Raw genomic sequence first — 42169 nt, 5'->3', positions numbered from 1 at the left:
AATAGTCTGGCGATAATGGCGAGAAGGTCACACCCGTTCCCATACCGAACACGGAAGTTAAGCTTCTCAGCGCCGATGGTAGTTGGGACTTTGTCCCTGTGAGAGTAGGACGTTGCCAGGCTGTTATATGGAGGATTAGCTCAGCTGGGAGAGCATCTGCCTTACAAGCAGAGGGTCGGCGGTTCGATCCCGTCATCCTCCACCATAACTATATGCCGGTTTAGCTCAATTGGTAGAGCAACTGACTTGTAATCAGTAGGTTGGGGGTTCAAGTCCTCTAGCCGGCACCACTTATTTCATTATTTGCTCGAAGATAGAGCTAGATGGGATAACAGTCCGAGCCATTAGCTCAGTTGGTAGAGCATCTGACTTTTAATCAGAGGGTCGAAGGTTCGAGTCCTTCATGGCTCACCACTTTTTAATTAATATGCGGGTGTGGCGGAATTGGCAGACGCACCAGACTTAGGATCTGGCGCCGCAAGGCGTGGGGGTTCGACTCCCTTCACCCGCACCAATCAATTTTATATGCGGAAGTAGTTCAGTGGTAGAACACCACCTTGCCAAGGTGGGGGTCGCGGGTTCGAATCCCGTCTTCCGCTCTCATTTGTGCCGGGGTGGCGGAACTGGCAGACGCACAGGACTTAAAATCCTGCGGTAGGTGACTACCGTACCGGTTCGATTCCGGTCCTCGGCACCATTTAAAACAATATTGCGCCCGTAGCTCAATTGGATAGAGCGTCTGACTACGGATCAGAAGGTTATGGGTTCGACTCCTTTCGGGCGCGCCATATTTTACGGGAAGTAGCTCAGCTTGGTAGAGCACTTGGTTTGGGACCAAGGGGTCGCAGGTTCGAATCCTGTCTTCCCGACCATTCGTAAAATTTTAAAAGATGGGGCCTTAGCTCAGCTGGGAGAGCGCCTGCTTTGCACGCAGGAGGTCAGCGGTTCGATCCCGCTAGGCTCCACCATACTTTGAATAATATATTTGGCGGTGTAGCTCAGCTGGCTAGAGCGTACGGTTCATACCCGTAAGGTCGGGGGTTCGATCCCCTCCGCCGCTACCAATTATATTTATTATTAGTACTTTAACTTGGACCTTTAGCTCAGCTGGTTAGAGCAGACGGCTCATAACCGTCCGGTCGTAGGTTCGAGTCCTACAAGGTCCACCAGATCACTTTTATAATATGGAGGAATACCCAAGTCCGGCTGAAGGGATCGGTCTTGAAAACCGACAGGCGGGTTAAACCGCGCGGGGGTTCGAATCCCTCTTCCTCCGCCATATTATTCTTCAGCAACGAGCGTTACTTCTTTGAATTAACTGCGAGTTGTACCGACTGAACTGCTGCTTGAATAAGCTTTCTGAAGTCGGGACAATCAAAATATGCTAATGGCATGAACAAATAGCTTTTTATATTATCGTCGCGGGGTGGAGCAGTCTGGTAGCTCGTCGGGCTCATAACCCGAAGGTCGCAGGTTCAAATCCTGTCCCCGCAATCTGGTCCCGTGGTGTAGCGGTTAACATGCCTGCCTGTCACGCAGGAGATCGCCGGTTCGATCCCGGTCGGGACCGCCATTTTATTGTGGCTCAGTAGCTCAGTCGGTAGAGCAAAGGACTGAAAATCCTTGTGTCGGCGGTTCGATTCCGTCCTGAGCCACCATTTATTTTTGAAGAAAATACTGTAATGGCGATTGTGGCGAAGTGGTTAACGCACCTGATTGTGGTTCAGGCATTCGTGGGTTCGATTCCCATCAGTCGCCCCATAGTAATTCGCGGGTGTAGTTTAGTGGTAAAACCTCAGCCTTCCAAGCTGATGTTGTGAGTTCGATTCTCATCACCCGCTCCATTGATGGGCCTATAGCTCAGCTGGTTAGAGCGCACGCCTGATAAGCGTGAGGTCGATGGTTCGAGTCCATTTAGGCCCACCATTTTTCATTATTCCGCAGTAGCTCAGTGGTAGAGCTATCGGCTGTTAACCGATCGGTCGTAGGTTCGAGTCCTACCTGCGGAGCCATATGGGGAAGTACTCAAGTGGCTGAAGAGGCGCCCCTGCTAAGGGTGTAGGTCGGGCAACCGGCGCGAGGGTTCAAATCCCTCCTTCTCCGCCATATAGGCCCCTTGGTCAAGCGGTTAAGACACCGCCCTTTCACGGCGGTAACACGGGTTCGAATCCCGTAGGGGTCATACAAAAAAGCTGATGACAATTAGCCATCAGTTTTTTTGTTTTGTTTCAGAATATGTACTAATATCACCGCTAAACCAAAGCCATCCTGCTAAACAACAATTAAATAAACAACTCGAGAAGATGCCCCCCATTGATACCCCAGAAATGCAGCAAGATGCTCCCATTATAGTTAAAAACAATTAGTCCCTTCTGATGTGACGAAATTACAACCAAACTTTGAGTCATCACCACATCATCATGGTGAAACTTTCATGTAATAAAATTTTTCTAATATAATATTTTTAAATATGATTTCTTCTACAATCTGTTGATACCGCTTACATTTCCTTGATAACCCCCAAAAAATGACGTGATTTTTTCCACATTTCAAATAATATTTTTTAATATTTTTATTGAAAATTTTTTGAAATTCTTTATGTTTTTTTGTCGACTATTGACTGGAATTCATGTCGTTTTTTGTTTTTTCCTGTAAAGTCATGCTCAAATGTGGCAACATACATCAGTTATTGTCAGAAAAGATAAAAAAGTTTTAGGAGGCATATGATAATTTTGCACTTATAATTGGAACTTGTAATATATATTTTCTATGAGGATGAGGTTATTAATGGCAGTGAATACTTTATATCCTACTGAATATCAGTTGCATTTATTTCATGAGGGAAACCTTTTTCAAAGCCACCAGCTATTTGGTGCTCACGTAATGAGGGATTCCGAAAAGGTATTTACTCGATTTTGTTTGTGGGCTCCGAATGCCGTAGAGGTGCGGCTTGTCGGTGATTTCAATAGCTGGAATGGTGAGGGTTTCTCACTACATAAGGTAAACGCTGAGGGTGTATGGATACTTATTGTGGATGAAGACATGGAGGGCTCCCTTTATAAATATGAGATTATAACTGCAGAAGGAGACAGGATAATAAAGGCAGATCCATTTGCGTTCTACTCCGAGTTAAGGCCCAATACAGCCTCGATTGTCTATTCCTTAAAGCAATATGAATGGCAGGATACGCATTGGATTCAACAGCGAAGCAAAAAAAATATTCTCTCAGAGCCACAGATTATTTATGAGCTGCATCCGGGATCCTGGAAAAAGCAAGAAAATGGAGATTTTTTAACTTATCGAGAATTAGCTGAAGAACTTATTCCATACGTGGTAGACCATGGATTTACCCATATTGAATTATTACCGATTATCGAGCATCCGCTTGATATCTCTTGGGGCTACCAAGGAACTGGGTACTTTTCAGCAACTTCAAGGTATGGAACTCCAAAGGACTTAATGTACTTCGTTGATCAATGTCATCAACATGGAATTGGTGTCATTTTAGATTGGGTGCCAGGACATTATTGTAAGGATGCCCATGGGTTATATTGTTTTGATGGCTCCCATCTATACTCGTATAGTACGGAGTATGACAGGGAAAATCGGATCTGGGGAACGGCAAATTTTGACCTTGGTAAGGGTGAAGTCCAAAGCTTTCTTATCTCGAATGCATTTTATTGGATGGATTATTTTCATATTGATGGCTTTCGAATTGATGCAGTGGCCAACATTATCTACTGGCCAAATTCACATGGGAAACAAGAAAACCCATTTGGTATAGACTTTCTAAAGAAATTAAACAAGGAAGTTCATGAATATGACCCTTCGGTTTTAGTTGTAGGTGAGGATTCTACCGACTTTCCACAGGTGACTGCCCCAGTACAATACGGTGGACTAGGATTCGATTACAAATGGAATATGGGCTGGATGAATGACATTTTGGAATATATGGAGACTCCTCCATTCCACCGTTCAAGAGTACATTCAAAGGTAACGTTTTCGCTTTTATATGCTTTTACAGAGAATTTTATGCTCCCATTATCACATGATGAAGTGGTCCATGGGAAAAAGTCGTTATTAGACAAAATGCCGGGTGATTACTGGGAAAAGTTTGCTCAGTTAAGGTTATTGCTGGGATATATGTTCGCCCACCCGGGTAAAAAGCTTTTATTCATGGGATTTGAATTTGGTCAGTTTTCGGAATGGAAAGATAAGGAGCAGTTAGATTGGCATCTTCTTGGCTATGAAATGCACGAAAAAACGGACCAATATGTTAAACAATTAACAAAGTTTTACAAGCGCTCGAAAGCACTCTATGAACTGGATCATTTGCAAGACGGTTTTGAATGGATTGACGTAAACAACCATCATCAATCAGTTTTTTCTTTTATTCGAAAAGGCAAGAGCGAAAAAGATATTTTAATCATAGTCTGTAATTTTACAGGAATCAGCTATCCTGAATATAAAATTGGTGTTCCTATATCTGGAGAGTTTCGCGAGGCATTTACCAGTGACCATCAAGATTTTGGCGGTACTGGAGTGATCAATAACAAGAAAATTACGGCTTACGAAGAGCCTTTTCATGGCAGGCCATACTCAATTGAGATAAAATTACCACCATTTGGTTTTCAAATTATTCGCCCGGTGAAAAAACGGAAGGAGAGAAAAGGTAATGGGAAAGAAAAAGTGCGTGGCCATGCTATTGGCAGGAGGGAAAGGAAGCAGACTTAACTCGCTTACAAAGGATTTAGCGAAGCCTGCTGTACCTTTTGGGGGAAAATACCGTATTATCGATTTCACTTTAAGTAACTGCACAAATTCGGGTATTGATACGGTCGGAGTGTTAACTCAGTATCAGCCATTATTGCTAAATTCATATATTGGAATAGGAAGTGCATGGGATCTTGACCGTAAGGATGGTGGGGTAACCGTTCTCCCTCCTTACGCGGAATCCTCTGAAGTAAAGTGGTATACAGGAACGGCTAGTGCCATCTATCAGAATCTAAATTATTTAAAACAATACGAGCCAGAATATGTATTGATCCTTTCAGGCGACCATATTTACAAAATGAACTATGAGAGCATGCTTGAATATCATATTGAAAAAAGGGCAGATGCTACGATTTCATTAATTGAAGTGCCATGGGTTGAAGCAAGCCGATTTGGCATTATGAATACAAACGAGGATATGAGAATCGTAGAATTCGAGGAAAAGCCGGCTATCCCGAAGAACAATCTTGCTTCAATGGGCATCTATATTTTTAGCTGGAACATACTTAAGGAATATTTGGAAATGGATGCTCGCAACTCTAAATCTAGTCACGATTTTGGTAAGGATATCATTCCAATGCTGCTAGAAGAAAACAAGAAGTTATTTGCTTATCCATTTAAAGGGTATTGGAAGGATGTAGGAACAGTTCAGAGCCTATGGGAAGCCAATATGGATTTATTAAATGAACAATGTGATTTGGATTTATTTGATCATGATTGGAGGATATACTCCGTCAATCCTAACCGTCCGCCGCAGTATATATCACCTGAAGCGCTTGTGAAAGAATCGCTCATTAATGAAGGTTGTACCATTGAAGGAGAAATTGATAAGTCAGTTCTTTTTCAAGGGGTGAGTGTTGGCAAAGGATCAATCATTAAAGAATCCGTTATTATGCCGGATGCCATTATTGGTGAGAACGTTAGGATTGAAAAAGCAATCGTCCCCTGTGATGTTATGATTCCAGATGGAACCGTGATTCGTTCATTGGATGATGAAATTATTCTCGTAACGAAAGAAATGTTAAACGGGTTATATCCTGTTGTTTAATATATAGGAGGGGGACTATTCTTGAAAAGAAAGCTGTTAGGCGTTATAGATGCAACTACTTATCATGGTGATTTGGAGGAACTTTTGACACACCGTTCCCTAGCAGCTCTGCCGTTTGCAGGCCGCTATCGTCTTATTGATTTTGTTCTTTCAAATATGGTGAATTCAGGGATAAGAAGTGTAGCCATTTTTCCGAAAATGACCTATCGGTCGTTAATGGATCATTTAGGATCAGGTAAGAATTGGGACTTAAATCGCAAACGTGATGGACTCTTCTTCTTTCCAACCCCGATTGTGGACCACGATCGAAATCGTATTGGCTCATTTGAAAATTTTGGTGCCAATCTAGATTTTTTCTATCGAAGCACTCAGGAGTATTCGATTATCGCGAATTCATATACTGTATTTAATATGAATTTCCGTCCAATCTTAGAATGGCACAGGGAATCAGGCTGTGATATAACGGAAATCTATCACGAAAACGGTATGCCAATGGAGATGTATTTAATTAAAACCTCCTTGCTGATAAAGTTAATTGAAACAAGATTCCAAACAGGATATACATGCATGAAAGATGTAGTTCTAGAACCAGATCGTCTTTTCAATATTTGCCGCTATGAATATAGTGGCTATGCGGTGAAGATTCAATCGATAGAAAATTATTTTTCTACTAGTATGAATTTATTAAAGCAAGATGTTTGGAAACAATTATTCCTAAAAGAACAGCCAATCATTACAAAAGTAAAGGATGAACCTCCAACGCGTTACTTAAAGGGAGCTACTGTACAAAATGCTATGATCGCAAACGGCTGCTTGATTAGTGGAACGGTAGAAAACAGTATCATTTCCCGAGGAGTCAAAATAGGTAAAGGATCCGTTCTTAAAAACTGTATCATTATGCAGAAATGCCAAATTGACGAGAACTGTTATCTAGAGAATGTAATTTTAGATAAAGACGTTAAAGTGGAATCAGGGATTAGCTTGATTGGAACCGAGAGAGATCCTTTTGTTGTAAAGAAGGGTACGAAACAAGGAGCGTTGATGAATTCGTGAAAGTATTATTTGCTGTATCCGAATGTGGTCCATTTGCAAAATCAGGAGGGCTTGCCGATGTGGCCGGCTCTCTTCCAAAAGAACTAAAAAGTCTTGGAACAGATGTAAGAGTTATTCTCCCTAAATACGGCACGATAGCGGAAAAAGATAAAGCACAAATGAAAAAAATAAAAGAATTCACCGTTGCCGTCGGCTGGAGAAATCAATATTGTGGGATTGAAGAACTAACCTACCAAGGAGTAACTTATTATTTTGTAGATAATGAGTATTATTTTAAGCGAGAAGGGCTTTATGGTTATTACGATGATGGTGAACGGTTTGCCTTTTTTAATCGTTCCGTGTTGGAAGCTTTAGCCCATCTTGATTTTTATCCAGATGTCCTTCATTGCCATGATTGGCATACCGCGATGATTCCATTTCTTTTGCGAACGGAATATTACAAGCGCAAAGACTATTGTCTGATTCGGACTGTGTTCACGATTCATAATCTGCAATTCCAGGGGATTTTTCCAAAAGAAACGTTAAGTGACCTACTTGGATTAGATAATGCAGCATTCCATCCAGAAAATATAGAGTTTTATGGAAATGTTAATTTTATGAAGGGGGCTCTTGTAGCCGCCGATAAAATAACCACCGTAAGTCCAAGCTATAAGCAGGAAATCCAAACACCGCAATTTGGAGAAAAGCTGGATGGACTATTAAGAGCAAGAGAAGAGGATTTGATTGGTATTCTAAATGGGATTGATGATAAATTCTATAATCCTGCTGATGACCCACTCATTTATCAAACCTATAAAACTGCATCTATTCAAAAGAAGGCAGTAAATAAGCGGGAAATTCAAAAATCCTTTGGATTGCCAGTGCGGGCGAATACACCGCTAATGGTTATGATTTCAAGGATGACAAAGCAAAAGGGATTTGATCTTGTTAGATGCGTGCTTCGTGAAATTTTACAGGAAGATATTCAAGTTATCATGCTAGGAACAGGTGATTATGAATATGAAGAGTACTTCCGACAGGCAGCAAGTATTTATCCTGAAAAATTAAAGGTTCACATTGGTTTTAATGAAAACTTAGCACATAGGCTGTATGCCGCGGCTGACTTATTCTTAATGCCATCACTATTTGAACCATGCGGCCTTGGTCAATTGATTGCGATGAGATATGGTGCAGTTCCGATTGTCCGCGAAACAGGGGGCCTAAATGATACGGTCCAATCATGGAATGAATTAACCGGTGAGGGGAATGGGTTTTCGTTCAGCCATTTTAATGCCCATGATATGCTCTATACAATAAAAAGAGCATTGAGCTTTTATCATCACCATACATGGGAAGCAATCGTTCAAAAGGCAATGGAAATGGATAATAGCTGGGCTCAGTCTGCATTTAGATATAACCAGCTTTATGCAGAGCTGGCTTCGAGGAGTGAAACTCATGTTTTCTAATCCGAAAGACTTTAAGATTATTTTTTTAAAAAGACTTGAGATGGTCTGTGGTAAAAGCTTTTCCGAGAGTACAGAACGAGATCATTATCAAACACTCGGTGTTATGATTCGTGAGTTCGTTAGCAACGATTGGATCAAAACAAATGAGCGTTACCTTGATTCGACTGGAAAACAGGTTTATTACTTATCGATCGAATTCCTGTTGGGGAAACTTTTACGACAGAATTTAATCAATCTAGGGATCGAAGAAACGGTACAAGAAGGGCTCCATGATCTTGGGATAGATTTGAGCCGATTGGAAGAGTTAGAAGCAGATGCAGGCTTAGGAAACGGCGGCTTAGGGAGATTAGCCGCCTGTTTTTTAGATTCGCTTGCCTCGCTTAACCTTCCAGGACATGGGCATGGAATTCGTTATAAACATGGTCTCTTTGAACAGAAAATCGTTGATGGTTATCAAGTGGAGCTTCCAGAGCAATGGTTAAGAAGCGGCAATGTCTGGGAAGTCCGCAAAGCGGATTTGGCCGTCAAAATTTCATTCTGGGGGAAGGTTGAAGGAAGAACGGAAAATGGCCGTCTAGTATTTCAACATTTGAATGCAGAAACGGTAACGGCTGTGCCTCATGATATGCCGGTGATTGGTTATCAATCTAAAACCGTTAATACATTGAGGTTATGGAATGCAGAGCCTTCACAATTTCCGATTGATCAAGATATATTAAAATACAAAAGAGAAACGGAAGCCGTATCGGAAATTTTATATCCAGACGATACCCATGATGAAGGGAAGATATTACGGTTGAAGCAGCAATATTTTCTCGTATCTGCCTCGATTCAATCGATTATTAAATCGTTCCGTAAACAGCATGGTCATTTAAAGGATTTTCACCACCATGTTTGTATCCATATTAACGACACGCATCCTGTTTTGGCGATACCGGAACTTATGAGAATCCTGCTTGATGAGGAAGGGATGGATTGGGATCAAGCATGGCATATTACAAAGCACTCGATATCCTATACGAATCATACTACCTTATCCGAAGCGCTTGAAAAATGGCCGATTCATATCTTTCAGCCATTATTACCAAGGATCTATATGATTGTCGAAGAAATCAATGAACGCTTTTGTCAGGAGCTATGGGATCAGTCCCCAGGTGATTGGGAGCGAATAAGCGGGCTGGCAATCATTGCAGATGGATTTGTAAAGATGGCTCATTTAGCGCTTGTTGGCAGCTTTAGTGTTAACGGGGTAGCAAAGCTTCACACGGAAATTTTGAAAAAACGAGAAATGAATCATTTCTATCAGCTGTTCCCGGAAAAATTTAATAATAAAACTAACGGAATTGCTCATCGGCGTTGGCTATATAAGGCAAATCCTGCTTTATCCACATTAATATCAGAATCCATCGGTACTGCATGGATCCAGTCGCCAACAGAGTTAATTCAATTGCTTAAATATGAAAATGATTCCTCGTTCACTAACCAGTTACTAGCGATAAAAAATCAAAATAAACAGCGGCTTGCTGAAATCATTGCAAGTAAAAATGGGGTTATCGTCAATCCTGAGGCCATTTTTGATGTTCAGGTAAAACGCCTGCATGCCTATAAAAGACAGCTTCTGAAGGTTCTACATATCATGTACCTCTATAACCGCCTGAAAGAGGATTCTAGCTTTTCCATCGTTCCGAGGGTATTTATCTTTGGAGCCAAAGCGTCACCCGGCTATTATTATGCAAAGAAAATAATAAAATTAATTAATACTGTTGCAGATAAAGTGAATCATGATCCTGTGATTGGCGATAAAATGAAGGTTGTATTTCTTGAAAACTATCGCGTTTCACTTGCGGAAAAAATCTTTCCTGCCTCAGATTTAAGTGAACAGATTTCAACCGCCAGCAAGGAAGCTTCTGGGACAGGTAATATGAAATTCATGATAAATGGTGCACTAACAGTCGGAACCTTAGACGGGGCAAATATAGAAATTCATGAATTAGTCGGGGATGATAATATCTTTACCTTCGGACTTTCAGCCGATGATGTGCTGCATTACAACAAATATGGCGGCTATCAATCAAAAGTGTATTATCATCATGAAAGCAGGATCAAGCAGGCTGTTGATCAACTTGTGAACGGCTTTTTCCCGGATGTTTTCAATGAATTTGAACCAATTTTTGATTCCTTATTAGAAGAAAATGATCAATATTTTGTGTTAAAGGACTTTGCCCCTTATGCGGATATTCAGCATAAAATCGGTGAATCCTTTAAAGATCAGAAGCTTTGGCAAAGGAAATGCTTGATAAATATTGCCCATGCCGGTTATTTTTCAAGTGACCGAACGATTAAAGAGTACGCGGATGAGATATGGGGAATAAAATCCCTATAATAAAAGCTGCTGCCAACTAAATTTGGCAGCAGCTTTTTAATTAAGATACAAAATAACCGATAAAGATACCGATCCCGAGCAGGAGCCCAAAGATTGTATTGGTTTGGGCAGTAGCCTTCATCGCTGGTGCCATTTGGATTGGCAATGTTCCTGATTTAAAGTTTTTAATTGCTTTGATAGCTTTAGGTGCACTCAATATGACAAGTGCTGTCCAGATTGAGATGACATCATAAATAATAAGACCCAAAACCCACAGATAAGAAAATGCGAACATAATTGCTAATAAATTGACTGATTTACCTTTTCCTAAAAGTATGGCCAATGTTTTACGGCCATTTTCTTTATCTCCTTCGCGGTCACGAATATTATTTGAAAAATTAATCGCTCCAACTAGGACTAAAATAGGAATAGAAACAAGGATGCTATTAGTGGTAACTGTTCCTGTCTGAATAAAGAATGTAATTAGGGTAATAAGCATTCCCATGAAAAAACCAGAAAATAATTCGCCAAATGGAGTATAGGCAATCGGAAGCGGTCCACCGCTGTATAAGTAACCAAAAGCCATACAAATAAGTCCAACTAAAGCAAGCCACCAGCTTGAGTTCATACAAATATAAACCCCTAAAAGCAAGGCGATACTATATAGGCTTAATGCCAGCTGCATAACCGTTTTTGGCTTAATTCCATCCCGGACAATGGATCCGCCAATCCCTACAGAGTGTTCATTATCAAGCCCTCGTTTAAAATCATAATATTCATTAAACATATTGGTTGCTGCTTGAATGAGCAAACTTGCGATTAACATCGTAATGAATAGATCCAATTGTATTCTTCCATGCTCTAGTACCAATGCAGTACCGAGAAAAACTGGAACAAAAGAGGCGGTTAACGTATGGGGCCTTGTCATTTGCCACCAAACTTGAAATCCGCGATTCGACTCGAGAGCAGGTTTTGAATGTTGTTGAATATTGGGCTGCATTCTCTAATCTCCCTTCAATGATATTCTACTTATTCTATTTATTTTCTATTGGTTATAGATTATTTCCAACCATAAGTGTATTTGAATTGGATGATGAGTGTCAATGAAATTTAATTAGATTATTTAGTAGATAATTCCTGTCTGATTAGTAATGCGTCATTCGAGAGAAAATGAAATTAACGAATATTTTCAATTTCAATCCGATATGAATGTTATGATATATAATAGATGAAAGAGCTTTAGTAGTGACAATCATTACTGGCTTCTTTACAATGAGAGTAGTATATTAAAAAAGGATTTAATATGAATGGATAACAGTCATTTTCGGCTGTTTTGGAGGGATTTGTTTGGTTACCATTCAGGAAACGGAATTAATGGAAAGGGGTCTATTGGCTGTTAAACGAGCAAAAAATGCAGGCAGGCCTATGTTAATCAGTGAAGTACAAAAAATCGAGACGATTAACCCTCTATCTTTTTTCAATAGTGGAAGAGAGCGCTTTCTAGGGGAACGCTTTTATTGGAAGGACCCTGCGGAGGATATTGTACTTATTGGACTTGGCATATCAAAACAAATTCAGTCGGATCAGGCTACTGACCGCTTTTTTCATGTTCAAGAAGAGTGGGAAAAATTTTTACAAGATAGTATTGTGTTGAATCCATACAAGGAAAATGGAATCGGACCGTTGATGTTTGGTGGATTTTCCTTTGATCCACTGAAAGAAAAGTCGGTACTATGGTCAAAATTTGCCGATTCATTATTTCATATTCCAAAATATATGTTATCAAGGATAAAAGATGAGACATACTTAACTACAAATATCATCTGTACTCCTAATGATGATTTGACATTATTTGAAAAAATATTTGCCGAGCGGACGGAACTTTTACAGTCATTAAATCAAAATTCCAAAGTAAATGAGGTAAAACTCCTTAAATCAGAGGAGATTGCTCCACTAAATTGGAAACAGACCGTGGAAGAATTGGTGAAGGAGTTAAAGAATGGACCTTTAAAAAAGGTCGTCCTCGCCAGGGAACTTAGATTATATTTTGATCATCATGTTCCAGTCGATGTTGTGTTAGAAAGTCTTTATGATCAACAACATGAAAGCTTTATTTTTGCTTTTGAATCCAACGGAGATTGTTTTGTTGGTGCTACACCAGAAAGGCTTGTAAAAAAACAGGCTGAAAATGTATTTTCGACCTGTCTAGCTGGATCCATTTCTCGTGGGAAAACTGAAGAGGAAGACCGTAACTTAGGTCAATTGTTATTAAATGATCAGAAAAATCTTAAAGAACATGCCTACGTCGTTGAGATGATTAAGGAAGCCTTGGAGGAGTCATGTAAGGAAGTGATTCTTCCGGATAAGCCACAACTAATGAAAGTAAGGGATATCCAACATCTTTACACTCCGGTGATTGGAAAGTGTGAGGAGAATGCTTCAATACTAGCATTGGTTGAAAGGCTGCATCCAACCCCGGCTCTTGGCGGGCTTCCTAAACAAGAGGCCATTGAAAAGATTAGATTAGTCGAGACGCTGGACAGAGGTTTCTATGCAGCACCACTTGGCTGGCTGGATTACCGTGGGAACGGTGAATTTGCAGTTTCAATTCGATCAGGTCTAATTCAGGGGGAAGAAGCATCGTTATTTGCTGGATGTGGAGTCGTAGCGGATTCAGATGCAGAAAGCGAATACCAAGAGACAAGCTTGAAATTTAGACCGATGCTGCGGGCGCTTGGAGGAAATTAAATGAATCATCAAGAATCTTTAACAGCTTATATTGCTGCCTTTGTTGCAGAATTAGTGCAAACAGGAGTGACAGATATTGTTGTCAGTCCGGGGTCAAGATCAACCCCGATGGCAATGGTCATGGCGGAACATCCTGGATTAAAATTGCATATTCACGTGGATGAACGTTCAGCAGCCTTCTTTGCCTTAGGGATAGCAAAGGTAACGGACAGACCTGTTGCGATATTATGTACATCTGGTACGGCAGCTGCTAATTATTTTCCAGCGATTGTGGAAGCCCGTTACTCACGTGTTCCATTACTTGTGCTAACAGCAGATCGGCCGCATGAGTTGAGAGAGGTAGGTGCTCCACAGGCAATCGATCAAATTCATCTATATGGTCATCATGTTAAATGGTTTGCGGAGATGGCTTTACCTGAGAAAAATAATGAAATTATTCGTTATGCAAGGACGGTTTGCGCTCGTGCTACTGCCATTGCCATCCAGGCACCGGCCGGTCCAGTTCATTTGAACTTTCCTTTCCGGGAACCACTGATCCCAAAATTAGATGATAACCTGTTTCAACTGGGCGAACGTCCAGAAGGCTACGTCCATGTTCGAAATGGAGAGCTTACGATAAACGATAGGCAAATTAAGGAATTAGCTTCAAAGCTGAAGGGCAAAGAAAAGGGGATTATTGTTTGTGGAAATGTAGCTGATGAGACGTTTACCGAAAGGGTTACTCAATTATCTGCTAAGTTAAAGTATCCAATTTTAGCGGATCCTTTGTCACAGCTGAGAAGCGGTAATCATAATCTTGAAAATATAATGGAAACCTATGATACATTTTTAAGAAATGAAGATGCCAAATCCTATTTAAAGCCTGATGTGGTGATTCGATTTGGAGCGATGCCGATATCAAAAGCCTTAACGATCTTTTTAAAGGAAAATCACGAAGCGGAGCAATATGTGATTGACGGTGCGGGAGGCTGGCGAGATCCTGCTGCCTTATCAACAGAAATGATATTCAGCAATGAGACGAATTTTTGTGAAAAGCTGTTGGACATTATTGAACCAGAAAATACGAATGGATATCTAAAAAAATGGCAGAACTTGAATCTTCTTACGAAAGACAATATGACGCTCATGAATGATATTACTTCGCTAAGTGAAGGGCGTCTATTCTATCATTTGGCCGATATCCTGCCTGAGGGTGCTACGCTTTTTGTCGGCAATAGTATGCCGATTAGAGACTTAGACAGTTTCTTTACTAATAATAATAAATCCATTAAAGTCCTCGCTAATCGAGGAGCTAATGGCATTGATGGTACGGTTTCTACTGCGTTAGGCGCGGCATTATATTCAAAATCATTGTATCTAGTTTTAGGGGATTTAACCTTTTTCCATGATTTAAATGGGTTAATAGCGGCCAAGCTATACGGTATCGATATTCATATTATTTTAATCAATAATAATGGCGGGGGAATCTTTTCATTTCTTCCTCAATCGCAGCATCCGAAAAATTTTGAATTGTTGTTTGGCACACCATTAGATATCGAATTTGAGCATGCGGTAAAAATGTTTAACGGAAACTATTCTAAAATTAACAACTGGGATCATTTTGATACTGTCATGAAGCAAGCTCAAGATAACAGTGGGATTCATGTATATGAATTAAATACAAATAGAGACAGTAATTTGAAGGAACACCGCGAATTTTGGAGTATAGTTTCCCGGGAAATATCAAATTTTGTCAAAGGTGACGAGGAATGATGATAGCCATTGACGGAATTTGTTATCATGTCGAAATATATGGTGATGGATTTCCGCTCTTGCTCCTCCATGGTTTTACAGGAGATACTTCTACTTGGAGGCCATTCAGTAATCGCTGGAGCCGTCATTCCAAAATCATTATTCCAGATATTATTGGACATGGTAAAACAGAATCGCCGAATGAGCTTAATCGCTATCAAATTGAAGCAGCAGCTACCGATTTGAAACAAATGCTAGATCAATTATCAATTGATCAAGTAGATCTCCTTGGGTATTCCATGGGGGGAAGGCTTGCGTTGACCTTTGCGGTACTTTTTCCTGAGAGGGTTAGAAAGCTTATTTTAGAAAGTGCCTCACCTGGACTTGAACAAGAGGAAGAAAGACAGCTTCGCCGCACGAAAGACGGTGAACTTGCCTTTTTTATAATCGATCAAGGAATAAAGAAATTTGTTGAGTATTGGGAAGCGATTCCTCTTTTCTCATCGATGGCAATTCTTCCAAAACAAATAAAGGATTCTATTCGCAGCCAACGGTTATCCAATTCGCCTCAAGGATTAGCCAATAGTTTATTAGGGATGGGGTCTGGTTCACAGCCCTCTTGGTGGGGAGCTCCATTAATGGAGCTGCCATGTGAGGTATTATTGTTAACCGGTGAAAAAGATAAAAAGTTCTGCGACATAGCAGAAAGAATGCAAAAACAAATGAGAAATGCCGAATGGATCGTCATAAAAAATGCGGGACATGCAATTCATGTGGAAGAAGCAGAAAAATTTGGTACAATAGTAAGTGACTTTGTCGAATTATCATAAAGGAGGTTTTTATTTTGACAGTAGAATGGATTCCAGTACGCAAATACGAAGAAATTTTGTATGAAACATATAACGGTATTGCGAAAATCACGATCAACCGTCCTCATGTACATAATGCATTTACACCAAAGACCGTTATGGAATTAATTGATGCTTTTGCCTATGCCCGCGATGATTCAAATGTAGGTGTTATCGTGTTAACAGGTGCCGGAGATAAGGCATTTTGTTCAGGTGGAGACCAAAGTGTCCGCGGACATGGCGGTTATGTTGGAGATGATCAAATTCCACGTTTAAATGTTCTTGATCTGCAACGTTTAATTCGAGTGATTCCAAAACCGGTAGTGGCAATGGTAAAAGGATATGCAATCGGTGGTGGACATGTTCTTCATATCTGTTGTGATTTAACGATTGCAGCGGATAATGCTAGATTTGGACAAACAGGACCAAAGGTAGGAAGCTTTGATGCTGGTTATGGTTCTGGTTATCTTGCACGAATCGTTGGTCATAAGAAAGCTCGTGAAATCTGGTATTTATGCCGCCAATACAATGCTCAGGAAGCACTGGATATGGGCTTAGTAAATACAGTTGTTCCTTTAGAGCAAGTCGAAGAGGAAACGATTAAATGGTGTGAGGAAATGCTTGAAAAGAGTCCAACTGCTTTACGTTTCTTAAAAGCGGCATTCAATGCAGATACAGACGGACTAGCGGGAATTCAGCAATTCGCTGGAGATGCAACATTGCTTTATTATACAACTGACGAAGCGAAAGAAGGCCGAGACGCATTCAAAGAAAAGCGCAAGCCTGACTTTGGTCAATTCCCTCGTTTCCCTTGATTTCTTAATCGATTCTCTTACAGCTTGATGGTCTCCATCAGGCTGTTTGCTTATTATAAAGAAGGTGAAGATTTTTATGCTACATGAAACGATGCCCAATTTTTTAAAGAAGAGAGCTTTCCTGACACCGGACCGGGTGGCAGTTTATTTTCAAGAAAAATCGTTAACATTCAAGGAGCTTTTCGAGCGAGCGTATGATACCGCTGGCCAGCTGCAAGGATATGGGCTGAGGAAAAAACAATATGCCGGTGTACTATTAAAAAATCACCTTGATACGGTTGTGATTCTTTATGCCTTACAGCTAATGGGTGTACATGCGGTTATATTAAATAATCGGCTTTCGCCTGAGGAAATAGCTTGGCAGCTACACGATTCAAACGCTGAATTCCTCATCACCGAATCAGATTTATCGGGAGTCAAAGTCGAGATTAAGAAAATAGTCAAACAAGAGCTCTTCATGTCTCCAATAAACGAGACAGTTATACAAGATGAAATTAGTTTAGATGATGTTTGTACTGTTATGTATACTTCTGGTACAACTGGTAAGCCGAAAGGGGTTATCCAAACTTTTGGTAATCACTTGGGGAGTGCTGTCGGATCAGCGTTGAATCTTGGTATTACAGAAACTGACTGCTGGCTATGCAGTGTGCCACTCTTTCACATTAGCGGCTATTCGATCTTAATGCGCAGTGTTATATATGGAATGCCAGTGGTTCTTCATGAAAGTTTTGACGCACAAAGAACAATAGCTGATATCACAAATAAACAGGTAACCATTATGTCTGTGGTAGGAACAATGCTTTCTAGGGTCATTGAAGCCCTAAAAGATTCACAGCTTCCTTCACAGTTCCGCTGTATGCTCCTTGGTGGTGGGCCAGCACCTTTACCGCTTTTAGAGGCATGTAAACAAAAAGAAATACCTGTTTTCCAAACATACGGTATGACCGAAACCGCTTCACAAATTGTAACTCTTTCCCCAGAATACAGTATCAGCAAGCTTGGATCTGCGGGTAAACCATTGTTCCTTTCTCAACTACAGATAAGAACTGAACAAGGACAAGCTGCTGAACCAGGGGAAGCCGGTGAAATTGTAGTAAAGGGTCCAAATGTCACAATCGGGTACTTAAATCGCCCAGATGCCACAAAGGAAAAATTTCAAGATGGCTGGTTCTCTACAGGAGATATTGGTTATTTGGATGAAGACGGATTTTTATTTGTCCTTGACCGCCGCTCTGATTTAATCATCTCTGGTGGTGAAAATATTTATCCTGCTGAGATTGAATCTGTTATTTTGGCCCATCCTGATGTAGAAGAAGTTGGAATAACGGGTGTAGAAAGTGAAACCTGGGGACAGGTACCTGTCGCATTTGTTGTAAGGAAACCCGGGGCAATGGTGACTGCTAACGACTTACAACAATTCTGCTTACAACGTTTGGCCAAATACAAAGTTCCGAAACATTATTACTTCATTGACAAGTTACCAAGAAATGCTGCGAAAAAGCTCTTGCGAAGAAAGCTGGGAGAACTCCTTAAAGAGGGCAAGGTGAAGGAATGAAACTTTCTGCCGTAAAGCTTCATGTCATTAAAATGCCCCTGAAATTACCTTTCCAAACTCATTTAGGATCCGTTAGGGAACGCGAAGGGATTATTGTTGAGGTTCTTGATTCTGATGGGCATTCTGGCTTTGGTGAGGGTGTTGCCTTTTCAACTCCTTGGTATACGGAAGAAACCGTAAAAACTAGCTTACATATACTAAGTGATATCTTAATTCCAATGCTCAAAAGGAAGCAAATAAACCATCCAGATGAAGTTTCAGATCTATTTAGCTCTGTAAGAAGAAATAATATGGCTAAAGCAGGATTAGAGATGGCTATTTGGGATTTACATGCAAAACAGTTGAATAAACCACTTTCATCGATTCTTGGGGGAACGCAAGAAAAAATTGCTTCTGGTGTTGTGATAGCAGCTGATTCGATCGACAAAGCTCTACGGCAAATTGAACTTTTTTTAGAGGAAGGTTATCAAAGATTCAAGGTAAAAATTAATCCGAAACAAGATTATTCGTTTTTAACGGAAATTCGTAGGATTTATCCATCCCTTCCACTTATGGCAGATGCAAACTCTGCTTATACATTAGCGGATAAAGACCGTATAAAAGCACTTGATGATTTTAACCTTCTGATGATTGAACAGCCGTTAGACGTAGACGATATAATTGATCATGCGATTCTCCAGAATGAGATTAAGACCCCTATCTGTTTGGATGAGAGCATCAATTCCTTTGGTGATGCTCGTAAAGCAATTGAAAATGGGAGCTGTAAAATAATCAATATTAAAGCAGGACGTCTAGGCGGCTTAACGGAAGCAAAAAAAATCCATGATTATTGTTTTGAAAAGGGGATACCTGTTTGGTGCGGCGGAATGATCGAGTTTGGTGTTTCACGTGCCCATAATATTGCCCTTGCTTCCCTGCCAGGTTTTACGATTCCCGGTGATATTTCGGCGTCCAATCGTTTCTGGGAGGAAGATTTAATAGTTCCTGAGGTAACCGTTGAAAAAGGATTTGTGACTGTCCCAACTATTCCGGGAATTGGATATAAGATTAATCAAAAAAGATTAATGGAAACCTTATTGATGAAAGAAACATTTCATATAAACAAATAAACCAGGCAGAATTGACTGCCTGGTTTATTTGTTTATATATCACTCGGTTCAAAAGTTTTACAATCTGTTTCTTGATTTGTATCAGCCGTTTTTCCTTTATGGCTGACAACATAAATACTTTCCGCACTGCATTTATTTCCTTTTGCCCAAAAAGTACAGTTATTTACCTCACATAATACGTCCTGTGCCATCTGTATCACTCCTTCATCAGATTCGTAATACAGATATAGCTTTTGAAGTTTAGTGGCTACTCATTCGAGTAAACATTAGGTAAGCTTGTTAATTGTTTAGCGCAGTATTTAATGATTCCAAGTTTTGTTTCATTAGTGAAAAATAAGTTTCATTGTCACTTATATTTTCCTTTGTTAAAATCGCTAAATTATGAATCGGAAGTGCTCGTGCTCCGATTTCCTTTTGAACGATTTCAGCAAGTTTTGATTGGACGTTTTGTTCGAACAGGATATACTGCAATCCTTCTTGATCGGCCAAGGAAATAATTTTTTCTAATTCTCTCTGTGATGGTTCATTGGAGGTTGATAGTCCAGAAATGCTAATCTGTTCAATGCCATAACGCTGTTCCCAATAGCCGAATGCTGCATGGGTGACAATCATTTGTTTATGTTTTGCTATCGAGATTGTTTCTTCATACTCACGGTTTAGCGCTTCTAATTCCGTTGCAAGCTGTTGGAAATTTTCTTCAAATAATGCTTTTTTTTCTGGCATCTTTTTGATCAATGCATCACGCATTACTAAGGCCATCTCTTTGGAGTAGAGTGGATCGAGCCAGACATGTGGGTTAACATCATGGACGTGTTCTTCGTCGCTTTCCTCCTCATGATGCTCTCCTTCTTCCTCATGATGCTCTTCCTCAGCTAAATCAAGGTTGTCTGCCGTTGCCACTAAAGTAACGTTTTCGTTTTTTAACGTTTTCTTTGCGCTTTCAACGAAACCTTCTAATCCTAAACCAATATAGAAAAACAAGTCTGAATCAGCTAATTCCATCATATCCTTTTGCGATGGTTCAAATGTATGTTCATCTGCTCCAGGAGGATAAATAGTGTCAACATTGACGTATTTTCCACCAATTCTTTCAGCAAAATATTGAAGAGGAAAGACAGTGGTGTAAAGGGTTAATTGGTCTTTACCATTTGGCGATTGTTCTTCCTTCGTACAGGCGGATAATACAAGAATGAAAGGTAAGAGTAAAGATAGAAAAATAATTATTTTTTTCATAAATGCTCCTTCTGAAAAGTAATAAATCGGAGTTATTACGATTTATTGTACAAAAATTTTTAGAATTCAAATAATAAATAACTGCATAATACGGAACGATTCCGATTTCCCTATGTATCTTACAAAAAAAATATATAAAATGCAAGTATAATATTTGATGATATGGACTTAGGTTATGTATGCTTAAAAAAAGAAAGGTGGTTTAAATATGTCCTTATTAAGTGAAATTCTAGATTATAATCAGCAATTTGTGGAAAAACGAGAATATGAGAAGTATGAAACAACGAAATTTCCGAATAAGCGAATGGTCATTCTTACATGTATGGATACGAGACTGTTGGAATTATTGCCCAAAGCGATGAATTTAGGGAATGGTGATGTAAAAACGATTAAGAATGCAGGCGCGCTCGTGTCCCATCCGTTTGGGAGTATTATGCGAAGTATATTAATTGCTGTTTATCAGTTACAAGCAGAAGAGGTCCTCGTTATTGCTCATCATGATTGCGGTATGAGTGGTTTAAAGGCTGATCCTGTCATTGAAAGTATGAAAAGTAGAGGAGTCACAGATGAAACGATTGATACTTTGACTTACTCCGGAATAGATATAAAAAAATGGCTGCATGGTTTTGATAATGTGACCGAGAGTGTGGAACATAGCGTTGGAGTAATAAAAAATCATCCATTAATGCCAAACGGTGTACCGATTCATGGACTTGTGATCGACCCTGCAACCGGCAGGCTCGATTTAGTTGTCGACGGCTATCAAAGCTAAGGCTGTTTCTTTTCAGGTACAGGATCAACTCCGCCTGGATGGAAGGGATGGCATTTTAAGATTCGTTTTATGGTTAACCAGCCGCCTTTCACAGCGCCAAAACGCTGAACAGCTTCTAAGCCATAATGAGAGCAGGTTGGATAAAAGCGGCATGTGGGCGGTTTTATTGGTGAGATGACAACTTGATAAAAACGGATGATGGCAATAAAAATCTTTTTGAGCATTGGGGTACTCCTTTCAGATGATTAATTAAAAGATAACATAGAAACGACTAATTTGTTAAATATAACTAAGTAGATGAAAAAACTCGGAATTTATAGTATGATAGTTTTAGATTTGAAAAGGAGTGATACTTAATGCCTTCAGTTGAAAGCTTTGATTTAGACCATAATGCGGTTAAAGCCCCTTATGTTAGACACTGTGGTGTTCATAAGGTAGGTAGTGACGGTGTTGTAAATAAATATGATATTCGTTTTTGTCAGCCAAATAAACAAGCAATGAAGCCAGATGCCATTCATACATTGGAGCATCTGCTTGCCTTCAATATCCGCAAGCATTCGGAAAAATATGATCACTTTGATATTATTGATATTTCACCAATGGGCTGTCAAACAGGTTATTATTTAGTTGTCAGCGGTGAACCAACAGTGGAAGAAATCATTGATCTCCTTGAAGATACAATGAAGGACGCTGTTGAAATAATCGATATCCCTGCAGCAAATGAAAGACAATGCGGTCAGGCAAAGCTTCATGATCTAGAAGGGGCAAAACGCTTAATGCGTTTCTGGCTCGATCAAAGCAAAGAAGATCTTAAGCAAGTATTCGCATAAAATAAAAATTCCTATTCACAGCGAATAGGAATTTTTTATGGTTGTTTTTCCTCTGTTTCCTCATTGTTTAAATAAGGATTATCGTCAATCGGGTCAACAGTATGCTTAAAGGTATATGCCTTTGAGGTCGTAATAACAGCCAACAAAAGAACAACAATGACGATAATAATACAGACAACAAGCACAGTAGTCATATTTCTCTCCCCCTTCCTCTTCCATTTTAGCATAAAAATAGGAAACTGCGTCGACACAGTTTCCTTATACTAGTATGTAATAATCAATGGATATTTCTAGGATAATAAGTATTTGTACGCTGCTGACCATATTCTTCTTGCGCAAATTTACCTTTCAAGGTTTCGATTAAATAAAGACCCATCAAATTATATAATTCCTGTTTATCCATCTCTTGGATTAAATGGAGGAGATCTTCCTGTGACATCTCTTCTAGGAAGGCAAATGCAAGCATATCAATATCTTCCTCATCCCCAGTCAATTTGTTGCGATACATTTCAAATAATTCATCCACAATCTTCATTCTGTTCACCTCCCAATCATTTTATTTTTTCCTTACTTATTCAATTCCCTTAATAATAAAAAATATCCTCTAATTCCGTGAAACAAATGTAATCAAGAATTATACTAAATCTATTTTCTTAATATTATGACAATTATACCTCAACCCATTTTAAAAAATGGGTCGAAATTTGAAAGAGAATAAAATTTTATTGATTGTGGGAAATTTTAAGTAATGATTTGTAAGGGGATGACAGAATGGATGAGCAAAAGAAGACCTATTATATAGACTTAGGAACCGGCGGTATATTTCAAAGTGCAACGAGTTCTACTTGGAGTTATAAAATCGAAGCCAATAACGAGGAAATAACTCAGCTGCGGGAGCTGTTTGACCAAAATTATTCGACAGAATGGCAAAATTTTTTCCGAGCCCATGTCCCATATGTTCAATATCATTACGACCGTGAAAATGATGCCTATGACAATACGATCCAACAGGTGTATGGAATGATTTATAAACTAGGTGATAAAGAGGCAAAAAGCCATATTGAATCGATGAATATTTTACCAAAAGAAGAATGACTTAAAACGGAAAGTCCTAATAATAAGGATTTTCCGTTTTTTCGATTATAATAAAATGAGAGATAATGTTAAGGCGGGGATAGGATGAAACAATTTTTAGATTGTTACGGTCATACGGTCGAACTTTCCTTTAATGAAAATGCTTTCAAGGGTAGTGCTAAGCATGTTTTTATTATCTGCCAATATCAGGATACCTGGCTATTAACAAAACATAAAAGCCGAGGACTAGAGTTTCCTGGGGGAAAGGTAGAAGAAGGTGAAACACTCGAAGAAGCAGCAAGGAGGGAGGTTTATGAAGAAACTGGGGCAGCATTAATGTCAATGAGGAAAATTGCCCAATATCGGGTCACCAGCGATAAGGAGTCTTTTGTAAAGGCTGTCTTTTGGGGGGAGATTGCTAACATAAGTGAAACAAACGAATATTATGAGACAGATGGGCCTGTCCTCATTAAAGGGGATATACTGCAGGAGCGCTTTGGGAACGAATATAGTTTTATTATGAAAGACCAAGTGGTGGAAGAATGTTTGAAATACATAAAAAGCAAAAAGAATAGCGACAAATGAATAATAAGCCGCTATTCCTTGATAATTTTTCTCTCCAGAAGTTCAACAAGCTGATACATAATCGTTGCAATCACAGCAATCACCAAAAGCGATAAAAACACGAGGGTGAAGTTAAATACCTGGAAGCCGTAAATAATCATATAACCAAGTCCTTTGGAGGATACAAGAAATTCTCCGACAATGACTCCTACCCATGATAAGCCAACATTCACTTTTAATGTAGAAATGATAGTGGGGAAGCTGGCAGGTAATATTGCTTCTTTAAAGCACTGTAATCGGGTCGCTCCAAAAGTTTGAAGAACCTTCAGATAATTGGGGTCTACCTCCCTAAAAGATGTATAAACCACAATTGTCGTAATGATAATGGAAATGATGGCCCCCATGGCAATGATCGATGGGTAGCCTGGTCCGAGAGCAACAATTAAGATGGGACCTAAAGCTACTTTTGGCATAGCATTTAAGATGACAAGATAAGGATCAAGAATTTTTGAAAGCATTGGTGACCACCATAATAAGGCAGCTAATATAGTTCCGAGTAATGTCCCTAGGATAAAGCCAAATATCGTTTCCGTTAATGTTACACCTAGATGTGTGACTAAGGAGCCATCTTGGATATTCTCGATTAATAATTTCCATATCCTCGATGGAGAACTAAAGATAAGTGGGTCTATCCATTTTTGTTGACTAGAAATCTCCCAGCTGCTAAAAAATAAAAGGAAAATAATGATTTGGTAGAATCTTACCCATCTTTTTTCAATTTTTAAAGAGTGAATATAGTTTTTATGGAGGAGTGTAATGTCCTTCTTAATTGGTTTCAAGTGATTCCAACTCCTTCCAAATGGTTTGGAAGACGGCAGAAAATGCTTCATGATTTCTTGCTTCAAATGGGGAAATGTTCCTAAGTTCGTCAGGCATTTGAAATACTTTGTGAATCCTTCCAGGACTAGGTGAAAAAAGGAAAACTCGGTCACACATGGCTATGGCTTCGCCAATGTCATGTGTGACAAGGATGGCGGTTTTTCCGAAATCTTCAAGCGTTTTTGAAACTAAATCTTCCAGTTTGAGTTTTGTCTGATAATCTAATGCTGAAAAGGGTTCATCAAGCATGAGCAGCTTAGGCTCAGTTGCTAAGGTTCTAACAAGCGCGACCCGCTGCCTCATTCCGCCTGATAGCTGTCGTGGAAGCTGCTTTTCTACGCCTGTTAAACCGATTTGTTTCAATAGACTTAAAGCCGCGGTTTTGGTTTGATTATTTAACTGCTTGGATAATTTCAAACCTAACAAAATATTTTCTTCAATCGTCTTCCAAGGAAATAAGTAATCCTGCTGCAGCATATAACCAATTTGATGTTCATCATTGGTAACAGGTTTATTTTCCAACAGGATCGTTCCTTGTGTTGGTTTTATCAATCCAGCGATTATGGAAAGCAGTGTTGTTTTACCACAGCCGCTTGGGCCAAGAAAGGAGATAAATTCTCCTTTCTCCACATTCAACGTAATATTGGAGAGGGCCGTGGTGGCAGAGGATTTTGTGAAATAGGTATGATGAATGTCTTGAATGGACAGAAAATTCATTTTAGACGGCCTCCCTTCGGTTTATTTTTTAGTGACTTTTTCGGCTACTTCTGTATTAACAAGTGTTTCATGGTCAACTTCTTTAGGAAGCTCTCCAGCCTCATTCATGATATTCTGGAGATTAGCCCATTCTCCTTCATCTAGAATCGGATCTGTTGCGAAAGAACCTTGACTCTTATAGCGTTCGATCACGGTTTTCATGATCTCCAAATCTGTATCAGGGAAAAAGGATTCGACCGCTTTGGCAATTTCTTCGGCACTGTGAGTTTCTACCCATTGTTGTGCTTTATAGACGGCTCTTGTAAATTTTTCAATGATGTCTTTGTTCTCGGTCATATAGCTATCCTTTGCCATGAAGGTTGTATAAGGGACGTGGCCGGATTCCTTCCCAAATGAAGCGACAATATGGCCTTTGCCTTCTTTTTCAAAAATACTTGCCGTTGGCTCGAATAATTGTACGAAGTCGCCGGATCCTGAAGCAAAAGCATTAGCAATGTTCGCAAAGTCAATATTTTGAATGAGATTCAAGTCGTTATGAGGATCAATACCATGTTTCTTTAAGACAAACTCTCCCACCATTTGCGGCATGCCGCCTTTACGCTGCCCTAAGAAGGTGGATCCTTTTAGCAAATCCCAAGAGAAATTATCTATTTTCTCTCTTGAAACAAGAAATGTACCATCGGTTTGTGTTAATTGAGCAAAATTGATGACCGGATCATCGGAACCTTGAGCATAAACATATATCGATGTTTCAGAACCTACAAGTGCAACATCTGCACCACCAGAAATCAACGTGGTCATGGTTTTATCTCCGCCGGGAGTAGTCGTTAACGTGACGTCTAGCCCTTCTTCTTTAAAGAATCCTTTCGCGATAGCGACATATTGAGGGGCATAAAAAATGGAGCGGGTGACTTCGGCAATTCTCACCTTCTCTAGTTTCTCTTGATCGCTTGTGTTATTAGAATTACAGGCCGCTAATGAAAGCATGAGAATAGCGATGAGGAGTAAGGAGAAACCGATCTTTAATGACTTTTTCATAACAAAAATAAACCTCCTTAATCTGGGCTGATTACCTAAGATATCGTATGAGGATGATTAAAATGTGTGAATGACCAAAAAAATAAATTTGACAGGAAAAGAGCGATCAAGGTGAATAAACAAAATGGGATGATTTTGGAGATCCAGCGTTTTCCTTCGCCTAATCCCAATGTGGAATTAAAGGTAATTACCTACTTATCAAATGGATTGAGAGTAAAAGGCTTGCTGGCAGAACCGAAGGGCGAGGGGAGTTACGATGGGTTTCTCTATTTACGCGGCGGGATAAAAAACGTTGGAAAAGTAAGACCGTCAAGAATTTCCCAATTTGCTTCGGAAGGGTTTATTGTTTTTGCCCCTTATTATCGAGGAAATCAAGGCGGGGAAGGGAATGAGGATTTTGCAGGTGAGGATCGGGAGGACGCCTTTTCTGCCTATCTTTTGTTAAAATCTCTTTGCAGAGTTCAAAACATCCATGTATTTGGTTTTTCACGTGGTGGTGTTATGGCATTAATGACGGGAATTCAATTTCCTGAGGCTGCCTCTGTTGTCAGTTGGGGCGGAGTGAGTGATATGTCATTAACTTATCAGGAGCGTAAAGATTTAAGAAGGATGATGAAGCGAGTGATTGGTGGAACTCCCGAGAAATATCCCGAGCGGTACGAAGAGCGGACACCTTTATATGAGCTTGAAAGGCTTACTGCCCCCGTTTTGATTATACATGGGGTAATGGATCATAATGTATCTGTTGAACATGCCTATCGCCTTGAAAGAAGATTACGAGCACTGGAAAAAAACGTGGAATGCTGGTATTTTGAAGAATTTACACACTACTTTCCTCCCCGTGTGAACAGAAAAGTGGTCGAAGATTTAACGAAGTGGATGAAAAGGCAGTCCAAAAGATGATAAAATAGTAACGAAGTACATAGGAGAGGAGCGATGAATAGTGGGTATGCCTCTTGAGTTAAATACGATGATTGTGACAAAGGGAAGAGAACGACGACTAGAAGAAAATCTTTTTCTCCTTGAAAAAGAAGGGTACAGACTATATCCAATTGATATTCCGATTGATGTTAGAAAAACAATCGAAAGTGATTCAAGTGGAACAGCTGTGATTAAAAAACTGGAATGGCAAAAAAATAGCACGAGTATAACTTATCAATTAATTTCATTAAATTCAACGAATTAAGCAGGGAATGATTTTTCCTGCCTTTTGTTTTGGTATTCCATATAGTGATGTAAAGAAGCCCTTATCTGATTGATAAGGGCTTCTTTACAACTAGCTAGGCAATAGGTCCGCCTTTTACTTCTATCTCTGGAGATAGTTTCGTAAACTTTTTAAAGTTTTCGCGGAATTTTCCAGCCAATTCTTTTGCTTTCGTTTCATAGGCATCAGAATCAGCCCAAGTTTTGTACGGCTGTAGAACTTCATCAGGAACACCGGCGATGTGGAGAGGAATATTTAAACCGAAAATTTCATCCTTTACGGTTTCCACATGATTTAGTTCACCTTCAAGTGCAGCTTGAACCATTGCTCTTGTATAGGAGAGCTTCATCCGGCTGCCCACTCCGTATTCTCCACCCGTCCAGCCTGTATTCACCAGGAAGACATTCGCATTATGTTCAAGAATCTTTTCTCCAAGCATTTCTGCATAACGAGTGGCAGGAAGCGGCAGGAACGGCGCACCAAAGCATGTTGAGAAGGTTGCTTCAGGTGAAGTAACGCCCCGCTCTGTTCCAGCAAGCTTAGATGTGTAACCGCTTAAAAAATGGTACATCGCTTGTTCTTTCGTTAACTTTGAGATAGGAGGTAACACACCAAAGGCATCCGCCGTTAAAAAGACAATCGTATTCGGATGACCAGCAATACTTGGCTGAACAATATTATCGATAGCCTGAATCGGATAGGCTGCTCTCGTATTTTCAGTTAGCGTAGCATCATCGTAATCCGCGATGCGAGATTCTGGATTGAGGATGACATTTTCAAGCACGGTGCCAAAGTGAATAGCATCAAAAATTTGTGGCTCTTTTTCACGTGAAAGATTGATTGTTTTGGCATAACAGCCGCCTTCAATATTGAACACTCCATTAGAGGACCACCCGTGTTCGTCATCACCAATTAAGCGGCGATTAGGGTCTGCTGATAGCGTAGTTTTTCCAGTACCAGATAGACCAAAGAATAATGCTACATCTCCTTCAAGTCCCACATTTGCAGAACAATGCATCGAGAAAATATTATTTTCAGGCAATAAGTAGTTCATGACGGAGAAAATAGATTTTTTCATTTCGCCTGCGTATTCCGTACCGCCTATTAAAACAGTCCGCTGTTCGAAGGAGATAATAATAAAAGTTTCAGAGTTTGTACCGTCAACTGCAGGATCTGCTTTAAAATTTGGGGCAGAGATTACCGTAAAACCTGTTTTATGTGTTAATAATTCTTCATCACTTGGACGGATAAATAATTGATGGGCAAAAAGATTATGCCAAGCGTATTCATTTACAACTTGAATCGGTAACTGGGATTTTTTATCCGCACCTGCAAATCCTTTAAAAACGAAAATTTCTTCTTTTTGTTTTAAGTAATCCAATACTTTATGATACAGGTTTTGGAATACATCCTCTGAAATCGGTTGATTTAAAGAACCCCATGCAATTTTATCCTTCGTTGATTTTTCCATCACTGTAAATTTGTCTTGAGGAGAACGTCCAGTGTACTTACCAGTAGAAACACTAATAGCTCCTGTTGAAGTCAACTTTCCTTCATTTCGAGACAAAATCTTTTCAACTAATTGTGGTACAGAAAGTTGGAGTTGCACGTTACTTCCATCTAATAATTGAGTTAATTCGTTTGGGATATGAACAGAATTCATCGAGGGTACCCTTCCTTTTTTATGTTTTTATCAGTAATATATCCATACAAATAGTATAACACATTAGATTCAATAGTCTATACTAATTAACGAAATTAGGTTGTATTTAATACTATATAATATTATTGGAAAAAGTTCTTTTTTTGTCGGGGGAATCCTTAAAAAATTCATTGACACAGTTCGACATTGTGCGGTATGATTCTACCTTGAACGGATACTCTCTTATCCCGAGCTGGTGGAGGGACAGGCCCAATGAAACCCAGCAACCTGCAATCGAGTAATACGAATTTATTTCTCGAGCAAAGGTGCTAAACCTGAAGCAAGGCTATGCCTTGAACGATAAGAGTGAAAGGCGCGTAAATCAACCTTTCCTCAGATGACGGAAAGGTTTTTTATTGTGATTTCGTGACTTTAATCGCTAATCTTTGTTTCCATCATGAGAATTTCAGAGGGATTTTGTCTAGCTCCAGCGTCTAGGCGCTTTTGCTTTTCTATTCATAAAAATCCTTTGTTTATTTCATACTACTAAGGGAATGAGTTCCGTATCAACCCGAGGTTAAACGGCAAGGTTATACATATTACCCACACAGATAACCTCACTTTATATCATTATATAGGAGGAATTCAGATGTCCAAGAAACGTCGTTTGTTCACTTCTGAATCAGTAACTGAGGGTCATCCGGATAAGATCTGTGACCAAATCTCTGATTCAATTTTAGATGCTATTTTAGCAAAGGATGCCAATGCCCGTGTTGCTGCTGAAACTTCAGTAACAACTGGTTTAGTATTAGTTGCAGGGGAAATCACGACTTCTACTTATGTTGATATTCCAAAAATTGTTCGTGAAACGGTAAGAGAAATTGGTTATACCCGTGCAAAATACGGCTTTGATGCTGAAACTTGTGCGGTATTAACTTCAATCGATGAGCAATCACCTGATATCGCGATGGGTGTTGACCAAGCACTCGAAGCACGTGAAGGTTTAATGTCGGATGAGCAAATCGAAGCAATCGGTGCTGGTGACCAAGGTTTAATGTTTGGTTACGCATGTAATGAAACAAAAGAGCTTATGCCTCTTCCGATTTCATTAGCACATAAGCTTGCACGCCGTTTAACAGAGGTTCGTAAAGATGAGCTTCTTCCTTACCTTCGCCCAGATGGTAAAACTCAAGTAACGGTTGAGTACGATGAAAACGACAAGCCTGTTCGTATTGACACCATTGTTATTTCTACACAGCACCACCCTGAAGTAACATTAGAGCAAATTCAACGTAACCTTAAAGAATATGTCATTAATCCGGTTGTTCCACAAGAACTGATTGATGAAAATACAAAGTATTTCATTAACCCAACAGGCCGTTTTGTTATTGGTGGACCACAAGGGGATGCTGGTTTAACAGGCCGTAAAATTATTGTTGATACTTATGGTGGTTATGCTCGTCACGGCGGCGGTGCATTCTCTGGTAAGGATCCAACAAAAGTTGACCGCTCTGCAGCTTATGCAGCACGTTACGTAGCGAAAAATATTGTAGCAGCTGGACTGGCTGACAAATGTGAAGTACAGCTTGCTTATGCGATTGGTGTTGCAAGACCAGTTTCCATTTCTGTTGATACATTTGGTACTGGAAAAGTTAGTGAAGAAGTACTAGTTGATCTTGTCAGCGAAAACTTCGACCTTCGCCCAGCTGGAATTATCAATATGTTAAATCTTCGTCGCCCAATCTATAAACAAACAGCTGCTTACGGACATTTTGGCCGTAGTGATGTGGATCTTCCTTGGGAGCGTACAGATAAGGCTGAATCACTTCGTACACAAGCTAACATTTAATAAAAAATGCTGTAGTTAAGCTAGAATTTTTACTGGGAGTTGCATTTTACATGTAACTCCCGTTTTCTATTTTACGTCTAAGTTTAAGATAAACGGATATCGTGAAAAATAAATATTATCATTCATTTTTCCAACCATTCTCACTGCCATTTTCAAATAAATAGTGGTAGTATTAGAAGGTATGTTTATTAGAATGGATATTTAGAAATGGAGTAGGTGAGGTACATAATGTGCGGTTTTATTGGTTGTGTACATGACAAAGCACAAAACTATCGTGATGATCAAAAACAACAATTTAAAAATATGAATGATTTAATTACCCATCGTGGTCCAGATGATGATGGCTTTTACTATGATGAGAATATTCAATTTGGTTTCCGCCGTTTGAGTATTATCGATATAGAATGTGGACATCAACCATTAACGTATGAAAATGAGCGCTATTGGATCATTTTTAATGGAGAAGTTTATAATTATGTGGAATTACGTGAAGAACTTCTCAAAGAAGGATTAACATTTGCAACGAACTCGGATACGGAAGTCATTATTGCCCTTTATAGTCATCTCAAGGAAAAAGCAGTTGAAAAATTGCGTGGGATGTTTGCGTTTGTCATCTGGGATAAGCAAGAACAAACCCTTTATGGGGCGCGTGATCCTTTTGGAATTAAACCATTTTTCTATTTTAATGAAGGCGAAAAAACATTTTTTGCTTCTGAGAAAAAAAGCATTCTCCTTGCTTTAGAAAATGAAGAGTTAGACTATGAATCCCTGCAGCATTATTTAACCTATCAATTCGTTCCTGAACCAAGAACCATGACAAAGGGAATTAAGAAGCTCGAGCCGGGGCATTATTTTACTAAGAAAATTGGTTCACCAATGGATATTAAACGCTATTGGAAAGCACATTTTCAACCGGTAAATAAAACTGAGGCTGAATTTACAAAAGAAATTAGAGATGTAATGTTTGATTCGGTAAAAATGCATATGAGAAGTGATGTACCGGTTGGTGCATTCCTTTCAGGCGGGATTGACTCTTCGATTACAGCGAGTATTGCAAAAGAATTCCATCCGGGGATCAAAACATTTTCTGTAGGTTTTGAACATAATGGCTTCAGTGAAATCGATGTTGCGAAAGAAACCGCTGATAAGCTTGGTGTTGAAAACATCAGTTATGTGATTACGCCAGAGGAATATATGAATGAATTTCCAAAGATTATGTGGCATATGGATGACCCGCTTGCAGACCCAGCTTGTGTCCCGTTATATTTTGTTTCGCGGGAAGCAAGAAAGCATGTAACGGTTGTTCTTTCTGGTGAAGGTGCCGATGAATTATTTGGTGGTTATAATATTTACCGTGAACCTCAGGACCTGGAAGTGTTTAATAAAATTCCAAGAGTAGGCAAAGTGCTTTTAAAAGGGATTGCCAACATCATGCCTGAAGGGACTAAAGGGAAGAGCTTTATTGAACGCGGGGTCACCCCAATGGAGGAACGCTATATTGGGAACGCCAAAATGTTCACGGAAGAAGAAAAACGCCAGCTTTTAAATGCTTATAGGGCTGGGTTAGACTATCGAGACATTACAAGACCGCTTTATGCAGAATCTAAAGGCTACGATCCTGTTGACAGAATGCAATACATTGATATTCATACATGGATGCGCGGGGATATCTTGTTAAAGGCCGATAAAATGACGATGGCACATTCGTTAGAGCTTCGTGTTCCGTTCCTTGATAAAGCGGTGTTTGAAGTAGCGTCCAAGATTCCAACTAGCCTAAAAACGGCTAATGGAACTACAAAGTATATTTTACGTAAAGCAGCAGAAGGTGTTGTACCTGATCATGTGCTTAGCCGGAAAAAACTTGGATTCCCTGTACCAATTCGTCACTGGTTGAAAAACGAGATGAATGAGTGGGCGAAAAATATTATCCGCGAAAGTAATACGGATCATTTAATTAATAAAGCCTATCTTTTGAAGCTTCTTGACGATCACTGCCAAGGAAAAGCAGATAACAGCCGTAAAATTTGGACTGTATTAACATTTATGGTTTGGCATCAGGTTTACGTTGAAAAGAAATATTCTTTTTCACATGAAAAAGAATTGCAAACAGTGAAGATATAGAATGAAGCACCCATAAAATGTTATGGGTGCTTTTTCGCGAGCAAAGTGGAATTTTTGGCGAGTAAAGTTGAAAAACTCGCGAGTAAGTTAACAGATCTGGCGAGTAAAACCGAAAAACTCGCGAGTAAACTAAGAAACCGACTCAAAAAGGAGCCGGAAAGTGTGGAATTTGTAATTTAGTTGGTGATTTCAATCCTATTTTCTTTGTAAAGATTTATAGTATTGCGCTTTCTCCGCATATTCATTATAGATTCTGTTTATTTCTTTGATGTCATCTTCATTCAATTCTCTAATAACTTTTGCTGGTCTGCCAAATGCTAATGTATTAGGTGGTATTTTTTTACCTTGTGGAACAAGGCTTCCAGCACCAATAAAAGCACCTTCACCGATTTCAGCCTGATCAAGAATGATCGAACCCATCCCTATCAATGCTCTTTTGCGAATGATGCAGCTATGGAGAGTGACTTGGTGACCAATGGTCACTTCATCTTCCAAAATTAAAGGGTTATTAGGACTTTGGTGTAAAACCGAGTTGTCCTGGATATTTACCTTATTACCGATGATCGTTGGGGCAATATCACCGCGAATCACTGAATTAAACCAAACGCTTGATTCTTCACCAATTTCAACATCACCAGTTATCGTTGTATAATCAGCGATAAAGGCAGACTCTGCAATTTTAGGGTATTTCCCTTTGTATGGATAAATCATTTTGTTTTTGCTCCTTTTTAAATTACATGAATGTATAAAAATCGTCTTTGAGAATTGTCTAGCTCCAGCGCCCTAGCGGCTAGTGTCCTTCGCTCTCCGCCCTACGATAAGTCAAGCACGAATGCGCTATCGCTCTTCGTGTTTCCTTTATCTCGGTTGGAGCGCTCCATAAAGGAAGGCTTCGTAAGCATTGGCATCGCACGAAGGAAAAGTGTTTTTCTTTTTCGAGGAGGACATACGCCGCTGAACAGGGCGCTTGCGCTTTTCTAAATTACGGTTTCATTCTAAGTAACACCGCATCCAATTAGTACTATCAGATATGTTAATGTTAATATAATACCATAAACAATTTTTTTCTAGGGGGAAGCACTATGTGGAAGTGGGAAGCAGAAGGGGAAGCGAAGGCTGTTATCGTAATGGTTCATGGTGCAATGGAGCATCATCGCCGGTACGGCTGGCTCATTGAAATGTGGCGGATGGCGGGCTTTCATGTCATCATGGGCGATCTCCCCGGTCAAGGCATGACAACAAGATCCCGTAGAGGTCATATAGATTCCTTTGATGAATACATAGTAGAAGTAAAGGACTGGATTCAAGCAGCCTATCGCTATGACTTACCTGTGTTTCTGTTAGGGCATAGTATGGGTGGGTTAATTGCGATTCGCATACTGCAGGAGGAACGGTTAAATCTAGCAGGAGTGATTCTTTCCTCTCCTTGCCTAGGATTGATCCATTCTCCATCCAAATTCTTAGATATCCTCTCGCATGGGCTTAATGTAGTATTTCCAGCATTACGGATTAATTCTGGTTTGACGATTGAAATGGCGACGAGGAATCAAGATGTCCTTGATGCCGATTCCAACGATTCTCTCTATATAGCCCAGGTTTCTGTCAGATGGTATCGTGAATTAGCCGAAGCGATTAAACAAGCATTTTTAAAAATCGAAATAACACAGGATGTACCGATGCTTGTCATGCAAGCAGGAGACGATAAAATTGTGAATAAAGTACCGGTTAAAGAGTGGTTTAACCATACACCACTTTCGGAAAAAAGATTTAAAGAATGGCCAAAATTCTACCATGAAATTTTTAATGAACCTGAACGAGATGATGTATTTGAATATGCTAAGGATTTTGTCAGCAGCCAATTAAAAGCGATCGGTTACATCGTTTAAAAAAGGAAGTGTTTGTTTCACCATGATGTCACTCCGATTAATGTCGAAGGTGTATCGTCGTATTTTTCCAGCTGTTCATCAAGAACTCAGGGTTTGGAAAAGACGGGCAGAGAGTATTCCCAATACGGAGCTAAGAACTCAAGCGCTTGCTAGTATTGAAGGGAAAACGTTTCATTGCGAAGGAGGGGCGATTCTTGCCCTTACTGCAAATGAAGATTACAAAAAAGTAATCCGATTTATCGTCGCCTATCAAACCATCAGTGATTATTTAGATAATCTTTGTGACCGCAGCACCTCCTTGGACCCCGCCGATTTTGCAGCCCTTCATGAATCGATGAGTGATGCACTGTCGTTGGATGAAACGCGAAAAAATTATTATCGGCTTCGAACTGACCAAGATGATGGCGGTTATTTAAATGATTTAGTCGAAACATGCCAATCTGTTCTAAGCGATATGAAGAATTATCCACTAATAAAGGAGTACTTGTTAGAACTGTGTGAATATTATTGTGATTTACAAGTGCATAAGCATGTAGTTCAAGAAGAACGAGTGCCGCGATTGGAAAAATGGTTTCAGCAATATCAAAATCGCTTGCCGGAAATGGAATGGTATGAATTTTCTGCTTGCTCAGGATCGACTTTAGGCATTTTCTGCCTTGTTTCTTATGCTATGAGAGAGGATTTTTTAGAAAAAGACGCAGAGAATATTCGAAAGGGTTATTTTCCTTATATCCAAGGCCTGCATATTTTATTGGATTATTTCATTGATCAGGAAGAGGATCGTGATGGTGGAGACTTGAACTTTTGTTTCTATTACAAAGATCAAGAAACATTATTTAAAAGGCTCAAGCATTTTGTTCTTGAGGCAGACAAGCATACCGAATACCTACCACATAAGAAATTCCATCAGTTAATCAACCGCGGTTTGTTGGGCGTATATTTATCTGATCGGAAGGTCCGTAAGCAAAAAAATGTTCGCAAATTAGCAAAGGAAATTATCAAAACGGGTGGAGCGATAAGTTACTTCTTTTATATAAATGGTCTAGCTTATCGCTCGCTTCAAAAATGGGTTCCAACATTATCTCTAAGGCAAAATAATAAAACCAGGCTGATGTAGCCTGGTTTCATCTTTTTTCTATCGCAACAATGAAGGGCGGATGGTTTTGTTGGTTAATGAATTGATATTGGAGTACATGTGCCTGTTTCTGATCGATATATTGGCAGTATTCCATTAATGCATCACGTTCCGTAGCACCTTCTTCATGACCGTGATAAATGACAAGGATAATGATTCCTTCAGGTGCCAGTATCTTTAGTAACTGTTCAATCGCAGAAATCGTAGTTTCCGGATTTGTGACAATCGTTTTATCACTGCCAGGTAAATAACCTAAATTAAAGATTGCCCCGGTGATTTTTCCATGATGTTCAGATGGGATCATTTCTAGAAGTTGTTCATGACCTTTGTGAAAAATCGTTACCCGGCCTTGAAGTCCTTGCTGTTCTATTCTTGTTTTGCTGGAGAGAATTGCTTCTTCTTGAACATCAAAGCCAAAAACCATCCCGTTCTCGCCAACTAGATTGGCTAAAAATAAGGTATCATGGCCATTCCCTAATGTGGCATCGACCACAGTATCACCTGTTCTAACCGCTTTTTCTAAAAGGATCTTTGCAAAGGGAAGAATCCGCTCTAATTTCATCATTAACTCTCCACTTTTGCAGTTTGAAAATATTTGCCTTGATAGCTGTTTCTCCTTTTTAGCTCAGCATCAATCGCATTTAATACTTCCCATTTATTCACGCTCCACATCGGTCCAACCATTAAATCAATCGGTCCGTCGCCGGTAATTCGGTGAACAATCATTTCGGGTGGTAAAATTTCTAGTTGGTCACATACTAAGTTTACATAGTCTTCTTGTGAAAGAAATTCAAGCATGCCTTTTTCATATTGTTTTACCATTGGCGTGCCTTTTAAAAGGTGAAGTAAATGAATTTTAATGCCTTGAACATCAAGCTTAGCTACTTCTTTCGCTGTTTCCATCATCATGTCATACGATTCCAGCGGTAAGCCATTGATAATATGGGAACAAATTCGGATTCCATGCTTCCTAAGCTTATTAACACCTTCGACGTAACACTGATAATCATGTGCACGATTAATTAATAAAGCTGTCCGTTCATGAACGGTTTGTAAGCCAAGCTCTACCCACAAGTATGTTCTTTTGTTAAGCTCTGCTAAATATTCCACAACATCATCTGGAAGACAATCTGGGCGAGTGGCAATCGATAAGCCAACGACCCCTTCTTGTTCTAGAACTTTTTCAAATTTTTCCCTAAGGACTTCCACTGGGGCATGAGTATTTGTATAGGCCTGGAAATAGGCCATGTATTTGCCGTCTTTCCATTTTGTATGCATTTTTTCCTTGATTTCAAGGAATTGTGTTTCAAGATCATCCGTACGGTCACCAGCGAAGTCTCCAGATCCAGCTGCACTGCAAAAAGTACAACCGCCATGGGCAACAGTACCGTCACGATTCGGGCAATCAAAGCCTCCATCTAACGCTACTTTGAATACTTTATGGCCAAATTGCTGGCGAAGATGATAATTCCAAGTATGATAACGTTTATCGTCCGTTGCATATGGAAAAGGGTTGGTCTGAGTCATTTCAGAAACCTCCTTTTGGTTTTAAGTCATAAAGTAAATTTTAACATGAAAAGAAAAGCTAATCCAATTGTAATTATTGTATAGGAACAAAGATAGGGAACAAAATAAGAAATGAAGCATCACGCTTCGGAGGAAAGCAGAAGCGCCTAGGCGCTGGACAAGTAGGAGTCACCAAAATGAAGGGGGTCCTTAGATGGCTACTCGTGCTTCAATGGAAGCTTTAATGCAGCAATGTGAGGATGTACTTAGAAATGCTCAGGATCAGTTTAAAGAAAGCAGTCTTCAAGAGCATTATAATAATGATGATTATACGAAAGCTTTACAGGAGCTTGAACAAACCTATCAGGATATCGCAAAGATGGCTCATAGTGCGAATGGTCAGCAGCGAGACCAGCTCCATCGCATGAGGCTGCAAATTCAGCAACTCCAAAATGAGATGATATTAGAGGGGCAAGCTTCTAGAGAAGCTCAGGCATTTAGAGGAGGGGAATTAACTTGAAGAAGCGTTCAAAACAACAAAACCCCGAACAAAAGACACGCAATGGTATTAATAACCAAGACTTAGAAATTGGCCAAGATGTTGATCTCGTTAAGCAATCGAAAAAGAAATATGAAAAGTCAGGCGGCCAGCCTGTAAAATCAAAATTCCATCAAGAAAAGAATTAATCATCCTGAAACAAATGGCTCTCAACGTATAGTTGGGGGCCTTTTTATATTATGAAGGATCTGTGTGGGAGGGAAAGTGTTTTCTTGTGAACAACAATGTTCGCACCTGTCATAAAACTTAATGGTCAGTGGTCTAAAGTGTATGGAACTAAAATATTTTATTAGTAGAAACCATTATGACAGGGTGATGCAAACATGTTTGTTGTTCATTTTTTTGATAACAAAAAGCTTTTATTAACCCAGCTTCGAGAAAATATCCCCTCCATTGGTGAGAATTTAAAAATCAAAGGTCAAAAAGGAAAGGTTTCGCGTGTTACGAATATGGATGAAAAACATGTCCATGTACAGCTTGAGATAGAGAAAGTGGTTGTTAAAAGTAAATTCGCTGTAGATCCAAAAAAGAAGAGAAGATAGAGCAGGGAAAAAGTCCTTTTTTTGAGGGCTTTTTGTTTTTGTTATATCGATGATGAATTAGATGCCCGAGGAGCAAGAAAAAAGCGATGAGCGGTAAACAGAGGAGTCATCTGATGCCCGAGGAGCAAGAAAAAAGCGATGAGCGGTAAACAGGTGATGCATCTGATGCCCGAGGAGCAAGAAAAAAGCGATGAGCGGTAAACAGAGGAGGCATCTGATGCCCGAAAAGGAAGAAAAAAGGATGAACGGTAATCAGAGGAGTCATCTGATGCCCGAGGAGCAAGAAAAAAGCGATGAACGGTAAACAGGGGAGGCATCTGATGCCCGAGGAACAAGAAAAAAGCGTTGAGCGGTAAACAGAGGAGTCATCTGATGCCCGAGGAACAAGAAAAAAGCGTTGAGCGGTAAACAGAGGAGGCATCTGATGCCCGAGGAGCAAGAAAAAAGCGATGAACGGTAAACAGGTGAGGCATCTGATGCCCGAGGAGAAAGAAAAGAGCGATGAACGGTAATCAGAGGAGCCATCTGATGCCCGAGGAGAAAGAAAAGAGCAATGAACGGTAAACAGAGGAGTCATCTGATGCCCGAAAAGGAAGAAAAAAGGATGAACGGTAATCAGAGGAGCCATCTGATGCCCGAGGAGAAAGAAAAGAGCGATGAACGGTAAACAGGTGAGGCATCTGATGCCCGAGGAGAAAGAAAAGAGCGATGAGCGGTAAACAGAGGAGGCATCTGATGCCCGAAAAGGAAGAAAAAAGGATGAACGGTAATCAGGGTGTGTAATAATTTCATATCCCGATTAGGTCGTCATCCAAAATAATTTGACCGTTTAGAAAATACTTTAGATATTTACGAATTTAATCTTTAACTTCCCGATATTCATAGTGTGAAGATGCGCTATGCCCCATTAACCTATAGTTCTTTAACAATATCCTCCTGATACTCTTTTTAGAAATAATCCCACCACACCATTCATATATCCCATTTGTAGTAATTCTTCGATCTGGAAACAGTAGTACAAACTCCTTCACATTTCGCAAAACTGCTTCATCTACCCCTTCTATCCAAGCACACTGATTACATAAAAGTTTATTATTATTAACCTTTGTAGAAAATGTGTAGCAATTTGGACAGACATTTCCATTTTTAAGGTCGTGATAACTATAAGGTGGTACTCGTGTATAGGGGGATTCTACGATGTGGAGTGAAGCTAGTTGATGTGCTAAATTATGGTATCGCTGATTTAGTTTTACCGGACGTGAGTTTAATTTTTTCAAAAAACGGTTTAATTGTGTTGTAAATACGATCGGTAAGTTAATGGTTGTAGTGTATAGGTGGAATTCGGGGTGATTGAAGACAAGATAGGATTCAATTGAATAATTACATCCAAGCCTCAGAAGTAGTTTTCGGAATAGGGTTTCACATCTTTCTAACTGATGCAGCGGGTTTTTCATGTTAAGATTCGTTTTGGTAAACCATTTTTCTCCTTCAAGATAATAGTCACCCTCATAATGTTTAACATCGAGTATGTACAATTTTTCATACGCTAGGATTAACGTATCAATTTGAAACTTGGAACCGTCATATTCGAGGAGTAAACCATGTAAAACAAGCCAATGGTCAGCAAGCCCTTTTAACCATTCATCACTTTTTAACTCTCCTTCGTATCCTTTTTGACGAACATTATAGTTGGCGTGATCATTTTCAGACAATTCCATTCGAACAAGTAACTGCTTGAAAATGAGTAAATCCAGTGGTTCTGGCCTTTCCTGAATAATCATACTACACAGCCTTTCTAATATTTTATTAAACACCAATATTATACTATGAAAACTTATCTAAAATATCAGCTAGCACCAAGAAAAATAGATTGCATGGAACCTTAAATCAGTCTACAATATCCTTTGGAACTCGAAATATTTTTATGTTAAAGGAGCGTTTTTCATGCCGCGTGCCTTATGGCTTTTGATCATTGGGATGGCAGTGAATGTAACTGGCTCTTCTTTTTTATGGCCATTGAATACCATCTATATTCACGATCATTTAGGTAAATCATTATCGATGGCAGGCGTTGTGTTGATGTTAAATGCAGGAGCCAGTGTGATTGGAAATCTTATTGGCGGCAGTCTTTTTGATAAAATAGGAGGATATAAATCTATTCTTCTAGGAATCTGTATTACGTTAGCAGCGCTTGTTGGTTTAACATTTTGGCATGGTTGGCCAGAATATATTGTTTTTCAAATTATTATCGGTTTTGGAACAGGAGTCATTTTTCCAGCTATGTATGCATTGGCTGGTTCGGTGTGGAAAGAAGGCGGACGGAAAGCCTTTAACGCCATCTATGTCGCCCAAAACCTTGGAGTCGCGATTGGTGCAGCTCTTGGAGGATTGGTTGCTGATTACTCATTCGATTTAATCTTCCTTGCGAATATGATCATGTATGTCGTTTTCTTGCTTATTGCTGTTTTTGGCTATCGCGGAATTTCTGTCGATTCTACGACACAAGCCACTAAGCAAGAAAATACAGCTATTGTGAAAAATCGATATAATCTGCAAGCTTTGCTTATTCTTTGCACCGGTTACTTACTCTGCTGGGTAGGCTACGTGCAATGGCAATCTACGATTGCTTCCTATACACAGGAGATTAATATTTCTTTAACCCAGTACAGTTTATTATGGACGATAAACGGTGCGCTAATTGTACTTGGGCAGCCGCTGTTAAATGGAGTGCTGAAACGGATGGCCACTTCCTTAAAGGTGCAAATCTTAATCGGGATTGCGATTTTTATTGTTGCTTTTCTCGTTGCAGGAAATGCTAGTGCCTTTTCAGGATTCCTTGTAGGGATGATTATTTTAACAATTGGTGAAATGTTCATTTGGCCGGCTGTTCCTACGATCGCTTTCGACCTAGCCCCAAAAGGCCGGGAAGGATTCTATCAAGGAATTGTAAACAGTACAGCCACTGGCGGCAGAATGATTGGACCATTGCTCGGAGGTATGCTCGTCGATCTATATAGCATGTCTGCGTTATTCTACGTTTTGATCGCGCTATTCGTCCTTTCGATAGGGACAACACTCATATATGATCGACGTATAAAACAAGAAAAACAGGTTGCGTTAAATATTTAATC

The 42169-nt window shown here is 39.6% G+C and carries 39 protein-coding genes, 21 tRNA genes, 1 rRNA gene and 1 riboswitch; of the genes, 47 read left to right on the top strand and 14 right to left on the bottom strand.

Annotated features, from left to right (window positions below; translation table 11 throughout):
- Positions 1-5 precede the first annotated feature (5 nt).
- From rrf to ACWM35_RS07840, 27 genes are all read left to right on the top strand, one after another.
- A 5S ribosomal RNA gene (rrf, locus tag ACWM35_RS07970) occupies positions 6-121 on the top strand.
- A gap of 8 nt (positions 122-129) precedes the next feature.
- A tRNA-Val gene (locus ACWM35_RS07965) sits at positions 130-205 on the top strand.
- A 9-nt stretch (positions 206-214) separates the two neighbouring features.
- Positions 215-290: transfer RNA gene (locus tag ACWM35_RS07960), tRNA-Thr, on the top strand.
- 48 nt (positions 291-338) lie between these two features.
- Positions 339-414: transfer RNA gene (locus ACWM35_RS07955), tRNA-Lys, on the top strand.
- Between the two features lie 15 nt (positions 415-429).
- A tRNA-Leu gene (locus ACWM35_RS07950) sits at positions 430-514 on the top strand.
- Between the two features lie 13 nt (positions 515-527).
- Positions 528-599 (top strand) — tRNA-Gly (locus tag ACWM35_RS07945).
- Positions 600-608: 9 nt separating this feature from the next.
- Positions 609-697 (top strand) — tRNA-Leu (locus ACWM35_RS07940).
- A 14-nt stretch (positions 698-711) separates the two neighbouring features.
- Positions 712-788 (top strand) — tRNA-Arg (locus ACWM35_RS07935).
- A gap of 7 nt (positions 789-795) precedes the next feature.
- Positions 796-872: transfer RNA gene (locus ACWM35_RS07930), tRNA-Pro, on the top strand.
- A 20-nt stretch (positions 873-892) separates the two neighbouring features.
- Positions 893-968 (top strand) — tRNA-Ala (locus ACWM35_RS07925).
- A gap of 19 nt (positions 969-987) precedes the next feature.
- Positions 988-1064: transfer RNA gene (locus ACWM35_RS07920), tRNA-Met, on the top strand.
- A 28-nt stretch (positions 1065-1092) separates the two neighbouring features.
- Positions 1093-1169 (top strand) — tRNA-Ile (locus ACWM35_RS07915).
- Between the two features lie 17 nt (positions 1170-1186).
- Positions 1187-1279, top strand: a tRNA-Ser gene (locus tag ACWM35_RS07910).
- Between the two features lie 141 nt (positions 1280-1420).
- Positions 1421-1494 (top strand) — tRNA-Met (locus ACWM35_RS07905).
- Between the two features lie 3 nt (positions 1495-1497).
- Positions 1498-1573, top strand: a tRNA-Asp gene (locus ACWM35_RS07900).
- A gap of 9 nt (positions 1574-1582) precedes the next feature.
- Positions 1583-1658, top strand: a tRNA-Phe gene (locus ACWM35_RS07895).
- A 27-nt stretch (positions 1659-1685) separates the two neighbouring features.
- A tRNA-His gene (locus ACWM35_RS07890) sits at positions 1686-1761 on the top strand.
- 9 nt (positions 1762-1770) lie between these two features.
- Positions 1771-1844 (top strand) — tRNA-Gly (locus ACWM35_RS07885).
- 5 nt (positions 1845-1849) lie between these two features.
- Positions 1850-1926 (top strand) — tRNA-Ile (locus ACWM35_RS07880).
- An 11-nt stretch (positions 1927-1937) separates the two neighbouring features.
- A tRNA-Asn gene (locus tag ACWM35_RS07875) sits at positions 1938-2012 on the top strand.
- Between the two features lie 3 nt (positions 2013-2015).
- A tRNA-Ser gene (locus ACWM35_RS07870) sits at positions 2016-2106 on the top strand.
- Between the two features lie 4 nt (positions 2107-2110).
- Positions 2111-2182, top strand: a tRNA-Glu gene (locus ACWM35_RS07865).
- A gap of 605 nt (positions 2183-2787) precedes the next feature.
- Positions 2788-4734 carry a 1,4-alpha-glucan branching protein GlgB gene (gene glgB, locus ACWM35_RS07860; RefSeq protein ID WP_454817072.1) on the top strand — a complete coding sequence of 649 codons (1947 nt, stop codon included), beginning with the start codon at positions 2788-2790 and terminating at the stop codon, positions 4732-4734.
- The gene (locus tag ACWM35_RS07855) at positions 4676-5821 is read left to right on the top strand and encodes a glucose-1-phosphate adenylyltransferase (RefSeq protein ID WP_454817070.1); all 1146 of its coding nucleotides are present in this window, start codon (positions 4676-4678) and stop codon (positions 5819-5821) included. Before glgB ends, ACWM35_RS07855 begins: the two co-directional genes overlap by 59 nt.
- Before the next feature lie 21 nt (positions 5822-5842).
- Complete coding sequence (locus ACWM35_RS07850; RefSeq protein WP_454817068.1) at positions 5843-6874, top strand: sugar phosphate nucleotidyltransferase; 1032 nt, start codon at positions 5843-5845, stop codon at positions 6872-6874.
- Positions 6871-8319 carry a glycogen synthase GlgA gene (gene glgA, locus ACWM35_RS07845; RefSeq protein ID WP_454817066.1) on the top strand — a complete coding sequence of 483 codons (1449 nt, stop codon included), beginning with the start codon at positions 6871-6873 and terminating at the stop codon, positions 8317-8319. The genes ACWM35_RS07850 and glgA overlap by 4 nt, the downstream gene beginning before the upstream one ends.
- A complete protein-coding gene (locus ACWM35_RS07840) occupies positions 8309-10702 on the top strand; it encodes a glycogen/starch/alpha-glucan phosphorylase (protein ID WP_454817065.1) in 2394 nt (797 codons plus the stop codon). Before glgA ends, ACWM35_RS07840 begins: the two co-directional genes overlap by 11 nt.
- 40 nt (positions 10703-10742) lie before the next feature.
- On the opposite strand, the gene ACWM35_RS07835 is transcribed toward ACWM35_RS07840, so the two are convergent.
- Positions 10743-11681: a 1,4-dihydroxy-2-naphthoate polyprenyltransferase gene (locus ACWM35_RS07835; RefSeq protein WP_454817063.1), complete on the bottom strand. Its 939-nt coding sequence runs from the start codon at positions 11679-11681 to the stop codon at positions 10743-10745.
- 347 nt (positions 11682-12028) lie between these two features.
- On the opposite strand from ACWM35_RS07835, the gene ACWM35_RS07830 reads away from it, so the two are divergent.
- The 6 genes from ACWM35_RS07830 to menC all read left to right on the top strand — a co-directional run bounded on the left by ACWM35_RS07830 (position 12029) and on the right by menC (position 19487).
- Complete coding sequence (locus ACWM35_RS07830; protein ID WP_454817061.1) at positions 12029-13429, top strand: isochorismate synthase; 1401 nt, start codon at positions 12029-12031, stop codon at positions 13427-13429.
- The gene (gene menD / locus ACWM35_RS07825; protein WP_454817059.1) at positions 13430-15181 is read left to right on the top strand and encodes a 2-succinyl-5-enolpyruvyl-6-hydroxy-3-cyclohexene-1-carboxylic-acid synthase; all 1752 of its coding nucleotides are present in this window, start codon (positions 13430-13432) and stop codon (positions 15179-15181) included.
- Positions 15178-15990: a 2-succinyl-6-hydroxy-2,4-cyclohexadiene-1-carboxylate synthase gene (gene menH, locus ACWM35_RS07820; protein ID WP_454817057.1), complete on the top strand. Its 813-nt coding sequence runs from the start codon at positions 15178-15180 to the stop codon at positions 15988-15990. Before menD ends, menH begins: the two co-directional genes overlap by 4 nt.
- 14 nt (positions 15991-16004) lie before the next feature.
- A complete protein-coding gene (gene menB / locus ACWM35_RS07815; RefSeq protein WP_454817055.1) occupies positions 16005-16823 on the top strand; it encodes a 1,4-dihydroxy-2-naphthoyl-CoA synthase in 819 nt (272 codons plus the stop codon).
- A 76-nt stretch (positions 16824-16899) separates the two neighbouring features.
- On the top strand, positions 16900-18378 hold the full coding sequence (locus ACWM35_RS07810; RefSeq protein ID WP_454817053.1) for an o-succinylbenzoate--CoA ligase: 1479 nt from the start codon (positions 16900-16902) through the stop codon (positions 18376-18378).
- The gene (gene menC / locus ACWM35_RS07805) at positions 18375-19487 is read left to right on the top strand and encodes an o-succinylbenzoate synthase (RefSeq protein ID WP_454817051.1); all 1113 of its coding nucleotides are present in this window, start codon (positions 18375-18377) and stop codon (positions 19485-19487) included. Before ACWM35_RS07810 ends, menC begins: the two co-directional genes overlap by 4 nt.
- Before the next feature lie 32 nt (positions 19488-19519).
- On the opposite strand, the gene ACWM35_RS07800 is transcribed toward menC, so the two are convergent.
- Complete coding sequence (locus ACWM35_RS07800) at positions 19520-19678, bottom strand: DUF1540 domain-containing protein (RefSeq protein WP_454817050.1); 159 nt, start codon at positions 19676-19678, stop codon at positions 19520-19522.
- Positions 19679-19766: 88 nt separating this feature from the next.
- Complete coding sequence (locus ACWM35_RS07795; protein ID WP_454817048.1) at positions 19767-20720, bottom strand: metal ABC transporter solute-binding protein, Zn/Mn family; 954 nt, start codon at positions 20718-20720, stop codon at positions 19767-19769.
- Between the two features lie 208 nt (positions 20721-20928).
- On the opposite strand from ACWM35_RS07795, the gene ACWM35_RS07790 reads away from it, so the two are divergent.
- A complete protein-coding gene (locus ACWM35_RS07790; protein WP_454817046.1) occupies positions 20929-21492 on the top strand; it encodes a beta-class carbonic anhydrase in 564 nt (187 codons plus the stop codon).
- Here the strand turns inward: ACWM35_RS07790 and yidD are convergent.
- Positions 21489-21716, bottom strand: a complete 228-nt coding sequence (yidD, locus tag ACWM35_RS07785) for a membrane protein insertion efficiency factor YidD (RefSeq protein ID WP_454817044.1) — start codon at positions 21714-21716, stop codon at positions 21489-21491. The two genes, ACWM35_RS07790 and yidD, sit on opposite strands and share 4 nt — an antisense overlap.
- 132 nt (positions 21717-21848) lie before the next feature.
- Here yidD and ACWM35_RS07780 point away from each other — a divergent pair, with 132 nt between their 5' ends.
- A complete protein-coding gene (locus tag ACWM35_RS07780; RefSeq protein WP_454817042.1) occupies positions 21849-22322 on the top strand; it encodes an S-ribosylhomocysteine lyase in 474 nt (157 codons plus the stop codon).
- A 35-nt stretch (positions 22323-22357) separates the two neighbouring features.
- Here the strand turns inward: ACWM35_RS07780 and ytzI are convergent, their stop codons facing one another.
- Both ytzI and ACWM35_RS07770 read right to left on the bottom strand, forming a co-directional pair.
- Entirely contained in the window at positions 22358-22516 is a 159-nt protein-coding gene (gene ytzI, locus ACWM35_RS07775; protein ID WP_454817040.1) for a YtzI protein, read from the bottom strand.
- An 83-nt stretch (positions 22517-22599) separates the two neighbouring features.
- Positions 22600-22857 carry a DUF6154 family protein gene (locus tag ACWM35_RS07770; protein WP_454817038.1) on the bottom strand — a complete coding sequence of 86 codons (258 nt, stop codon included), beginning with the start codon at positions 22855-22857 and terminating at the stop codon, positions 22600-22602.
- A gap of 236 nt (positions 22858-23093) precedes the next feature.
- Here ACWM35_RS07770 and ACWM35_RS07765 point away from each other — a divergent pair, with 236 nt between their 5' ends.
- A complete protein-coding gene (locus tag ACWM35_RS07765; protein ID WP_454817036.1) occupies positions 23094-23417 on the top strand; it encodes a hydrolase in 324 nt (107 codons plus the stop codon).
- A gap of 84 nt (positions 23418-23501) precedes the next feature.
- Positions 23502-23981, top strand: coding sequence for an RNA deprotection pyrophosphohydrolase (gene ytkD / locus ACWM35_RS07760; protein WP_454817034.1), 480 nt, complete (start codon positions 23502-23504; stop codon positions 23979-23981).
- Between the two features lie 11 nt (positions 23982-23992).
- On the opposite strand, the gene ACWM35_RS07755 is transcribed toward ytkD, so the two are convergent.
- The 3 genes from ACWM35_RS07755 to ACWM35_RS07745 are packed head-to-tail and all read right to left on the bottom strand — an operon-like array spanning position 23993 to position 26594.
- The gene (locus tag ACWM35_RS07755) at positions 23993-24799 is read right to left on the bottom strand and encodes an ABC transporter permease (protein ID WP_454817032.1); all 807 of its coding nucleotides are present in this window, start codon (positions 24797-24799) and stop codon (positions 23993-23995) included.
- Complete coding sequence (locus tag ACWM35_RS07750; protein ID WP_454817031.1) at positions 24786-25556, bottom strand: ABC transporter ATP-binding protein; 771 nt, start codon at positions 25554-25556, stop codon at positions 24786-24788. Before ACWM35_RS07750 ends, ACWM35_RS07755 begins: the two co-directional genes overlap by 14 nt.
- Positions 25557-25577: 21 nt before the next feature.
- Positions 25578-26594: an ABC transporter substrate-binding protein gene (locus tag ACWM35_RS07745; protein WP_454817029.1), complete on the bottom strand. Its 1017-nt coding sequence runs from the start codon at positions 26592-26594 to the stop codon at positions 25578-25580.
- A 129-nt stretch (positions 26595-26723) separates the two neighbouring features.
- On the opposite strand from ACWM35_RS07745, the gene ACWM35_RS07740 reads away from it, so the two are divergent.
- Both ACWM35_RS07740 and ACWM35_RS07735 read left to right on the top strand, forming a co-directional pair.
- Positions 26724-27497: an alpha/beta hydrolase family protein gene (locus ACWM35_RS07740; protein ID WP_454817121.1), complete on the top strand. Its 774-nt coding sequence runs from the start codon at positions 26724-26726 to the stop codon at positions 27495-27497.
- Between the two features lie 40 nt (positions 27498-27537).
- Positions 27538-27780 carry a DUF2584 domain-containing protein gene (locus ACWM35_RS07735; RefSeq protein ID WP_454817027.1) on the top strand — a complete coding sequence of 81 codons (243 nt, stop codon included), beginning with the start codon at positions 27538-27540 and terminating at the stop codon, positions 27778-27780.
- A 94-nt stretch (positions 27781-27874) separates the two neighbouring features.
- Here ACWM35_RS07735 and pckA read toward each other — a convergent pair whose 3' ends face one another.
- Complete coding sequence (gene pckA / locus ACWM35_RS07730; RefSeq protein WP_454817025.1) at positions 27875-29461, bottom strand: phosphoenolpyruvate carboxykinase (ATP); 1587 nt, start codon at positions 29459-29461, stop codon at positions 27875-27877.
- A 219-nt stretch (positions 29462-29680) separates the two neighbouring features.
- Positions 29681-29807, top strand: a riboswitch (SAM riboswitch).
- Positions 29808-30089: 282 nt separating this feature from the next.
- Between pckA and metK the strand changes: the two genes are divergently transcribed.
- Positions 30090-31289 (top strand): methionine adenosyltransferase, encoded by a 1200-nt coding sequence (gene metK / locus ACWM35_RS07725; RefSeq protein ID WP_454817023.1) that lies wholly within the window; start codon positions 30090-30092, stop codon positions 31287-31289.
- Positions 31290-31517: 228 nt separating this feature from the next.
- Positions 31518-33410, top strand: a complete 1893-nt coding sequence (gene asnB, locus ACWM35_RS07720; RefSeq protein WP_454817021.1) for an asparagine synthase (glutamine-hydrolyzing) — start codon at positions 31518-31520, stop codon at positions 33408-33410.
- 195 nt (positions 33411-33605) lie between these two features.
- On the opposite strand, the gene ACWM35_RS07715 is transcribed toward asnB, so the two are convergent.
- Entirely contained in the window at positions 33606-34121 is a 516-nt protein-coding gene (locus ACWM35_RS07715; protein ID WP_454817019.1) for a gamma carbonic anhydrase, read from the bottom strand.
- A gap of 371 nt (positions 34122-34492) precedes the next feature.
- Here ACWM35_RS07715 and ACWM35_RS07710 point away from each other — a divergent pair, with 371 nt between their 5' ends.
- Together ACWM35_RS07710 and ACWM35_RS07705 are read left to right on the top strand one after the other, a co-directional pair.
- A complete protein-coding gene (locus ACWM35_RS07710) occupies positions 34493-35296 on the top strand; it encodes an alpha/beta hydrolase (RefSeq protein ID WP_454817017.1) in 804 nt (267 codons plus the stop codon).
- A 22-nt stretch (positions 35297-35318) separates the two neighbouring features.
- Complete coding sequence (locus ACWM35_RS07705; protein ID WP_454817015.1) at positions 35319-36413, top strand: tetraprenyl-beta-curcumene synthase family protein; 1095 nt, start codon at positions 35319-35321, stop codon at positions 36411-36413.
- Between the two features lie 7 nt (positions 36414-36420).
- Here the strand turns inward: ACWM35_RS07705 and ACWM35_RS07700 are convergent, their stop codons facing one another.
- Both ACWM35_RS07700 and ACWM35_RS07695 read right to left on the bottom strand, forming a co-directional pair.
- Entirely contained in the window at positions 36421-36993 is a 573-nt protein-coding gene (locus tag ACWM35_RS07700) for a class I SAM-dependent methyltransferase (RefSeq protein WP_454817013.1), read from the bottom strand.
- Between the two features lie 2 nt (positions 36994-36995).
- Positions 36996-37958: a TIGR01212 family radical SAM protein gene (locus ACWM35_RS07695; protein WP_454817011.1), complete on the bottom strand. Its 963-nt coding sequence runs from the start codon at positions 37956-37958 to the stop codon at positions 36996-36998.
- 193 nt (positions 37959-38151) lie between these two features.
- On the opposite strand from ACWM35_RS07695, the gene ACWM35_RS07690 reads away from it, so the two are divergent.
- From ACWM35_RS07690 to ACWM35_RS07680, 3 genes are all read left to right on the top strand, one after another.
- Entirely contained in the window at positions 38152-38457 is a 306-nt protein-coding gene (locus ACWM35_RS07690) for a YtzC family protein (protein ID WP_454817009.1), read from the top strand.
- Positions 38454-38624 (top strand): glycogen biosynthesis protein GlgD, encoded by a 171-nt coding sequence (locus ACWM35_RS07685; RefSeq protein ID WP_454817007.1) that lies wholly within the window; start codon positions 38454-38456, stop codon positions 38622-38624. The genes ACWM35_RS07690 and ACWM35_RS07685 overlap by 4 nt, the downstream gene beginning before the upstream one ends.
- A 195-nt stretch (positions 38625-38819) precedes the next feature.
- On the top strand, positions 38820-39038 hold the full coding sequence (locus ACWM35_RS07680; protein WP_454817006.1) for a hypothetical protein: 219 nt from the start codon (positions 38820-38822) through the stop codon (positions 39036-39038).
- Positions 39039-39895: 857 nt separating this feature from the next.
- Here ACWM35_RS07680 and ACWM35_RS07675 read toward each other — a convergent pair.
- On the bottom strand, positions 39896-40819 hold the full coding sequence (locus ACWM35_RS07675; protein WP_454817004.1) for a nuclease-related domain-containing protein: 924 nt from the start codon (positions 40817-40819) through the stop codon (positions 39896-39898).
- A 163-nt stretch (positions 40820-40982) separates the two neighbouring features.
- On the opposite strand from ACWM35_RS07675, the gene ACWM35_RS07670 reads away from it, so the two are divergent.
- Entirely contained in the window at positions 40983-42167 is a 1185-nt protein-coding gene (locus ACWM35_RS07670) for an MDR family MFS transporter (RefSeq protein ID WP_454817002.1), read from the top strand.
- Positions 42168-42169: the final 2 nt, after the last annotated feature.

The sequence above is a fragment of the Neobacillus sp. K501 genome (genome assembly GCF_053749995.1).
This window is presented reverse-complemented; position numbering and strand designations above follow the sequence as displayed.

Coding starts and splice junctions, on each gene's coding strand:
- ACWM35_RS07855 (WP_454817070.1), top strand. CDS start 4,676: ATGGGAAAGAAAAAGTGCGTGGCCATGCTATTGGCAGGAGGGAAAGGA.
- ACWM35_RS07790 (WP_454817046.1), top strand. CDS start 20,929: ATGTCCTTATTAAGTGAAATTCTAGATTATAATCAGCAATTTGTGGAA.
- ACWM35_RS07840 (WP_454817065.1), top strand. CDS start 8,309: ATGTTTTCTAATCCGAAAGACTTTAAGATTATTTTTTTAAAAAGACTT.
- ACWM35_RS07675 (WP_454817004.1), bottom strand. CDS start 40,819: ATGATTATTCAGGAAAGGCCAGAACCACTGGATTTACTCATTTTCAAG.
- ACWM35_RS07835 (WP_454817063.1), bottom strand. CDS start 11,681: ATGCAGCCCAATATTCAACAACATTCAAAACCTGCTCTCGAGTCGAAT.
- ACWM35_RS07810 (WP_454817053.1), top strand. CDS start 16,900: ATGCTACATGAAACGATGCCCAATTTTTTAAAGAAGAGAGCTTTCCTG.
- ACWM35_RS07795 (WP_454817048.1), bottom strand. CDS start 20,720: ATGAAAAAAATAATTATTTTTCTATCTTTACTCTTACCTTTCATTCTT.
- ACWM35_RS07800 (WP_454817050.1), bottom strand. CDS start 19,678: ATGGCACAGGACGTATTATGTGAGGTAAATAACTGTACTTTTTGGGCA.
- ACWM35_RS07750 (WP_454817031.1), bottom strand. CDS start 25,556: ATGAATTTTCTGTCCATTCAAGACATTCATCATACCTATTTCACAAAA.
- ACWM35_RS07715 (WP_454817019.1), bottom strand. CDS start 34,121: ATGATTTATCCATACAAAGGGAAATACCCTAAAATTGCAGAGTCTGCC.
- pckA (WP_454817025.1), bottom strand. CDS start 29,461: ATGAATTCTGTTCATATCCCAAACGAATTAACTCAATTATTAGATGGA.
- metK (WP_454817023.1), top strand. CDS start 30,090: ATGTCCAAGAAACGTCGTTTGTTCACTTCTGAATCAGTAACTGAGGGT.
- menC (WP_454817051.1), top strand. CDS start 18,375: ATGAAACTTTCTGCCGTAAAGCTTCATGTCATTAAAATGCCCCTGAAA.
- glgB (WP_454817072.1), top strand. CDS start 2,788: ATGGCAGTGAATACTTTATATCCTACTGAATATCAGTTGCATTTATTT.
- menD (WP_454817059.1), top strand. CDS start 13,430: ATGAATCATCAAGAATCTTTAACAGCTTATATTGCTGCCTTTGTTGCA.
- ACWM35_RS07780 (WP_454817042.1), top strand. CDS start 21,849: ATGCCTTCAGTTGAAAGCTTTGATTTAGACCATAATGCGGTTAAAGCC.
- ACWM35_RS07745 (WP_454817029.1), bottom strand. CDS start 26,594: ATGAAAAAGTCATTAAAGATCGGTTTCTCCTTACTCCTCATCGCTATT.
- ACWM35_RS07740 (WP_454817121.1), top strand. CDS start 26,724: ATGATTTTGGAGATCCAGCGTTTTCCTTCGCCTAATCCCAATGTGGAA.
- ACWM35_RS07680 (WP_454817006.1), top strand. CDS start 38,820: ATGTTTGTTGTTCATTTTTTTGATAACAAAAAGCTTTTATTAACCCAG.
- ytkD (WP_454817034.1), top strand. CDS start 23,502: ATGAAACAATTTTTAGATTGTTACGGTCATACGGTCGAACTTTCCTTT.
- asnB (WP_454817021.1), top strand. CDS start 31,518: ATGTGCGGTTTTATTGGTTGTGTACATGACAAAGCACAAAACTATCGT.
- yidD (WP_454817044.1), bottom strand. CDS start 21,716: ATGCTCAAAAAGATTTTTATTGCCATCATCCGTTTTTATCAAGTTGTC.
- ACWM35_RS07710 (WP_454817017.1), top strand. CDS start 34,493: ATGTGGAAGTGGGAAGCAGAAGGGGAAGCGAAGGCTGTTATCGTAATG.
- ACWM35_RS07690 (WP_454817009.1), top strand. CDS start 38,152: ATGGCTACTCGTGCTTCAATGGAAGCTTTAATGCAGCAATGTGAGGAT.
- ACWM35_RS07695 (WP_454817011.1), bottom strand. CDS start 37,958: ATGACTCAGACCAACCCTTTTCCATATGCAACGGACGATAAACGTTAT.
- ACWM35_RS07670 (WP_454817002.1), top strand. CDS start 40,983: ATGCCGCGTGCCTTATGGCTTTTGATCATTGGGATGGCAGTGAATGTA.
- menH (WP_454817057.1), top strand. CDS start 15,178: ATGATGATAGCCATTGACGGAATTTGTTATCATGTCGAAATATATGGT.
- ACWM35_RS07770 (WP_454817038.1), bottom strand. CDS start 22,857: ATGAAGATTGTGGATGAATTATTTGAAATGTATCGCAACAAATTGACT.
- ACWM35_RS07705 (WP_454817015.1), top strand. CDS start 35,319: ATGATGTCACTCCGATTAATGTCGAAGGTGTATCGTCGTATTTTTCCA.
- ACWM35_RS07700 (WP_454817013.1), bottom strand. CDS start 36,993: ATGAAATTAGAGCGGATTCTTCCCTTTGCAAAGATCCTTTTAGAAAAA.
- ytzI (WP_454817040.1), bottom strand. CDS start 22,516: ATGACTACTGTGCTTGTTGTCTGTATTATTATCGTCATTGTTGTTCTT.
- ACWM35_RS07765 (WP_454817036.1), top strand. CDS start 23,094: ATGGATGAGCAAAAGAAGACCTATTATATAGACTTAGGAACCGGCGGT.